The sequence below is a fragment of the Streptomyces sp. NPDC047042 genome (assembly GCF_040644035.1).
Lineage (GTDB): Bacteria > Actinomycetota > Actinomycetes > Streptomycetales > Streptomycetaceae > Streptomyces.
On sequence record NZ_JBEYVP010000002.1, the window covers coordinates 224,247 to 281,434 of the forward strand.

Sequence of the window (57,188 nt, forward strand, 5' to 3'; positions counted from 1 at the left end):
TCGGCGGCGACACCCCGATCACCGGCTCGGTGACGGTCTCGATGGTCGGCGGCCGCGCACAGGACGGTACGCCGCTGTCGACCGACCCGGCGGTCATCGCGGGCCAGCTGGCCCTGAAGGAGGCGAAGCGGGAAGGGGACAGCTGGCGGAAGGTGACGACCGTCGACATCCCCGGCGTCGGCCCGGCGGCGCGTACGTACGGGGTGGAGGACATCGCCGTACCGGGCGACGAACTCGGCCGCACCATCCGCGCTGTGCTGATGCAGACGTTCATCCCGGTACCGGGCCAGGAGGGCAAGGTGGCACTGGTGGCGGGCAGCAGCCAGGTGCTGGACCTGGCGGAGTCGTTCTTCGACATCTTCGACGCGATCACTTCGACGTTTCGGTTCGCCGAGTAGCTGGTTCAGGAGGCGTCGCCGCTGGAGGGGTGGTGGTTGCGGTCCTCAGGAATGGCCGAAGATGCCTGGCAGGCCCTGCGCCGACGTAGCTGACCTCGGGAGGAGGCGAACAAGGTGGCCGGGTGGAACTGGGACGGCGACGAGAGCCTGTTGCTTTTCGACGATCCCACCGAGTGGGACGAGGCGTACGAACGGGGCGAGAGCTCACTCGGCTCCGCCGCGATCGGGCTGGCCTTCAACTGCTCTCTTGCCGAGGCCTCGCCGCGCATCATCAGGGCGATGCAGTTGCCGGACCGTGAGCAGCGAGGGTTCGCGTTCACCGCGGCGGGCGCTGCGGCGCGGCTCAACGGCGAGCTGACTCCGGAGCTGTACGCCGCGCTGCGCGCGGTGGGTCATCGTGGGCTCGCCGAGAACGCCGTCGACGACACATTGACGTTCGTACCGTTCTCCCAGCTGCCGCGATGGTTCAAGTGGCGGAAGGCGGTGTCAAAGGTGCGGGACAAGCTGGAGACTTGGCGGCTTGAGAGCACGTACGCGGCCGAGGACGCCTGGCGGGCCCTGCGTGGTCGCCGATCCTGAGCGGGTGTGAGGTGTGAGGTGTGAGGTGTGAGGACACGGTGGCCGTTGACGTCTCCGACGACGGCGACTGGCGCGGACGAGATCCTCGGCGGGTACAGGCAGCCCTGTGTCACTCGGAGGACCGGGGGATTGGCGGATCGAGGGATCGACGGATCATGAGGTCGTGAAGGGCCATGGACGTTCATGCCATAGTGACCGGCTTTCGTGGCGCGGAGCCGCTTCCAGGCCTGCCCGACAGTTGGCACTGGTCGCCGGCGCCCGGCATCGACTTCGCGGGGGCGCTGTCCGCCGACGGGAATCGGCTGCTCCAGCTGAGCGGCCGTAACTCCTACGACCAGGACCTCGCTGTCAGCACCCTCCGCTTCGCCCGGGATCACGAGGACGCGATCTTCGCCCGCAACCCCTTCCTGGGCGCGCTCGACGGCTTCGAACCACCCGCAGGACATCGCTTCGACACGGTCGTGGGCATCGCCCCTGACGTCCACCGCTTCTACCGCGTGGAGAATCCGGACCTGACCCCACACGTCCGGCTGACCTTCCCGGCGTACGCCTGCGAGTTCTCCGGCGAGGAAACCCTCGACGAGGCCATCACCAGGTACCGCATGCTGCGCCTGAACCACCTCGACCGGGAGCCGCTCCCCTTCCTGAAGATGCGGTACGCCAACACGCGGACCGGGGCAGGAGCACGAACCCGGGACGGGGCCTCACCGAGCCGGCGCGGCTCGTGGAGGAGCTTCGGCTGATGGACGGCGGAACCGGGAGCTTCGTCGAGTTCGAGAACCGGCGCGGTGATGTGTGGCGTGCCGAATGGCACGGCGCGTGGTTCGTCGCCGAGTGGAACACCCAGAGCGGCACGCCGAGGGAAACCGACCTCGATGAACTCGTCGAGTTCGCCATCGCGAGGCTGTGTGACACGCCACGCCTATGACGTACGGAAAGTGAAGCATCTCCACGTCGTCGCCGGCCCTCCTGTCCCCCGATACGTTCCCGTCGCTGAGACTCATGCGAACCGCTGCGACGGGATTGCCGTTGGCGTCCGTAGGCCGGATCGAGTCGAGTGTCTTGTCGAGGGCCAGGAACAACTCGTGGGTGCCGTCGACCTCGGCCTTGAAAAGGAAGGTGGAAGGCGAAGGCTCTTGCACGAGGGCCAACCGGAAGAAGTGCACCGCTGATCAGATGAACCGGAACGTTCCGGTGACGGCGTCGAAGATGTCGTGGAACGCCTCCGCCAGGTCAAGCACAGGGCTGGCCCCTGAGACGAGGACGACCTGATCGGTGGTTCCCGGGACCGGGATATACGTCTGGGTCAGCACCATCCGGAGAGTACGGCTGTCGCCCTGTGCGACAGGAACGTCCTCGACGCCGAATGTCCGTGCGGCGACGCCGACTTCTGGGATATCGACGGTGGTGACCGTACGCCAGGCATCGCCCTCTCGGCGAGGCGTGATGGTGCGGAGGCTGTCGGCGATGGCGCGGGGGTCGGTGGACAGGGCGACGCCTTGCGTGTTCTTGGCGCCGAGTACGGAGACGGTCACGGTCGCGGAGAGCGGGACGCCGTCGAAGTTCTCCGCCATGCAGCCCAGGTAGAGGGCACCTGACTCGTGGGCGTCCTTCGCCATCTTGCGGAGCATTGCCGTCAAATCGGCACGATAGGAGGCCAGTTCGGGGACTTCACGAACCCGTTCGTCGACCAGAGCACGAACGGTTGCCTCCCTGCCCTCGGGGCGGATTTCGAACTCCCACCAGGAATCGGGAACTGCCAGCGAGAAACTGGACATCTGGAACGCAATCTCCTTTCGCTAGCGCGGATTCCGATCTCCCCCCTGATCGGGGTCGGAGATAGATCCACCTACAGTCTGATGCCGGCGACGATCAAGAATCTGACTAGCCTTGCGTGGAATCCACATCATCGAATCGGATAGGTGCGTAGGTAGTCGCGTACTCCGCCAGGAATATGAGCGCCTCGGCGGGAATGGGCAGCGATGCTACGGCCGCATACTCCAGGAGGAGTTTGGGCGGGTAGTAGTCGAGGACCTCGTACTCGACTGGCTCTGGGCCTGCCGACGTGGCATACCGGCCCTCGACTCCGAGGGCCGTGAGCAGCTCGGGGAGATTCCACTCGGAGACCTGGGCGCCCAGGTCCATGGGCAAGCGGTAAGTGATGGCCTCGGATGGGGACTTCGGTGTGATCCCTTCGGCGATACGAAGAAGATCCGTGTGCCTCAGCCTGTACCAGGGGCCTGTACGCTTCACCACCATCCACCGGTCGGCAACGGTGCTCTGGAACACGCTGCATTCTGAGCCGGAGAAGATCGAGGTCATGCTCAACCCCATCCTGGTCAGTGGCGGCAAGGATCCGTCCAGGCTGACAACCTCCTCGTGCCCCGCCTGCAGCATCCGCGTGAAGTCCACCAGGAATTCTGTGCTCCTGTCGGATCCCTCGAGGCATGAAAAATGGATATTTCCGTCGAGGAATGCGGGGACAGCAGCCCACGGATCCCGGATCAGCCGGTATCCGGTCACTTCTTCGCACTGGCCAGGGATTGGCGGCGCCGGATCGCCGCAGATCTGGCATCGATTGAGGTCGGGCATGATTTTTTACCTGTCGCTTCGGTAGGTGCGGGTGCCGGCGGAAGGCGTGTGCACACTATAGGCCGGGCACGGGAATGATTCCGCCGCGCTCACCGATCGGCCCTCCTGGTGGATAAGTTCCTTGTGGCAGGTCCAGTACGCCGTTGTTGTCGAAGAACCGCAGGTTGCCGTCTCGGCTGATCACCACCTCCGTGTGCGGCGTACGTTTGTTGTCCAGGTCGCGGCTCATGCTGTTCTTGGTGCCGCGCGCCGCTTCGAGTTCGTCGGGTGGGCCGGGAATTCGATCTTCAGGATGCGTGTGGACTGTGAACCTGTAACCCTCGTCGCGCAGATTTCTGGGAATTATCGTGGTGACTTCTTCTCCCTGGAACAGTCTCATTTCTCCTGCAGAATTCTGGACCACCGCATGCTCCACGCCGTGGAATTTCTGAAGTTCGGCCATGTGGGACACATTGACCTCGTTCGGTCTGATGCGTACGGGTCCTTTGGACAAATCTCGTGCGAGCTGCCTTGCCTTTGGTGAAAGTGCTCGGTAAGGAATCGTCCCGCCGAAGAGTCTTGTTGATCCCTTGAATGGGCGGGTGATCGAGCGAATACCCTCCCCGGATCTGATCTGCGACGCCTTCTTGAGAAGGCCGCCGCCGATGCCCTTCATGAACCCGGTGCCCAAGGCCTTGAGCCCCCCGGCCTTCCACAGCTTGCCGAGTTTGGCGATGCTGGTGAAGCCCTTCGTGGCGGGTATGCAGTCCAAGGCTGCCCATACGAGATCGCCCCAGCCCGCCTGGCCGTTGAGAACTTTTCTTAACGTGTCCGCCATCACGATCAATGCGGCGGCGAACACCAGCCACCCCAACGGCCCGCCGATGATCATCACGATGATGCCGACGACGGTCACGACCCATTTGCAGACCGTGACGATCTCGTCCCAGTTGTCGGTGACCCAGTCGCCGATCTCCTCCCACCAGTGGCGGTTGGGGATACCGGCGTCGGAGGCCTCCTCCAGCTTCTTCACCGTGCGGCGGGCGGCCTCCTCGCGTAGCCCCCGGGCCTGCTGAGCGAGTTTCTTCGCCGCGTCCAGGGCGCTTTGTGCGCTCGCGACATCCCGCTCGGCGGAGGCCTGCTTCTCCTTGGCGTGCTGGGCGTTGCGCGTGGCCCGGCGGACCTCGGCCTCGTCGGGCTTCGGGACGTCGTTACGCGGGCTCTTCGCAGGGTCGTACGAATCCGTCTTCTCGGTGGCCGTGCGTACCCAGTCGTTCGCGCCGGAGAGGGCTGACTGCGCCGAGGTGAGATCCGCGTGTGCCGTGCGTCCGTCGCGGAGGGCCTTGTCCGCCTTCTCCTGGGCGACTTCCAGGTCCGGCCAGAAGGAGGCGAGGGCGTCACCGGCGAGGTCGTACGACTTCTTGAGCTTGCGGAGTCTCTTCGGCGCGTCAGCGAACTCCTCCGCGAACACCTCCGCCGTCTTACCGGCCCACGAGAGGATCTCGTCCTCGGTGGCCAGCCCCTTGATACTGCGCAGAGCCTCGGAGACGTCCTCGGCGAAGTCGTGCAGCGTGCCGGCGAGTTTGCGGATGCGTTGGGGGTCGCCCGGGGTGGGGTCCTGGTCCAGGTCGAGTATGTGCCAGTCCGCCGGCCTGTGAGACACGCGTATCCCGCCCCCGTAACACCTGCAACGCTTGTATCAGTACGCGCGTGTGAATCTATCGCACGTCCGCTTTGAGGCTGCTGATGAACGTGGTGAAGGCGAGGGTGGGGAAGGAAAGGGCGCCACGGGCGGGTTCTTTGGAGTCGCGTATCGCGATCCGGGTACGCAAGTCGGCTATCTCCACGCAGGCGTTGCCCTCCGCGCCGCCGGAGAAAGTGGACTTCTGCCAGTTCGGGGCCTGAGTCATGAGGGGCGCCTCACAGTTCCTTCGACAGACGGTGGATGAAGTCCCTGGACGCCGTGGGGTCCAGCGTCGCCTTCTCCACCCTATGGAAAAGCGTTCGTAGCATCCTCAGTTGGGGTTCCGCGTCGATGAACACCGTGTCAGTGGCGCCTTCGTGCAGCCCGGTGTCCAGTTGGGGTACCGGACCGTCCATGTACATCATCGAGGCACCGGCACCTCCGAAGCCGTCCTGGTCGGTGGGGATGACGCGCACGGTCGCGTGTCCCTGCTCGACCTGGTCCAGGATCTCCCGGAGTTGAGCCCGGGAGACCTGGCGGTCGGCCACGCGGGTGCGCAGGGCGAACTCGTGGACGGTCGTCTCGTACGGAGTGGGGCTGTCGCCCTCGATGACCGTGCGGCGTCCCATGCGGAATTCCACTCGGGGTGTCAGCTCGCTCTCGAGCAGCTCAGGGCGCATGTACGCGAAGAGGGCTCGGGCGTAGTCGGGGGTCTGGAGGAGTCCGGGTACGTAGGTGATGAGGACTTCACGCAGGAGCGACGCGTGATGCTCCGCTTCGGCCAAGTCCAGGTTCACCGGAGGCAGGACTCCCCGGTATTCGTCCCACCAACCTTGTCCCCGTTCGCCGGCCATTGTCACCAACGACTCGATCAACGCCTGGTCCGTGCAGCCGTAGTGGGCTGCCAGGCGACGGATACGGTCACTGCTGACGCCTGCGATGCCTGCCTCGACCTGACTCATCTGGGTCGACGTCGAGTTCAGGAACGCCGCCACCTCGCTGGCTTTCAGGCCAGCGGCCTCGCGCAGCTTGCGCAGCTCTGCCCCAGGCGCATTTGTCGCGTGGTGGGCCCCGTCGCCCTGCGCCTGCGGATGAGGGCCGGCGTACTGCGCGTCGGCGCATGGGACGGCGACCCCGAGCCGCCCCAACCGCCGTCCTCAGCAGAGGTGTTGACGCGGCTCACGCACATGGAGGAGGGGCGGGGGCTGGCTCTGGTCGGCTCGTGTGCCGACCTGTGGGGCTGGCAGCCGCTGAGCAGGGATGGGCGGCGAGGGAAGTACGTGGGGGTGACCTCGTCGCGGCATAGCTCGTTGATCGAACCGAACAGAAGATGGAAAGGAGAGCGGATGGTCGGCTCGCTGCACGAAGGCGTGGTGATCTGCCAGGTGATGGACGCCGTCAGCTGGTAGGGGCTGCCGTCTGTCGCGCGGAGGTATCTGATGCCGCAGGGTGGGGTCTTGCCGGCGTTGCCCTGCGTGTACGGGGTGCCGATCGAACCGTCGGGGTTGATCGTGCAGTCGCCCGAGGTGGGGTACGTTTCCGCGTCCGGCGTACCGGGGCTCAGGTGGAGGGCGATCGGCTTGGCCCGTTGACGCCGCCACCTCCGACAGCGTGGGCCGATGCGGGCGTCAGGAGGACCGTGATGAGCGACGCAGCTGTCAGAGGCGGCCATGCGTGAAAGCGCCTCATCGCGCGCAAGCGCCCCGCTCCGAACGGAGCGACACGTTCTGCCAGACCTGTTCGTTCTTGGCCAGGCTGGCCATGTAGAAGATCTCGGGGTCTGTCCCGGCGGGATTTCCCTCCACCTCGCCGGTTTTACGGTTCTTCGAGTAGGCCTTGCTTTCGTCTGTGCAGTAGTAGAGGGCCGCCGAGGTCTTGTTCTTGCCGATCGTGACCTTGGGGTCGAATGCGGGCAGTTTGCCGAGCACCGTGAGGTTCTTGTCCGTGTATGTCTTGATCCACTCTCGGTCTTGTGCAAGACCCGATTCTGTGTCGTAGAAGGCGAGGGCTTCATTGCCGTCGGGCTTGTTCGCGATGATCGACGCGTATCAGGCCCGGAGTTGTTCCTTGGCGTCGGTGAGGAGGGCCTGCTCCTCGGGATCGCCGCTCGTCCAGTCCTCGAACGTCAGCTGGAAGTTGGCGGGCAGCGTGACAACCGGACGTGTGGCCCCGGCCGGCGCCGATGTTGACACTGAGGCCGATGCCGAAGGACTACTCACTCCCGAATCCGCCCCCTTGATGTCGTCCGGCGACGACTTCTCGCCCCCGCCGCATCCGGTGAGCAGAAGAGCCGTCGTCGCGGTGAGCGTGGTGACGGTGACGGTGACGGACAGGGCGCGGCGGGCCACGGTTGATCTTCCCCGGGGGCGGACTGGCGTGTGTACGGCAGAGAACGAAGCTATCAGGGGTGCGTAGAGGGCATTTGTGTGCCGCCAGGGGGTTGTGTGGGGACCGTGAGGAGTGTGTCGTGGCGGTTGCGAACGGTCCTGATGTCGACCGACACCCGCGTCCGAAATAAGATCCCGATAGGCTCAGTACACCCCCACATCTCGCTTCCACTCCGCCCCACACGACACGAACCCAGGACACCCGCCATGCCGCGACGCAGCACTTCAAGCCGGACGGGAAGCCCCACGGGCAGCCGGACGGGAGGCTCGCCGGGTCCGGGGAACGCCCCGGGGGCGGGGGGTTCGTCGACGCCGAGGAACCGCACCCCCCAGCCCCTCCCCAGGCGGCGCCGCAGTTTCGGGGACTTCGTCAAGGCGTTCTTGGCGTTCGTCGCCCTCGTCGGACTGCTCGTCGGGGTGCCCTACGCGCTCGCCGTGGTCATCGGCTGGCCGTTCCCGGACGGGTCGCCCTCCCTGGACTGGCTGCAGGAAGAGATCACGGTCAAGACGTTCCAGAACATCCTCGGCGTCATCGTCTGGATCGCCTGGGCCCAGTTCACCGCGTGCGTGCTCGTCGAGGTGAAGGCCGCGCTCTCCGGGGTCGGGATGCCGGGGCGGGTGCCCGGCGCCGGGCCGAGTCAGCTGCTCGCGCGGCAACTCGTCGCCGCGCTGCTGCTCGTGGGTGCCACGGCCGCCTCCTTCACACCGGGCCTCTCGCAGCTCGGCCACAGCATCGAGGGCAATCAGCAGGGCACCGTCGCCTCCGCGCAGGTCACGCCCGGCGGTTCGCTGAGCGGGATGTTCGCGCAGCAGCAGGAACAGGCGGCCAGTACCGCCGCCGCGCTCGGCCAGCAGGCCGCCGACGCAGCCAGTCACGCGGAGGTCGGGGGGCCGTCGGTCAAGGCCGGCGCCACGAAGTTCTACCGGATCCAGCCGCCCGAGGGCCGTCACCACGACTCGCTCTGGGAGATAGCGCAGCGCCACCTCGGCGACGGACGCCGGTACGGCGAGATCTACCAGCTCAACAAGGACCGTGTGCAGCCGGACGGTTCGCGGCTCTCCGAGGCCAGTCTGATCCGCCCCGGCTGGATCATGGAGATGCCCGGCGACGCCCGCGGCGGCGACCTCGTCGAGATGCCCAGCACCGGCGCCACCGCTTCCCCCACCGCTCCCGACGCCGGTTCCACCGTCTCCCCGCACGTCGCGCAGCAGATCAACCAGTACGCCCAGACCGGCGACCACGCCCAGGGCACCGGCGGCGGCCGGCAGGGCGGCACGGCCTCCCTCGACACCAAAACCACCCGCATCAGCCTCCCCCAGCAGCGTCCCGAGACCGGCGGTACGCACGCGAACCCGGCTGTCCTGCACGAGCAGCACACCGCGACCCCGGCCGGAGAAGCCACCGACACCGACACCGCCACCGCCGCCACTTCCGCCTCCGCCGAATCCGACGCCGGTTTCTCCTTCGGCCTCCCCGAAGCCCTCGTCGGAGCGCCCCTCCTCGCCGCCGGTCTTCTCGGCGCCCTGGGGCGCCGGCGCCGTCAGGCCCTGTGGCAGTCGGCGCTCGGTGCGGTCGGCGGGCGGCGCGGTATGGAGCCGCCCACGCCCACCGGTGCCGCCGCCGACGCCCAGGACGCGCTCCTCATCGGCGCCGACCCCGAAGGCGTACGCCTGCTCGACCGCTCGCTGCGCGGACTCGCCGCCTCCCTCGCCGGCGAGTCCCGCCCCCTGCCCACCGTCTACGCGGCCTGGCTCAGCAACGGTGACCTGCACCTCCAGCTCGCCCAGCCCGCCGGGAAGCCCCCGGCCCCCTGGCAGCTCGGCCAGGACCAGACCTTCTGGCTGCTGTCCCGGACCGACGCCGAGCGGTACGAGGATGTCGACACCGCCGCTCCCTACCCGGGCCTCGTCAGCCTTGGCACGATGGACGACTCGCGCCTGCTGCTCAATCTCGAGTCGGTGCCCGGCATTGTCTCGCTGAGCGGCAGCGAGTCCGACCGGGCCGCCGTATTCGCCTCTGTGGCAGCCGAGTTGGCCACCAACGGGTGGTCGGACCGCATGACCATCACCCTCGTCGGCTTCGGCGAGGACCTCACCCCCCTCGCCCCCAACCGGCTGCGCCACCTCGACGGCATCGAGGCCCTGGTGGAAACCATGGAGGCCGAGACCCGCCAGCGACGCGGAGCGCTCGGCGCCGCCGGTCACGATTCCGTCCTCACCGGCCGCACCGGCCCCGCCCAGCACACCCGTTGGGCCCCGCACCTCGTACTCCTCGCCGCCGAGCCCTCCGCCGACGACGCCGTCAAGCTGGCCGAACTCGCCGCCGACGCAAGCCGGTTGGGCATCGGCTACCTCGTCGGCACCGAGGGCGGTGACCTGCCCGGCGCCGCCTGGGAGATGGAGATCACCGGCGAGGGCAAGCTCCTCGCGCCCCTCCTCGGGCTCGAACTCGACGCCCAGGTACTGCCCGTCGCCCAACAGCGGGCGATCGTCGAGCTGTTCGTCAACGCCGACCCCGACAACACCCCGGACGGCCCGACGACCACGCCCCCCTTCCTCGTCGACATCAGCGAGCAGGGACGGCCGGCGGTGTACGCGCGGCTCGTGGGCCCGTACGAGATCATCGGCCTCGACACCCCGGACGGTGAGCGCAGCCCGCTCCAACACGAGGCGCTCGCACTGCTGTTGCTGCACCGCGAGGGCGTGCACCCGCGTGTCCTCGCCTCGGCGCTCTGGCCGCGCGGTGTCACCGACGACGTACGCGAAGCGCTCCTCGAGCGGCTGCGCGTCTGGCTCGGCACCGACCCCGACGGCACCCCGCGCCTGGCCACGGACTCCAACGGGCGGCTCACGCTCGCCAAGTCGGTCGTGTCCGACCTCGACGTCCTGCGCTCGCTCTACCACGAGGCCACGCAGGGCAAGGGCGTCGACAGCCGGGTCGTACGCGGACGGCTGCTCACCGACGCGCTCGCGCTGGTGCGCGGGCCGCTGCTCGCCGACCGTCCCGAGGGGCGTTACGGCTGGCTCACGCACGAGATCATCGACGCCCAACTCCCGCTGCTGGTCGCGGACATCGGGCTCGCGCTCGCTGAGTTCCACCTGGTGAAGAACCGTGCCGAGCGGGCCATCGAGGCGCTCGACGCGGCCCTCAACTCCGCCCCCGGCGACGAGCGGCTGTGGCACGAACTTCTGCGCGCCACCCACTCCACCGGCGACACGGGCAAGCTGCAGCAGGTCGCCGCCGACCTGATCCGCCGCAGCGGCGCCCGCGGCCTGCCGCCGCGCACCGAGGCACTCCTCGACGAGCTGCTGCCGACCTGGCGCGACGGCACGACGGCCGTGGGATGAGCGTCGACCAGCTGATCGTGGTCGCCGCCGCCCTCTGGGGCGCGGCGGCCGGAACGCTCCTCCCGCGCGCCGCCTACCGCTTCTCCGTCCCGCCCGAGGAGCCCTGGCGGAACCACTGCCCCCAGGGCCACCCCCTGGGCGCCCGACTGGGCGCCTGGCTGGGCCCGGCCCGCTGCCCGAGCTGCGCCGCCGCGGGCCTCGGCGGTGAGCAGGCCGATACGGGCCTCGGTGGGGAGCAGGCGGCTGCGGGCCTCGGCGGTGAGCAGGCCGATACGGGCCTCGGTGGGGAGCAGGCGGTTGTGGGCCTCGGCGGTGAGCAGGCCGAGACGGGCCTCGGCGGTGGGCAGGCGGCTGCGGGCCTCGGCGGTGAGCACGCTGATGCGAGCGCCGGCGGGGAGCAGGGCGATACGGACCTCGGCGGTGAGCAGGCGGCTGCGGGCCTCGGCGGTGAGCACGCCGACGCGAGCCCCGGCAGGGGCCGGAACGATGCCGGGGACGCCGGGCGCCACACGACCGGCGCGACCGGCCCCGCGTCCAACGCGAGCGGCGGTCGTACGAGGGCGTCGTACGGACCCGGCGCCCCCCTCCTCGCCCTCGCCACCGCGCTCGTGTGTGCCGCGCTCGCCGCCGCGACCGGTACCCGGCCCGAGCTGGGGGCCTGGCTGCTGCTCGCGCCCGTCGGGGTGCTGCTCGCGGTCGTGGACTTCCGGGTGCAGCGGCTGCCCGACCTGCTCACCCTCCCGCTGGCCGCCGCCGCCCTCGTCCTGCTGGGCGTGGCCGCACTGCTGCCAGAGCACGCCGGTGACTGGCCGACCTCGCTGCTGGGCGCTCTGCTGCTCGGCGGCGCGTACTTCGTGCTCTTCCTCATCAGCCCGGGCGGCATGGGCTTCGGCGATGTGAAACTCGCCCTCGGACTGGGGGCTGTCCTCGGCTGGTACGGCTGGGGGAGTGTCGTGCTCGGCACCTTCGCCGGATTCCTGTTCGGCGGGCTGTACGGGCTCGCCCTGGTCGTCGCCCGGCGCGCCGGCCGCAAGACATCCATCCCCTTCGGCCCGTTCCTGATCGCGGGAGCGTTCGTCGGGCTTCTGATCGGCGCGTATACGGCCTGACGTGAGGCGCGGCAGGGCACTGACGTAGGCTGGAACGGTCCGCCTTACGCCATCCGAAGGGACGCCCGGTGACCGAGAACGCCGCCCATGAGTCGTTTGATGTCACAGCCGTCCTCGACCGTGCCGCCGCGGGCGAGCGGATCACCCCCGAAGAGGCGCTCGTCCTCTACCGCGACGCCCCGCTGCACGCCCTCGGCTCGGCCGCCGACACCGTACGCCGCCGTCGTTACGCGGGTACGGAGCACATCGCGACGTACATCATCGAGCGCAACATCAACTACACGAACGTGTGCGTCACGGCGTGCAAGTTCTGCGCCTTCTACGCCGCCCCCAAGGACACGGCCAAGGGCTGGAGCCGCGACCTCGACGACATCCTGCGCCGCTGCGCGGAGACTGTCGAACTCGGCGGTACGCAGATCATGTTCCAGGGCGGCCACCACCCGGACTACGGCGTCGAGTACTACGAGAAGCACTTCGCCGCGATCAAGGCCGAGTTCCCGCAACTCGTCATCCACAGCCTGGGGGCGAGCGAGGTCGAGCACATGGCCCGCATCTCGAAGGTGACGGTCGAGGAGGCCATCACCCGTATCCACGCGGCCGGCCTCGACTCCTTCGCCGGCGCCGGCGCGGAACTCCTTCCCGCGCGCCCCCGCAAGGCCATCGCGCCCCTCAAGGAGTCCGGCGAACGCTGGCTGGAGATCATGGAGACCGCGCACGGGCTGGGCGTCGAATCGACGTCCACCATGCTCATGGGCACCGGCGAGACCAACGCCGAGCGCATCGAGCACCTGCGGATGATCCGTGACGTACAGGACCGGACGGGCGGCTTCCGCGCCTTCATCCCGTACACCTACCAGCCCGAGAACAACCACCTCAAGGGCCGTACGCAGGCCACGATCTTCGAGTACCTGCGCATGATCGCCATCGCCCGCCTCTTCATGGACAACATCGCCCACATCCAGGGCTCGTGGCTCACCACGGGCAAGGAGGCCGGCCAACTGTCCCTGCACTACGGCGCGGACGACCTCGGCTCGATCATGCTGGAGGAGAACGTCGTCTCCAGCGCCGGTGCCAAGCACCGCTCCAACCGGATGGAGATCATCGACCTGATCCGCAAGGCGGGCCGTGTCCCCGCCCAGCGGACCACGACGTACGAGCACATCGTCGTCCACGAGGACCCGGCGAACGACCCGGTCGACGAGCGCGTCATGTCCCACATCTCGTCCACCGCGATCGAGGGCGGCACGGCCCACCCCGAACTGAAGCTGCTGGCTTCCAACTGACCGCCCGGATGCCCCCGACCGACCAGCTGCCGACCGGCCGACCGGCCTGCCCGTGCTGACGATTCACGCCGCCGACGAGGTTCGGGTCGGCTGGGACTTGGAGCCCCTCGAGGAGGGTGCCGTCGCGGTCGACGGCAGCCGGGTCGCCGCTGTGGGCCCGCTCTCCGAGGTGGCCGAGCGGTTCCCGGGGGCGCGGGTGCGGCGATGGCCCGGTGTCCTCGGCCCCGGGCTCGTCCACGAGGGCCCGCTCCCGGACGCCCCGACGCCACGCGAACGCGTGCACGCCGTGCTGAAGGGGGGTGCGGTGGCGGTGCTGGCGGCGTACGTCACCTCACCCGACCTCCGCTCGGCCGCCGAGCGCAACGAGGTCGCCGTACTCGCGTCCACGCGGACTCCGGCACTCGTGAAGGGCGAACGGGCGGACCTGGCCGTGTTCGACGCGGGCACGTGCGTGGCCACGGTCTGCGCGGGCCGCTTGGTGCACCGACGCAGATAGAGAGCCGCTCTTCCGGCGGAGGGCGGCGAAACGGACCTGCCTTTCAGGGGCGCGGGGAACTGCGCGAAGGCCCCCACCCGCGCGCGCCCGCCAACCGACCGACCTCACCCCACCCCATGCCCGTGCCGCCGGGAGGCCGTGCGGTACGTACTGCCACAATGGGCCCGTGACCCGCGCATCCCTGAACAAGCAGCCGCACGAAGTCGCCTCGATGTTCGACGACGTGGCGGAACGGTACGACCTCACGAACGACGTGCTGTCGCTCGGCCAGGACCGCGTGTGGCGCAAGGAGGTCGCGAAGGCGGTCGACGCGCGCCCGGCGCAGAAGATCCTCGACCTCGCCGCCGGTACGGCCACGTCCTCCCTGCCCTTCGCCCGCACGGGCGCGTACGTCGTCCCCTGCGACTTCTCCCTCGGGATGCTCAGGGTCGGCAAGCGGAACCACCCGTGGCTGCCCTTCACGGCGGGCGACGCCACCAAGCTGCCCTTCCAGGACGACACCTTCGACGCGGTGACGATCTCCTTCGGGCTGCGCAACGTCCAGGACACGGGCGCCGCCCTGCGCGAGCTGTACCGGGTCACACGCCCCGGCGGACGGGTCGTGATCTGCGAGTTCTCGCACCCGACCTGGGCGCCCTTTCGCACGGTGTACACGGAGTACCTGATGCGGGCCCTGCCCCCGGTGGCCCGCACGGTCTCCTCGAACCCGGACGCGTACGTCTACCTCGCCGAGTCCATCCGTGCGTGGCCCGACCAGCCCGCCCTGGCCGAACTGCTGGGCGACGCGGGCTGGTCGAAGGTGGCCTGGCGCAACCTGACGGGCGGTGTCGTGGCCCTGCACCGAGGCTTCAAGCAGCCGTAGCCGCCGCCCCCTCTCCGCCCGCGATCACAGGTCGAGCCGGTAACAGTGCCCCTCCTGACCCAGCGTCGGTGTGATGAACACCTCCGTGAGCCGCATGCCCAGCCGCCGGGTGACCGCGATGGACCGTTCGTTGCGGGCGAGGACCATCGCGACCACGCTGGACACGCCCGCCGAGCGCACCCTCTCCAGGGTCAACTCGGCCGCGGCGGTGGCGTACCCCTGGCCCCAGTGGGCCCGTCCGAGCCGCCAGCCGATCTCGATCTCCCCCTTGGGGCCCCACTCCCGCGGCCATGGCTGGGCGCCCGTGAAGCCGATGACCTGGTCCGACTCGTCGAGCATGGTCCAGAAACAGAAGCCGTACTCGGCGTCGTGCCGGCGCTGGCGGGCGGTGAGTTCCTCGTAGTGGGACAGTTCCGCCGACCTGCCCCCGTGGAACTCCATGACATCGGGGTCGTCGAAGACGCGATGCCAGGCGAAGGCGTCCTCGTCGGTCGGAACACGGAGGCGTACTACGGGGAGCGCTCGGTTCACGGGGCAGCCCTTCAGCCGGGTGATCAGTACTGCTGAATAGACTGCCCATGTCCAGTGCCGGTCGGCACGTAGATTTCCGAGTCTTGGGGAGAACCCGTCGTGACCGAGCCCCTCTCCGAAAACACCGCCGATGTGATCGTCGTCGGAGCCGGGCCAGCCGGTTCCACGACCGCGTACTACCTGGCGAAGGCCGGACTGGACGTGCTGCTGCTGGAGAAGACCAGCTTCCCGCGCGAAAAGGTGTGCGGCGACGGTCTCACGCCCCGGGCGACCAAGCAGCTCGTCGCGATGGGCATCGACATCTCCGAGGAGGCCGGCTGGCTGCGGAACAAGGGCCTCCGCATCATCGGCGGCGGCGTCCGCCTCCAGCTCGACTGGCCGGAACTCGCCTCCTTCCCCGACTACGGCCTCGTCCGCAAGCGCGACGACTTCGACGAACAGCTCGCCCGCCAGGCCCAGAAGGCCGGCGCGCGCCTGCACGAGCGCTGCAACGTGGGCGCCCCGATCACCGACGCCCGCACCGGCCGCATCACCGGCGTGCACGCGAAACTCGGCGAGGACAAGCGCGAGGTCACCTTCCACGCCCCGCTGGTGGTCGCGGCCGACGGCAACTCCACCCGCCTGTCCCTGGCGATGGGCCTGCACCGCCGTGAGGACCGCCCGATGGGCGTCGCGGTGCGCACGTACTTCACCTCGCCCCGCCACGAGGACGACTACCTGGAGTCCTGGCTGGAACTCTGGGACCGGCGGGGGAACGAGGACCGCCTCCTCCCCGGCTACGGCTGGATCTTCGGCATGGGCGACGGTACGTCCAATGTCGGCCTCGGCGTGCTCAACACCTCCGACTCCTTCAAGGAGCTGGACTGGCGCGAGGTGCTGAAGGCCTGGTGCGCGTCGATGCCGGAGGACTGGGGCTACACCCCTGACAACATGACCGGCCCGATCCGCGGTGCCGCCCTCCCCATGGCCTTCAACCGTCAGCCCCACTACACGAAGGGCCTGTTGCTCGTCGGCGACGCGGGCGGCCTGGTGAACCCCTTCAACGGCGAGGGCATCGCCTACGCCATGGAATCCGGCCAGATCGCCGCCGACGTCATCGTGCAGGCCCACGCGCGGGCCACCCCCGCCCAACGGGAGATCGCGCTCCAGCGCTACCCGCGCGTGCTCAAGGACACCTACGGCGGCTACTACACGCTGGGCCGCGCCTTCGTGAAGCTCATCGGCAACCCGAAGATCATGAAGATCGCGGCCGAACGCGGCCTGACCCACCCCCTGTTGATGAAGTTCACCCTGAAGATGCTGGCCAACCTGACCGACCCCACGGGCGGCGACGCGATGGACCGCATCATCAACGGCCTGAGCAAGGTGGCCCCGAAGGCGTAGTCGGCGCAGGTTCCTTCAGGAGGAGAGGGCCTCTCGTGAGATGGGGCCTCTCAGGAGGTGAGGGGCTCTCAGGAGTTGAGGGCCTCCTGTTTGGCGGCCCGTCGCGCGAACACTCCCTCGCGACGGTCCGCCACCTGCCGCAGCGCATCCTTCCGTTCCCGCTTGGAGAGCCGGTCCAGATACACGCGTCCGTTCACATGGTCCGTCTCGTGCTCCAGACACCGGGCGAAGTACCCCGTCCCCTCGATGACCAGAGAGTTCCCGTCCTGATCGAGCCCGCGCACGACAGCGCGATCGGGGCGCGGTACGTCCATCATGGCCCCCGGCACGGACAGGCACCCCTCGCCCTCGTCGAGGAGGCGCCGGTCGTCGGCGTCGAGCGGCTCCAGTACCGGGTTGACGATGTGCCCGACATGCCGGACACCGTCGTCGTCCAGGCAGTCGTAGACGAACAGCCGCAGTCCGACGCCGACCTGGTTGGCCGCGAGCCCGGCTCCATCGGCCACATACATCGTCAGGAACATGTCGTCGATGAGGGCGGCGAGTTCGGGCCCGAACTCGGTCACGTCCCGGCACGGCTTGTGCAGGACCTCTTCGCCCACTTCGGTGATCCGCCGCACGGCCCCACGCCGTGACTCGGGCGTGAGCCGCGGGTACGAGTCGACGGGCCTGCCCTGTACGAAGACACGAGGCATCGCTGTCTCTCCTTCTGCTGTGTGTGCTGAGAAGTACCGAGACCTCAGCCTCACACAGCCACCCCCTCAGGGGACGGAGAAGGGCCGCTGCCGACCAGTGGCAGCGACCCTCGCCCGTGGATTTCGGCAGTCCGCTCAGAGAACGCGCACCGCACCCGACGCCGGGTAGCCGGACAGGTCCTGGACGACAACGCCCTTGGACGGGTTGGCCGCGTCCAGGTACTGGCCGTTCCCCACGTAAACCGCCACGTGGTACGCCGAACCCTTCGCACCCCAGTACAGGATGTCCCCGACCTCCAGGTTGGAGAGGGAGACCTCGGTGCCGACCGTCGACTGGTCCTGCGAGACCCGGGGGAGGTCCACGCCGACCTGCTTGAACGCGGCCTGCACCAGGGAGGAGCAGTCCCACGCGTTGGGGCCCGTGGCGCCCATGACGTAGGCGTCGCCCAGCTGCTCGTTGAGGAAGGCGATGACGGTGGCGACGCTGCCGCTCGCGGGGGCGGCCACCTTCGACGTCTGCGAGCTCGAGGCGGAGCTCGATTCGTTGCTGGACGCACTCAGCGTCGCGCGCTCGGCGGAGCGGGAGACAGCGGCCTCCGCAGCGGCCTTGCGGGCGGCCTCGGCCTTCTCCTTGGCCTCCGCCTTCTCCTTCGCCTCCGCGAGGTCCTTCTTGGCCTCCTGGGCCGCCTTGGCGGCTGCGGCGTCGCGCTCGGCCCGGAGCTCGTAGTTCGCGGCGGCCTGCTGCGTGGCGTCCGCGGACTCGGCGATCTGGGCGGACAGGTCGGCCGTAAGGGCGGGCAGTTCGAGTGTCTGCGTCACGGACTCGGCGGCGTTCGCCGCACTGGACGCACCCGCCACTGCCAGGGTGCTGAGAACGCCACCGGCGACTCCTGCGCGCATGGCCAGCGACGAGCTGCCGGCACGCCGGGGCTTCCGGTGGCTTCGTATGTGAGCGGTAGCGGTGTGGGACATGGGTACTAGCGGTACCAGGGGCTCCTCCATACCTTCAAGAAACGTGTGGTGCGCCACAGTTGTTCAACGGAGCCCACAAATTTCCTGTGCGTCACTCTTTATTGACGCCGTAACGGGCATTGCGGACATCGGTGATCATGGCTGTGATCATGCACTTTCGTCGGTACGCCCGAATTGCCCGCTGCTTACCATCGGTTGCGGTCCGTGGCCAACCCCCGATCTTCACAGCCCTTCACCGATGTGGCACAGGTCACGGAACGGTCACTGCCCGGGCTGCGTCTCGCGCGGGAATCCGCGGTCGCCGTCGCTCGTGAACGCGTGCACGCGCGTGCGGGGCATCCACATTCGTCACCCGCCTCCCGCCGATGTGTGAACGCGGTCCACTATCAAGCGGTCCTGTCCATCTCCAATTTGCATGCAAGAGAAGTCTCTTGATATGGAGACGCCGCTTCTGACCAGCGGTAACCGAAGAAAATGTCACCTCTGGTGATCGCGTGGACGCTTCGCGTGTGAAGATCACCGCTCATCCGACTTCATGATCCTTCGTCAGGTGGTGGAGATCACAAAGGTTCGGCAATACCCCGTGTCGCAGATCACAGACCGCCGGGCATAGGATGCGGGGCAGTTGGGCTTGTGACCTGCTTCACATGTTCTCGATCTTCGCCGGGACGGGCGTGGTTCGCGGGGCGGACGGGGTGGCGTGAGCCCGATGCAATCGCCAGCAGTCAGTGCCGACTGAGAGGAGCGAGGAGCGGTGAACGCGTATGCGCCCATCCTCGTACTGGGAGCCCTCGGGGCAGGCTTTGCGATCTTCTCCGTGATCATGGCTTCGCTGATCGGCCCGAAGCGGTACAACCGGGCCAAACTCGAAGCCTATGAATGCGGGATCGAGCCGACACCCACGCCGGCCGGCGGTGGGCGGTTCCCCATCAAGTACTACCTGACGGCGATGCTCTTCATCGTCTTCGACATCGAGATCGTCTTCCTCTACCCCTGGGCCGTCACCTTCGACGCCCTGGGTGTTTTCGGGCTCGTGGAGATGCTGCTCTTCGTGCTCACCGTCTTCGTGGCGTACGCGTACGTATGGCGGCGCGGCGGCCTGGAATGGGACTGAGGGGCCTCTGACCATGGGACTCGAAGAAAAGCTGCCGAGCGGATTCCTGCTGACCACCGTCGAGCAGGCCGCGGGCTGGGTGCGCAAGGCGTCCGTCTTCCCCGCCACGTTCGGACTCGCCTGCTGCGCCATCGAGATGATGACCACCGGAGCGGGCCGCTACGACCTCGCCCGCTTCGGCATGGAGGTCTTCCGCGGCTCACCCCGCCAGGCGGACCTGATGATCGTGGCCGGCCGGGTCAGCCAGAAGATGGCGCCGGTGCTGCGGCAGGTCTACGACCAGATGCCCAACCCCAAGTGGGTGATCTCCATGGGGGTCTGCGCCTCCTCGGGCGGCATGTTCAACAACTACGCCATCGTGCAGGGCGTCGACCACATCGTCCCGGTCGACATCTATCTGCCCGGCTGCCCGCCGCGGCCCGAGATGCTGATGGACGCGATTCTCAAGCTCCACCAGAAGATCCAGTCCTCCAAGCTCGGCGTGAACGCCGAGGAAGCGGCCCGTGAGGCCGAGGAGGCCGCGCTCAAGGCACTCCCCACGATCGAGATGAAGGGGCTGCTGCGATGAGCGACGCGAACGGCACCGGAGCGGACAGGCCCGCCGAGGGGGTCAACCCCGAAAAGGATCTCGCCGCCTCCAACCTCCCCGGCCAGCGCGGCGACGGCGGCGAGGAGATCCGCGTCCAGCGCGGCATGTTCGGCGCCAACAACGGCGGCGACACCTCCGGCTACGGCGGCCTGGTCCGCTCCGTCCGGCTCCCCGGCGCCTCGGCGAGGCCCTACGGGGGCTGGTTCGACGAGGTCGCCGACGAACTCGAGGGCGCCCTGGAGGAACAGGGCCTGGTCCCCGAGAACGTGATCGAGAAGACGGTCGTCGACCGCGGCGAGCTGACGTTCCACGTCGAACGCGCGTACCTGCTCGCCGTCGCCCAGACCCTGCGCGACGACCCCGCTCTGCGCTTCGAACTCTGCACGGGCGTGAGCGGAGTCCACTACGCGCAGGACAAGGGCCGCGAGCTGCACGCCGTGTACCACCTGCGCTCGATCACCCACAACCGGCTGATCCGCCTCGAGGTCAGCGCCCCGGACAGCGACCCGCACGTCCCGTCCCTGGTCTCCGTCTATCCGACGAACGACTGGCACGAACGCGAGACGTACGACTTCTTCGGGATCGTCTTCGACGGTCACCCGGCCCTGACGCGGATCATGATGCCGGACGACTGGCAGGGCCACCCGCAGCGCAAGGACTACCCCCTCGGCGGCATCCCCGTCGAGTACAAGGGCGCCCAGATCCCGGCTCCGGACCAGCGGAGGTCGTACTCATGAGCACGCAGCACGCAACTCCGCGCGAGACCACCGAGGGGACCGTCTACACGGTCACCGGTGGCGACTGGGACGAGGTCGTCCAGTCCGCGGCCCGCGCCGACGACGAACGCATCGTCGTCAACATGGGCCCGCAACACCCCTCCACGCACGGCGTGCTCCGCCTGATCCTGGAGATCGACGGCGAGACGGTCACCGAGGCCCGCTGCGGCATCGGCTATCTGCACACCGGCATCGAGAAGAACCTCGAGTTCCGCACGTGGACGCAGGGCACCACCTTCGTCACGCGCATGGACTACCTGACCTCCTTCTTCAACGAGACCGCCTACTGTCTCGCCGTCGAGAAGCTCCTCGGCATCGAGGACCAGATCCCCGACCGCGCCACCCTGATCCGTGTGCTCCTCATGGAGCTCAACCGGCTGTCCTCGCACCTGGTGTGCATCGCCACCGGCGGTATGGAACTCGGTGCCACCACGATCATGATCTACGGATTCCGTGATCGTGAAATGATTCTCGACATCTACGAGCTCATCACGGGCCTGCGGATGAACCACGCGTACATCCGCCCCGGCGGACTCGCCCAGGACCTGCCGCCCGGCGCGGTGGACCACATCCGCGAGTTCGTGAAGAAGATGAAGAAGAACCTTCCCGAGTACGACAAGCTCGCCACCGGGAACCCCATCTTCAAGGCCCGTATGCAGGACGTCGGCTACCTCGACCTGGCCGGCTGCATGGCCCTCGGCGCCACCGGCCCGATCCTGCGCTCCACCGGCCTCCCGCACGACCTGCGCAAAAGCCAGCCCTACTGCGGCTACGAGACGTTCGACTTCGACGTCCCCACCGCCGACTCCTGTGACTCCTACGGCCGCTTCCTGATCCGCCTGGAGGAGATGCGCCAGTCGCTCAGGATCGTCGAGCAGTGCCTGGACCGGCTGCAGCCCGGCCCGGTCATGGTCACCGACAAGAAGATCGCCTGGCCCGCGCAGCTCGCCCTGGGCCCGGACGGCCTGGGCAACTCCCTGGACCACATCAAGAAGATCATGGGCACCTCCATGGAGGCCCTGATCCACCACTTCAAGCTGGTGACCGAGGGTTTCCGCGTCCCGCCGGGACAGGCGTACGCGGCCGTCGAGTCACCCAAGGGCGAACTCGGGGTGCACGCCGTTTCCGACGGAGGCACCCGGCCCTTCCGGGTCCACTTCAGGGACCCGTCCTTCACCAACCTGCAGGCCATGGCGGCGATGTGCGAGGGCGGCCAGGTCGCCGACGTCATCGTCGCCGTCGCGTCCATCGACCCCGTGATGGGAGGCGTCGACCGGTGACCACCACCCCCGAGGGCGTCAGCCTGGGCATGCCCCAACTGCCCGCGCCCGCTTACCCGGACGACGTTCGAGCCCGGCTCGAAGCGGACTCCCGCGAGGTCATCGCCCGCTACCCGGACTCCCGGTCCGCCCTCCTGCCGTTGCTGCATCTCGTGCAGTCGGAGGAGGGCCATGTCACGCGCACCGGGATGCGGTTCTGCGCGGAGGTACTGGGCCTGACCACGGCCGAGGTCACCGCGGTCGCCACCTTCTACTCCATGTACCGCCGGGGCCCCTCCGGCGACTACCAGGTGGGCGTCTGCACCAACACCCTGTGCGCGGTGATGGGCGGCGACGCCATCTTCGAGAGCCTCCAGGAGCACCTCGGAGTCGCCAACGGCGGGACGACCGAGGACGGCAAGGTCACCCTGGAGCACATCGAGTGCAACGCGGCCTGCGACTTCGCACCCGTCGTGATGGTCAACTGGGAGTTCTTCGACAACCAGACCCCGGCCAGCGCCAAGCGCCTCGTCGACGACCTGCGCGCGGGTGTACAGGTCGAGCCCACGCGCGGTGCCCCCTTGTGCACGTTCAAGGACACCGCCCGCATCCTGGCCGGCTTCCCCGACACCCGGGACGGGGCCGTCGAGGCGAGCGGCAGCGCCGGTCCCGCCTCGCTGACCGGGCTCCGGCTGGCCAAGGGCGAGAGCCCCGCGCGCGTGGTGCACCCCCGGGGTGGCGGTACCACCAGGAGCGCCCAGCCGCACGAGCCGTCGCCCGCCGAGCACCTCAGCTCGCACGACGCGCCGCAGGACACGGCGGCTTCCGACCCCTCCCACCCGGCGGGGCCCGTCACCGAGGAGGGGGAGTGATGACATTGGCACCGGAGATCAACGAGACGAGCCCCGAGAAGCTGCTCGCACCCGTGCTGTCGGCCTTCTGGGACGAGGACAGGTCCTGGAGCCTGGACGTCTACCGGAGGCACGAGGGGTACGAGGGACTCCGCAAGGCCCTCGCGATGACCCCGGACGACCTCATCGCGTACGTCAAGGAGTCCGGTCTGCGTGGCCGCGGCGGTGCGGGATTCCCCACGGGAATGAAATGGCAGTTCATTCCTCAGGGTGATGGAAAACCACACTATCTAGTTGTCAACGCCGACGAATCGGAGCCGGGAACCTGCAAGGACATCCCGCTCCTCTTCGCGAACCCGCATAGCCTCATCGAGGGCATTGTGATCGCGTGTTATGCCATCAGGTCTTCGCATGCCTTCATCTATCTGCGCGGTGAAGTCGTACCAGTGCTGCGGCGGTTGCACGAGGCCGTACGTGAGGCCTACGCGGCGGGCTACCTCGGCAAGAACGTCCTCGGCAGTGGACTCGACCTCGAACTCACCGTGCACGCGGGCGCGGGCGCGTACATCTGTGGTGAAGAGACCGCACTGCTCGACTCGCTCGAAGGCCGCCGGGGTCAACCGCGGCTCCGTCCCCCCTTTCCTGCTGTCGCAGGGCTCTATGCGTGCCCAACTGTTGTGAATAACGTCGAGTCGATCGCGTCGGTTCCCGCGATTCTGCAAAAGGGCAAAGAATGGTTCCGGTCGATGGGCAGCGAGAAGTCCCCGGGCTTCACGCTCTACTCGCTCAGCGGCCATGTCACCAATCCGGGCCAGTACGAGGCCCCGCTCGGCATCACGCTCCGCCAGCTCCTCGACATGAGCGGCGGGATGCGCACCGGCCACCGGCTGAAGTTCTGGACGCCGGGCGGCTCCTCGACGCCGATGTTCACCGACGAGCACCTCGACGTCCCTCTTGACTACGAAGGAGTGGGCGCCGCGGGTTCCATGCTCGGCACAAAAGCACTCCAGTGCTTCGACGAGACCACCTGCGTCGTCCGGGCCGTCACCCGCTGGACCGAGTTCTACGCCCACGAGTCCTGCGGCAAGTGCACGCCCTGCCGTGAAGGAACGTACTGGCTCGTGCAGTTGCTGCGCGACATCGAGGCCGGCAAGGGCGTCATGTCCGACCTCGACAAGCTGAACGACATCGCCGACAACATCAACGGCAAGTCCTTCTGCGCCCTCGGCGACGGCGCCGCCTCGCCGATCTTCTCCTCCCTCAAGTACTTCCGCGAGGAGTACGAGGACCACATCACGGGCCGGGGCTGCCCCTTCGACCCGGCCAAGTCCACGGCCTGGGCCGACCGCACGGAGGTGAACGCATGACGGTGACCACGAGCGCTCCCTCCGGAGGGGGCGACGCGGCGGTCCCGCCGGAAGATCTCGTCTCGCTGAAGATCGACGGCATCGACATCAGCGTGCCCAAGGGCACCCTGGTGATCCGCGCCGCCGAACAGCTCGGTATCGAGATCCCGCGCTTCTGCGACCACCCCCTCCTCGACCCGGCCGGCGCCTGCCGGCAGTGCATCGTCGAGGTCGAGGGCCAGCGCAAGCCCATGGCGTCCTGCACGATCACCTGTACGGACGGGATGGTCGTCAAGACTCATCTCACCTCGCCGGTGGCCGAGAAGGCCCAGCACGGTGTGATGGAGCTGCTGCTCATCAACCACCCGCTGGACTGCCCGGTCTGCGACAAGGGCGGCGAGTGCCCCCTGCAGAACCAGGCCATGTCGCACGGTCAGGCGGAGTCCCGCTTCGAGGGCAAGAAGCGGACCTACGAGAAGCCCGTGCCGATCTCCACACAGGTGCTGCTCGACCGCGAACGGTGCGTGCTGTGCGCCCGCTGCACCCGCTTCTCCAACCAGATCGCGGGCGACCCGATGATCGAGCTGATCGAGCGCGGCGCGCTCCAGCAGGTCGGCACCGGTGAGGGCGACCCCTTCGAGTCGTACTTCTCCGGGAACACGATCCAGATCTGCCCGGTCGGCGCGCTGACCTCGGCGGCGTATCGCTTCCGCTCCCGTCCCTTCGACCTCGTCTCCTCGCCCTCGGTGTGCGAGCACTGCTCCGGCGGCTGCGCAACCCGCACCGACCACCGGCGCGGAAAGGTCATGCGGCGCCTCGCGGCAAACGACCCCGAGGTCAACGAGGAGTGGATCTGCGACAAGGGGCGCTTCGGCTTCCGGTACGCGCAGAAGCCGGACCGGCTCCAGACGCCCCTGGTACGCAACGCCGCGGGTGTCCTGGAGCCCGCCTCCTGGCCCGAGGCGCTGGAAGCGGCGGCCCAGGGACTCCTCGCGGCCCGTAGTCGCACGGGCGTTCTCACCGGCGGCCGGCTCACCGTCGAGGACGCGTACGCGTACAGCAAGTTCGCGCGCGTGGCCCTCGACACCAACGACATCGACTTCCGCGCGCGCGTGCACAGCGCCGAGGAGGCCGACTTCCTGGCCGCCCGGGTGGGCGGACGCGGACGCGACCTCGACGGTACGGGTGTCACGTACGCCTCGCTGGAGAAGGCGCCCGCGGTCCTGCTCGTCGGGTTCGAGTCCGAGGAGGAGGCGCCCGGCGTCTTCCTGCGGCTGCGCAAGGCCTGGCGGGGACACGGACAGAAGGTCTTCTCGCTCGCCACGCACGCGACGCGCGGCCTGGAGAAGGCCGGCGGCACGCTGCTGCCCGCCGCCCCCGGCACCGAGACCGAGTGGCTGGACGCGCTCGGGAGCGGATTCGGGCTGGAGGAGAACGGGACGAAGGCCGCTGAGGCGCTGCGCACCGAGGGTGCGGTGATCGTCGTCGGCGAGCGATTGGCCGCTGTGGCGGGCGGGCTCACCGCTGCCGTACGGGCGGCTTCCACGACCGGCGCCCAGCTGGTGTGGATTCCGCGCCGGGCCGGCGAGCGCGGCGCTGTCGAGGCGGGCGCGCTGCCGTCGCTGCTGCCGGGCGGACGTCCGGCGACCGACCCGCGCGCGCGGGACGAGGTCGCCGCCGCCTGGGGCGTGGCCGAGCTGCCACACCGCTTCGGCCGCGACACCGGCCAGATCGTCGAAGCGGCCGCCGGGGGAGAGCTGCGGGCTCTGGTGGTCGCCGGGGTCGAGGTCGCTGACCTGCCCGATCCGGTACGCGCGCGTGAAGCCCTTCACGAGGTGGGCTTCCTGGTGTCGCTGGAACTGCGGCCCAGCGAGGTCACCGAGCACGCCGACGTCGTACTCCCGGTCGCCGCGGTCGCCGAGAAGGCGGGCACCTTCCTCAACTGGGAGGGCCGGGGCCGCCCCTTCGAGGCCGCGCTCAAGCCCGACCAGATGACGCGACGCCTGGCGCCGTCCGACGGACGCGTGCTCCAGATGCTGGCCGACGCCATGGACGTACACCTGGGGCTGCCCGACCTGCGGACCGCGCGGGCGGAACTGGACCGGCTCGGGTCGTGGGACGGGGCGCGGGCCGCCAACCCGCTGGAGATCGGCGCCCAGCTGCCGCGGCCGGCCGCCGGCGAGGCGGTGCTCGCCGGGCACCGGCTGCTCCTCGACCAGGGACGGCTGCAGGAGGGAGACGACGCGCTCGCCGGGACCCGGCACGCCGCACACGCGCGCGTGTCGGCCGCCACGGCCGCCGAAGCCGGAGTCAAGGACGGCGACCTGCTCGCCGTCACCGGCGCCACCGGGACGGTCGAACTCCCCCTCACGGTCACCGAGATGCCCGACCGGGTGGTCTGGCTGCCGCTGAACTCCACCGGAGGCGGCGTCGCCTCCGACACCGGTGCGCTGCCCGGCGCACTCGTCCGCATCGGCCCGGCGACCCTCGCCTCCGAGGCCCCCAAGGAGGTGGAGGCATGAGCCCGTACCTCGCCGCTGAAGACCTCTCCATGTTCGGCACCGACCCGTGGTGGCTGGTCGTCGTCAAGGCCGTCTTCTGCTTCGCCTTCCTGATGATCACCGTGCTGTTCTCCATCGTGTGGGAACGCAAGGTCGTCGCCTGGATGCAGTTGCGCATCGGCCCCAACCGGCACGGCCCCTGGGGCATGCTCCAGTCGCTGGCCGACGGCATCAAGCTGATGCTCAAGGAAGACCTGGTCGTCAAGCGCGCGGACAAGGTCGTCTACATCCTCGCGCCGATCGTCGCGGCCATCCCGGCCTTCATGGCGATCGCGGTCATCCCCTTCGGCCCGGCGGGCAACGAGGTCTCGATCTTCGGCCACCGTACGACGATGCAGCTCACCGACCTGCCGATCGCGATGCTCTACGTCCTCGCGGTCGCCTCGGTCGGTATCTACGGCATCGTGCTCGCGGGCTGGAGTTCCGGCTCCACCTACCCGCTGCTGGGCGGTCTGCGGTCCTGCGCGCAGATGATCTCGTACGAGATCGCCATGGGCGCCGCCTTCGCCTCGGTGTTCCTCTACTCCGGGTCGATGTCGACCTCGACCATCGTCGAACAGCAGCACGACCGCTGGTACATCGTCCTGCTGCCGGTCTCCTTCGTGATCTACATCGTGACGATGGTCGGCGAGACCAACCGCGCCCCCTTCGACATGCCGGAGTCCGAGGGCGACCTGGTCGGCGGCTTCAACACCGAGTACTCGTCCATCAAGTTCGCGATGTTCATGCTCGCCGAGTACGTCAACATGGTGACCGTCTCGGCCGTGTCGGTGACGCTCTTCCTGGGCGGCTGGCGGGCCCCCTGGCCCATCAGCACCTTCTGGGAGGGCGCCAACCACGGCTGGTGGCCGATGGCCTGGTTCGTCCTCAAGGTGCAGCTACTGCTGTTCTTCTTCATCTGGCTGCGCGGAACGCTCCCGCGTGTCCGCTACGACCAGCTGATGAAACTCGGCTGGAAGGTCCTCATCCCGGTCTCGCTGGTCTGGCTGATGCTCGTCGCGACCGTACGGACCCTGCGCAACGAGAACTACGACTTCGCCGACATCGCCCTCTACGTCGGCGGCGGCGTCATCACCCTGCTTCTGCTCTCCTTCGTCGCCGACATGTTCCGCGACCGGGCCAAGGCCGAGCAGACGGCCGAGGCCGAGCCCCTCGCCTTCGACCCGATGGCGGGCGGATTCCCCGTACCGCCGCTGCCCGGACAGGAGCCACCGGCGGTGCCGCGCAGGCGCCCGCGCCGGGAGCGCGAGTTGATTGTCAGTGGTGGGTCGGATACTGGCAGTGACGGATCTCTGGATGGAAAGGAGGCGTCCGATGGCTGAGGAGCCTAAGGAGACCGGGCAGACGAAGCCCGGCTTCCAGAACCCCGTGGCCGGCTTCGGCGTGACCTTCAAGGCCATGTTCAAGAAGCGGCTGACCGAGCAGTACCCCGAGCAGCAGAAGACCACCGCTCCCCGGTTCCACGGACGGCACCAGCTCAACCGCCATCCCGACGGCCTCGAGAAGTGCGTCGGCTGCGAACTGTGCGCCTGGGCCTGCCCCGCGGACGCCATCTATGTGGAGGGCGCCGACAACACCGACGAGGAACGCTACTCGCCGGGCGAGCGGTACGGCGCCGTCTACCAGATCAACTACGCCCGCTGCATCCTGTGCGGTCTGTGCATCGAGGCGTGCCCCACGCGCGCGTTGACGATGACCAACGAGTTCGAGCTGGCCGACAGCAGCCGCGCCAACCTCATCTACACCAAGGAACAGCTGCTCGCCGGACTCGAGGAGGGCATGGTCGACTCGCCCCACTCGATTTTCCCGGGCACCGACGAACAGGACTACTACCGGGGCCTGGTCACCGAGGCCGCACCCGGCACGGTCCGTCAAGTGGCCGTCTCCAAGGGAGAGAAGCCCGAGGAAGAGGGGGCAGAGGCATGAGCGCGCTCGCCGCCTACTCCACCTCCACGGGTGAGGCGTTCCAGTTCTGGGTGCTCGGTACCGTCGCCGTCGCCGGAGCCCTGTGCACCGTCTTCATGAAGAGGGCCGTGCACAGCGCGCTCTGCCTCGCCGGAACCATGATCATCCTGGCGGTGTTCTACCTGGCCAACGGCGCCTACTTCCTGGGCGTCGTCCAGATCGTCGTCTACACCGGCGCGATCATGATGCTGTTCCTCTTCGTGGTCATGCTCGTCGGTGTCACCGCCGCGGACTCCCTCAAGGAGACCATCAAGGGCCAGCGCTGGCTGGCCCTGCTGTGCGGCCTCGGCTTCGGCATCCTCCTGGTCGCGGGCGTCGGAAACGCCTCCCTGAAGGAGTTCGCCGGCCTCGGCCAGGCCAACGCGAACGGCAACGTGGAGGGCCTGGCCGCCCTCATCTTCACGAAGTACGTGTTCGCCTTCGAGATCACCGGCGCCCTGCTGATCACCGCGGCTGTCGGCGCCATGGTGCTCACGCACCGCGAGCGCACCGAGCGCGCCAAGACCCAGCGCGAGCTGGCCGAACAGCGCGTACGGGACGGCAAGCACCTGCCGCCGCTGCCCGCCCCCGGTGTGTACGCCCGGCACAACGCGGTGGACATCGCGGGCCTGCTGCCCGACGGCACCCCGGCCGAGCTGTCGGTCATGCAGACACTGCGGCAGCGTGGCCAGATCCGTGATGTGTCCGCCGAGGCCATCAGCGACCTCAAGGCCCTGGAGCAGCGCGCCGAGGACCGCCTGGAGCGCACCAACAGCGGCCCGGCCGGTGGTTCGGCCGGCGGCTCGAACAGTGGGGAGGCGTCGAAGTGAACCCGGTCAACTACCTCTATCTCGCCGCCCTGTTGTTCACGATCGGCGCCACCGGCGTCCTGATCAGGCGCAACGCGATCGTCGTCTTCATGTGCGTCGAGCTGATGCTCAACGCCTGCAACCTCGCGTTCGTCACCTTCTCCCGGATGCACGGCAATCTCGACGGGCAGGTCATCGCCTTCTTCACGATGGTCGTCGCCGCCGCGGAGGTCGTCGTCGGGCTCGCGATCATCGTGTCGCTGTTCCGTTCCCGCCACTCGGCCTCGGTCGACGACGCCAGCCTGATGAAGCTGTAAGGGGTCGCTGAATCGTGGAGAATTTGATTGCGCTGCTGGTGGCGGCGCCTCTGCTCGGAGCGGTCGTACTGCTGTGCGGCGGCCGACGGCTCGACGCCGTCGGCCACTGGATCGGCACGGCTCTCGCCGCCTGCTCCTTCGTGATCGGCGCGGTCCTCTTCGTCGACATGCTGGGCAAGGACGCCGAACACCGCACCCTGATGCAGCACCTGTTCAGCTGGATCCCCGTCGAGGGCTTCCAGGCCGACGTCTCCTTCCAGCTCGACCAGCTGTCGATGACGTTCGTCCTGCTGATCTCCGGAGTCGGCTCGCTGATCCACGTGTACTCGATCGGGTACATGGAGCACGACGAGCGGCGCCGCCGCTTCTTCGGCTATCTGAACCTGTTCCTCGCGGCGATGCTGCTGCTCGTCCTTGCCGACAACTACCTGCTGCTGTACGTCGGCTGGGAGGGCGTCGGTCTCGCCTCGTTCCTCCTGATCGGCTTCTGGCAGCACAAGCCCAGCGCCGCGACCGCCGCGAAGAAGGCCTTCCTGGTCAACCGCGTCGGTGACATGGGCTTGTCGATCGCCATCATGCTGATGTTCACCACCTTCGGGACCTTCACCTTCGGGCCGGTCCTCGAAGCCACTGGTGAGACGAGTGAGGGCAAGCTCACCGCGATCGCCCTGATGCTGCTGCTCGCGGCCTGCGGCAAGTCCGCGCAGGTGCCGCTGCAGTCCTGGCTCGGCGACGCGATGGAGGGCCCGACCCCGGTCTCGGCCCTCATCCACGCGGCGACGATGGTGACCGCCGGTGTCTACCTCATCGTCCGCTCCGGCGAGATCTTCAACGCGGCGCCCGACGCCCAGTTGGTGGTCACCGTGGTCGGCGCCGTCACGCTCCTCTTCGGTGCGATCGTCGGTTGCGCGAAGGACGACATCAAGAAGGCGCTGGCCGGCTCGACCATGTCGCAGATCGGCTACATGATCCTCGCGGCGGGCCTCGGCCCCATCGGCTACGTCTTCGCGATCATGCACCTGGTGACCCACGGGTTCTTCAAGGCCGGACTGTTCCTCGGCGCCGGCTCGGTCATGCACGGCATGAACGACGAGGTCGACATGCGCAAGTACGGCGGCCTCCGCAAGTACATGCCCGTCACCTTCGTGACCTTCGGGCTCGGTTACCTCGCGATCATCGGCTTCCCGGGTCTGTCCGGCTTCTTCTCCAAGGACAAGATCATCGAGGCGGCGTTCGCCAAGGGCGGCACCGAGGGCTGGATCCTCGGCGGCGTCGCTCTCCTCGGAGCGGCCATCACCGCGTACTACATGACACGCGTCATGCTGATGACGTTCTTCGGCGAGGAGCGCTGGCGCAACCAGCCGACCGCCTCTCCGGCCGAACCGAGCGTGGAGCCCGCAGCCGAGCACCACGGCGAGCACGCCGAGCCGCACCCGCACGAGTCGCCCAAGTCGATGACGATCCCCATGATCGTCCTCGCCTTCGGGTCGGTCTTCGCGGGTGGGTTCTTCAGCCTCGGCGACCGCTTCGTGCACTGGCTGGAGCCCGTCACCGAGCACTCGCACGGGAACCCGCCGGTCAGCGCCCTCACGGTCACGCTGTCCACCATGGTCGTGCTCGTCATCGGCGTCGGCGTCGCGTACGCCCAATACGGGCGCAGTCCCATCCCGGTGGTCGCCCCGCGCGGGTCGCTGCTCACCCGGGCCGCCCGGCGCGACCTCCTCCAGGACGACTTCAACCACGTCGTCCTCGTCCGCGGCGGAGAGCACCTCACCCGCTCCCTGGTCTACGTCGACCACACCCTGGTCGACGGGGTCGTCAACGGTACGGCGGCCTCCATGGGCGGCCTCTCCGGACGGCTCCGCAAGCTGCAGAACGGCTACGCGCGGTCGTACGCGGTCTCGATGTTCGGCGGTGCGGCGATCCTCATCGCCGCGACCCTGCTGATGAGGGCGGTCTGATACCGATGTCCTTTCCCCTCCTGACAGCGACGGCGGCGCTCCCGGCCCTCGGGGCGATCGCCACGGCGGCCGTCCCGGCCGCGCGGCGCACCGCCGCCAAGTGGCTGGCGCTGCTCGTCTCGCTCGCCACCCTGGCGCTCGCCGCGATCATCCTGGTCCGTTTCGACCCGGGCGGCGACCGCTACCAGCTCACCGAATCACGCGCCTGGATCAAGGACTTCGGGGTGCGGTACGAACTGGGCGTGGACGGCATCGCCGTGGCGCTCATCGCACTGACCGCGCTGCTGATCCCGTTCGTGATCCTGGCCGGCTGGCACGACGCCGACCCCCTGGAGACGGGGAACACCCGGTGGCGGCCCACCCAGGGCTTCTTCGCGCTGATCCTGGCCGTCGAGGCGATGGTGATCATCTCCTTCGAGGCCACCGACGTCTTCCTCTTCTACATCTTTTTCGAAGCCATGCTCATCCCGATGTACTTCCTCATCGGCGGCTTCGGGGACCGTGCCCACGAGCACGGCGAGGAGACGGCCTCCACCCAACGCTCGTACGCGGCGGTGAAGTTCCTCCTCTACAACCTCGTCGGCGGCCTGATCATGCTGGCGGCCGTGATCGGCCTCTACGTGGTGGCCGGGAACTTCTCGCTGACGGAGATCGCCGCGGCGCGGGCCAACGGCTCGCTGGACATGGCCACGAACACCGAACGCTGGCTGTTCCTGGGCTTCTTCTTCGCCTTCGCGGTGAAGGCGCCCCTGTGGCCGCTGCACACCTGGCTGCCCAACGCCATGGGGGAGGCCACCACGCCGGTCGCCGTGCTCATCACGGCGGTCGTCGACAAGGTGGGCACCTTCGCGATGCTCCGCTTCTGCCTCCAGCTGTTCCCGGAGGCGTCCAAGTGGGCGACGCCCGTCATCCTGGTACTGGCGCTGGTCAGCATCATCTACGGGGCGCTGCTCGCGGTCGGCCAGCGGGACATCAAGCGGCTGGTCGCGTACGCGTCGATCTCGCACTTCGGGTTCATCATCCTGGGCATCTTCGCGATGACCAGCCAGGGCCAGTCGGGCGCGACGCTGTACATGGTCAACCACGGGATCTCCACGGCGGCGCTGATGCTGGTCGCCGGCTTCCTGATCTCGCGGCGCGGCTCGCGGCTCATCGCCGACTACGGAGGCGTCCAGAAGGTCGCCCCGGTGCTCGCCGGCACGTTCCTGATCGGTGGGCTCGCCACCCTGTCGCTCCCGGGCCTCGCGCCCTTCGTGAGTGAGTTCCTGGTGCTGGTGGGCACGTTCGCTCGCTACCCGGTGGTCGGCATCATCGCCACCTTCGGCATCGTCCTCGCCGCGCTCTACACCCTCGTCCTCTACCAGCGGACGATGACGGGCCCGGTGAAGGCGGAGGTCGCCAAGATGCCGGACCTCAGGATGCGTGAACTCGTGGTCGTGACGCCGCTGATCGTGCTGCTGATCTTCCTGGGTGTCTATCCGAAGCCCTTGACGGACATCGTCAACCCGGCGGTCAAGCAGACCATGTCCGACGTCCATAAGAAGGACCCCAAGCCCGAGGTGGAGGCGGCCAAGTGAGCGCATCAGCCGTCCACAGCCTGTGGACAACGGCGGCCGATCCGATCTCCAAGATCGACGCGCCGAAGATCGAATACGGGCAATTGTCGCCCACCCTGATCGTCATCGGCGCGGCGATCGTGGGGATCCTGGTCGAGGCGTTCGTGCCCCGCAAATCCCGCTACTACGTGCAGCTGTTCGTTTCCGTCGTCGCCCTCACCGCTGCCTTCGCCGCGGTCGTGGGGCTCGCGGCGGGCGGGTACGGCACCACCAAGGCCGGTATCGCGGCGATGGGCGCGATCGCCGTCGACGGACCCGCGCTGTTCCTGCAGGGCACGATCCTGCTGGCGGGCCTGGTCGGACTGTTCACCTTCGCCGAACGGCGCCTCGACCCCGAGGCGCACGGCAACCGCGTCGACTCGTTCGCCGCGCAGGCCGCGTCCGTGCCGGGCAGCGACAGCGAGAAGGCCGCGGTCAAGGCCGGGTTCACCACCACCGAGGTGTTCCCGCTGCTGCTCTTCGCGATCGGCGGCATGCTGATCTTCCCCTCGGCCAACGACCTGCTGACGCTGTTCGTGGCCCTGGAGGTCTTCTCACTCCCGCTGTACCTGCTCTGCGCCCTGGCCCGCCGCAAGCGGCTCATGTCGCAGGAGGCCGCGGTCAAGTACTTCCTGCTGGGCGCCTTCGCCTCCGCGTTCACCCTGTTCGGCATCGCACTGCTGTACGGCTACGCGGGCTCGGTGTCGTACGGGACCATCGCCCAGGTCGTCGACGGCACCGTCAAGAACGTCGACCCGGCCCTCGCCGACACCATGGGCAACGACGTGCTGCTGCTCATCGGCGCCGCGATGATCGTCATGGGCCTGCTCTTCAAGGTCGGCGCCGTCCCGTTCCACATGTGGACGCCGGACGTGTACCAGGGAGCACCCACGCCGGTGACGGGCTTCATGGCCGCGGCGACGAAGGTGGCGGCGTTCGGCGCCCTGCTGCGACTGCTGTACGTGGTGCTGCCGGGCCTGCGCTGGGACTGGCGGCCGGTCATGTGGGGTGTCGCGGTCGTGACCATGCTGGGCGGCGCGATCGTCGCGATCACCCAGACCGACATCAAGCGGCTGCTGGCGTACTCGTCCATCGCGCACGCCGGGTTCATCCTGGCCGGCGTCATCGCTATGACTCCGGACGGGGTCTCGTCCGTCCTGTTCTATCTGGGCGCGTACTCGTTCGTGACGATCGGGGCGTTCGCCGTGGTCACGCTGGTGCGGGATGCCGGAGGGGAGGCGACCCACCTGTCCAAGTGGGCGGGACTCGGGCGCCGCTCCCCGCTGGTGGCAGCCGTGTTCGCGGTGTTCCTCCTCGCTTTCGCCGGCATTCCGCTGACCTCCGGGTTCGCCGGGAAGTTCGCCGTGTTCAAGGCGGCGGCCGAGGGCGGTGCCGGGGCGCTGGTCGTGGTCGGTGTGATCTCGTCGGCGATCGCCGCGTTCTTCTACATCCGGGTGATCGTGCTGATGTTCTTCAGCGAGCCTCGGGCCGACGGGCCCACCGTCGCCGTGCCGTCGCCGTTGACCATGACGACGATCGGGGTGGGGGTGGCGGTCACCGTGGTGCTGGGTGTGGCGCCGCAGTACTTCCTCGATCTGGCGAACCAGGCGGGCGTCTTCGTGCGCTGAGCAGCGGGTTTCTCGCATCGCGCCGGGCCCCGGTCCCCCTGGTGGGACCGGGGCCCGGCGCGTGTTCATGAAGTAGGCAGGGAGGTGTGGCGGGGCGGCCTGTGGATAACTCCGGGACTGTCGGTGCGGGCCCCTATGGTGGACGCAGTGGTCGAGGCGCGACGTACGGGGGACACGACGATGAGCGCGATGAGCGTGATGGGCGGGTCGGGTGTGATGACGGCAGCGGGTGAGGAGCCGGGCGCGAGCGCGGTGGCCGGACCGGCCGGGGCAGTGGACGGCGAGGCGCTGGCCACGCTGCACCGGGTCTTCGGGTACGACTCCTTCCGCGGCGAGCAGGCGGCGGTCATCGACCATGTGGTGGCGGGCGGTGACGCCGTCGTCCTCATGCCGACCGGTGGCGGAAAATCGCTCTGCTACCAGATTCCGTCCCTGGTCAGACCGGGTACGGGGATCGTCGTCTCGCCGCTCATCGCGCTGATGCAGGACCAGGTGGACGCGCTGCGGGCCCTCGGTGTGCGGGCCGGGTTCGTGAACTCCACGCAGGACTTCGACGAGCGGCGAGCGGTGGAGGCCGAGTTCCTCGCCGGTGAGCTGGATCTGCTGTACCTGGCTCCGGAGCGGCTGCGCCTGGAGTCGACCCTGGACCTGCTCTCACGCGGGAAGATCGCTGTCTTCGCCATCGACGAGGCGCACTGCGTCTCGCAGTGGGGACACGACTTCCGGCCCGACTACCTGGCGCTGTCGCTGCTGGGCGAGCGCTGGCCCGAGGTCCCCCGGATCGCCCTCACGGCCACGGCCACGCAGGCGACGCACAAGGAGATCACCCAGCGGCTGGGCATGCCCGACGCCCGCCACTTCGTGGCGAGCTTCGACCGGCCCAACATCCAGTACCGGATCGTTCCCAAGGCCGACCCCAAGAAGCAGCTGCTGTCCTTCCTGAAGGAGGAGCACGCGGGCGACGCCGGCATCGTCTACTGCCTCTCGCGCAACTCCGTCGAACGCACGGCGGAGTTCCTCTCGGCCAACGGCGTGGAGGCGGTGCCCTACCACGCGGGGCTGGACGCGGGCACGCGTGCGGCGCACCAGTCGCGCTTCCTGCGGGAGGACGGCCTGGTCGTCGTGGCGACCATCGCCTTCGGGATGGGCATCGACAAGCCCGACGTCCGGTTCGTCGCCCACTTCGACCTGCCGAAGTCGGTCGAGGGCTACTACCAGGAGACGGGCCGTGCGGGGCGCGACGGCCTGCCGTCCACGGCCTGGATGGCGTACGGGCTGAACGACGTCATACAGCAGCGGAAACTGATCCAGGGCTCCGAGGGCGACGAGGCGCACCGGCGCCGGTCCGCCGCGCACCTGGACGCGATGCTGGCACTGTGCGAGACGGTGCAGTGCCGACGCAGCCAACTGCTCGCCTACTTCGGACAGGACCCGGAGCCGGGCGGCTGCGGCAACTGCGACACCTGCCTGGCACCGCCCGAGACCTGGGACGGCACGGTCGCCGCGCAGAAGGTGCTGTCGACGGTGTGGCGGCTGGAGCGTGAACGGCGCCAGAAGTTCGGCGCGGTCCAGATCGTGGACATTCTGCTGGGCCGGCGGACCGCGAAGGTGATCCAGTTCGACCACGACCAGCTCTCCGTCTTCGGTATTGGGGAGGAACTCGCCGAGGGCGAATGGCGCGGTGTCGTACGGCAGATGCTCGCCCAGGGCCTTCTCGCGGTCGAGGGGGAGTACGGGACGCTGGTGCTGACCGAGGCGAGCGGATCGGTGCTGCGGCGCGAGCGGGACGTGCCGATGCGGAAGGAACCGAAGAAGGCCGCGACCTCGCGGTCGGCCGGTGGCGGCGGCCGGGGTGAGCGCAAGGCGAAGGCGGCGGCGGTCGAGTTGCCCGCCGACCTGCTGCCGGCGTTCGAGGCACTACGGGCCTGGCGCGGTGAACAGGCACGTGAGCAGGGAGTTCCGGCATACGTCATCTTCCATGACGCCACGCTCAGGGAGATCGTCAGCGTCTGGCCCGGCTCGGTGGCGGAGCTGGGCGGAATCAGCGGAGTGGGCGAGAAGAAGCTCGCCACATACGGGGAGGGCGTGCTGAAGACGCTGGCGGCGCTGGGCGGGGCGCCGGTGTCCGGGGCAGCAGCAGGGCCCAGCCCCACGGGCGGCGACGGCGACGGCGGCGGTACGGGCCCCGGGCCGGAGTCCGACCAGCGAGGGCCGGACGACTGGCCCGAGATGGAGATGGAGCCCGAGCCGGAGGACTGGATGTAGACCGGCGGCCCCCGGCTGCCCCCGGGCCACATCGTTCAGCTCGACGCGGTGATGGTGCCCGTCACCTCGCCCAGGCCCACGCGGGTGCCGCCCGGACCCGGGGCCCAGGCGGTGAGGGTGACCTCGTCGCCGTCCTCCAGGAAGGTGCGCTTGCCGGTGGGGAGGTCGATGGCGTCCCTGCCGTTCCAGGTGAGTTCGAGGAGGGAGCCGCGTTCGCGTTCGGTGGGGCCGCTGACCGTGCCTGAGCCGTAGAGGTCGCCGGTGCGCAGGGAAGCGCCGTTGACGGTCATGTGGGCGAGTTGCTGGGCGGCCGTCCAGTACATGCTGGAGAAAGGGGGTTCGGAGATGGTGTGGCCGTTCACGGCGACGGAGATACGCAGGTCGAAGCCGCCGGGTTCCTCCTCGGCGTCGTCGAGGTAGGGAAGCAGGGGGTGGGTCCGGGCAGGCGGCGGAACCCGGGCATCGTCCAGGGCGTCCAGCGGGGTGATCCAGGCCGAGACGGACGTGGCGAAGGACTTCCCGAGGAACGGGCCCAGCGGGACGTACTCCCAGGCCTGGAGGTCGCGGGCGGACCAGTCGTTCAGGAGGCAGAGGCCGAAGACGTGGTCGCGGAAGTCGGACAGGGCCACGGGGCTGCCCATGGGCGACGGTGTGCCCACCACGAAGCCGACCTCCGCCTCGATGTCCAGGCGGACCGACGGACCGAAGAGCGGCACCGGGTCGGTGGGGGCCTTGCGCTGGCCCGAGGGACGTACGACCTCGGTGCCAGAGACCACGACCGTGCCCGAGCGGCCGTGGTAACCGATCGGCAGGTGCTTCCAGTTGGGAGTCAGTGAGTCGGCGGCGTCGGGGCGGAAGATCTGGCCGACGTTCCGGGCGTGGTTCTCGGACGCGTAGAAGTCGACGTAGTCCGCGACCTCGAAGGGGAGGTGCAGCGTCACGGAGGACAGGGGGTGCAGGAGCGGGGCGACCGTCTCCTGGTGGGACGGGACGGTGACCCAGGCGGTGAGGGCGCGCCGGATGTCGGACCAGGTCGTGCGGCCCGCGGCGAGAAGCGGATTGAGGGTCGGACGGGCCAGGACGGAGACATAGGGGGAGCCGAGCGCGGCGGCTGCCGCACCGGCGTCCAGGACGTGGTCGCCGAGACGGACGCCGACCCGGCGGTCCGTGGAGCCGGCCGGGGAGAACACGCCGTACGGCAGGTTGTGCGGGCCGAAGAGGTCGCCCTCGGGGACATCGAAGGGGGGCATGGGCACTGCCTCGCTCTCGTGTGTCGTCAGTCGAAGCCTGTTGTCGGGCTCGGCCGTTGTCGTGGCCGTCTGGATGGCTGGTGCGGCGCGGATCCGTCCGCGGTCGCGGGCTGGGGGTCGTCTCGTGTGGTCATGTGGTCGCGCCACAGGTTACGGGTGGGCGGCCCGAGTCGTCGTTCGGCAACGCGTGGTCGCTGTGGGCCCTCACCTACTCCCCGCATCCCTACCGCTCGCGCGGATCCTCCGGGCGGGAGCAGCGGGGGCAGCGGGTGGGGTTCGTCGGTGGTCGGCCGGTGTTGACCGTATGCGAACTCGGCGGTCGTACGCGGGAGTTGTCGGCCGACCAGGTCATAGCCGCGACCGGCCACCGCGTCGACACCGCCGCGATGGATCTCCTCGGGCACGAGCTGCGCACGGAGCCGGCGATGATCCGGGGAACGTCGAGGCTCGGTGCCGGATATGTGTGGCGGTGGGGTACGGGTAGGCGCGGGTGGGGGCTGGGCGCCTCGCTCGATCTTGTGAACCAGGGGTTCACCGCATCGGGTTGTCGTGCTGATCGTGGCCTCCCGGGGCGGTGTCCGCGGCAGGAACTGGCCCTTGTGCCGGGGCTGTTGCCGCCCGGACGGCGAACGTCGTCCGGTTCGGGCGGCGACCGAGGGGTCGAACGATCCGTATTCTCTGGATCATGCCCGCTCCCACCTCATACGCACTTATCGCCACGGATCTTGACGGAACGCTCCTGCGCGCCGACGACACGCTCTCCGACCGGTCACGGACCGCCCTGGCGCGCGCCACGGCCGCCGGCGCCCGTCATCTGGTCGTGACGGGTCGCCCGGCGCCGAGAGTCCGGCCGTTGCTCGACGACCTCGGTGCCGGGGGGCTCGCGGTGTGCGGGCAGGGAGCGCAGTTGTACGACGCCGGCGCGGACCGCCTGCTGTGGTCGGTGACCCTGGACCGGGAGCTGGCGGAGACCGCGCTCGGCAAGATCGAGGCCGAGGTCGGGCAGTTGTACGCCGCCGTCGATCAGGACGGGGTCGACGGGCTCACGCTGATCGAACCCGGGTACCTGATGCCGCACCCGACGCTGCCCGCCGTACAGGTGCCGCGCCGGGACGATCTGTGGGCCGCGCCCATCAGCAAGGTGCTGCTTCGCCATCCGTCGCTGTCCGACGACGAGTTGGCGTCGGCGGCGCGTGGAGCGGTCGGTTCGCTCGCGACCGTCACCATGTCGGGGCCCGGCACCGTCGAACTGCAGCCATGCGGCATCACCAAGGCGACGGGGCTCGCGTTGGCCGCCGAGTATCTAGGGCTGTCCTCGTCCGCCACCATCGCCTTCGGCGACATGCCCAATGACATCCCGATGTTCGACTGGGCGGCCCACGGTGTCGCCATGGCCAACGCCCATCCCGAGCTCAAGGCGGTGGCGGACGAGGTCACCCTCTCGAACGAGGACGACGGGATCGCGGTGGTGCTGGAGCGGTTGTTCGGGCGGGGGAAGGGCTGGGAGGGCTGGGAGGACTGGGCGGACCGGGAAGTGCCGGTACCAGGGTCGGCACCGGCACCGGCACGGGCACGGGCCGTGGCACCGTCATCGGCCTCGGTACCTGCCTCGGCTGCGACACGGGTCGGTCGGCAGTAGGGCCGGGTAGGCGGAAATGAGCCCGGGTGGGGCGGGCGTCGTGGGTCCGGCCCAGAGGACGCCCGCCCCACCCGGGCAGGGACGGTCGGCCTAGTAGGCCCCGTACACGTTGTCTATCGATCCGTATCGCGCGGCCGCGTAGTTGCAGGCGGCGGTGATGTTGGCGATCGGGTCGTAGGGGTCGAACGAGGTTCCGGCGACGTGGTACGCGGCGAAGGTCGGGTCGATGACCTGGAGGAGGCCCTTGGAGGGGGTGCCGGCTGCCGCGTTCGAGTCCCAGTTGTTGATGGCGTAGGGGTTGCCCGACGACTCGCGCATGATGTTGCGGTAGATGCCGTCGTACGTCCCGGGGATTCCCTTCTGCGCCATGATGTCGAGCGATTCGCGGATCCAGCCGTCCAGGTTGTTCGCGTAGTACGTCGTCGTCGACGACGCGGCCGACGGGGCGGCGGAGGCCGTCGTCGCGGTCAGGAAGGGGATGGCCAGGGCTGCGGCAGCCGTCGCGGTGATGGCGAGTGTGCGCGTGAGTGCGAGCGGGCGGCGAAGGGTTCGCGCGCGGTTGTGCTGACCTCGTGCGGGCATGGTGAGTCCTCTCCGGCGCCTACGAGGTGAGCTGTCGGGTTCGGGCGGGAGATGCCCGGCCGGGCGCGCTGCGGCGCGCGGCTTCACCCCTAGCCGCTCCGGCGTCGATGTCCGGACCGGCGGCTTACCTGGGTCCCCCGCTCCTGCCTGCGTGAGTCACATGTGGGTGGGTGGTGGTCTGCTCTACGGGCGGCGGCAGGATTCGGCGATCCGCCCGGTGTGGCGCGAAACGTATGCGAGAGCACACGTGTGGAACAAGGGGCGGAAATGCAGGACTTGCCCATATCGTGCACACATTGGGAATAAAACGGGCAAATGGTAAAGGATGGGTGGAGGGGTAACTTGCCTTTGTGAACGGGGAGTTTGCGGGGAGGAGGGGGTGTGGGTTGATTGACGGCGTGACTCGAATCACGAGGTGGGGGGTAGGGGTGGTCTCGATGGGGCGAGTGGTGAATTTGGGGTGTTTCGAGGTTTTTGGGACATGTGTCGGTCACCGGAAAGGGCCGGAGATGGGCGCGGTGTGCTTATAAATGTCCATGCTTTGGACTGATCAAAAACATTCCGGTCGTGATCCGATACCGCCCGGCCTGGACGGGCGGGCGCTCGCGGTGATCGAAACATGACCGGATACGCTGACTCGAGTGAGGGCAGCGACCTATCGACACACCGTGTGACCGCCAGTAGACACAGCAGACAGGAGATCCCTCGTGACCGTCGTCGGGCCGTTCGGGCTGAGCGTGCGGGACCAGGCTCTCGAAGCCGATGTCCAGGCCGGATTGGCGGCTGTCGAGGAAGGTTTGCTCGAAGCCACCAAGAGCGAGGTCCCCTTCATCACGGAGGCCGCGCAGCATCTCGTACGGGCGGGCGGTAAGCGTTTCAGGCCACTGCTCGTGATGCTCGCGGCGCAGTTCGGGGACCGGCACGCGCCGGGGATCGTGCCGTCCGCGGTGGTGGTGGAGCTGACCCACCTCGCGACGCTGTATCACGACGACGTCATGGACGAGGCCGAGGTACGACGCGGGGTGCCCAGCGCCAACACGCGCTGGGGGAACTCCGTCGCGGTCCTCACCGGGGACTTCCTGTTTGCGCGCGCCTCGCACATCCTCGCCGACCTCGGGCCCGAGGCGGTCCGGGTGCAGGCCGAGGCGTTCGAGCGGCTGGTGACCGGGCAGATCCTGGAGACCGCGGGACCGTCGGACGGGCGGGACCCCGTCGAGCACTATCTGGACGTGCTCGGCGGCAAGACCGGATCGCTGGTGGCGGTGGCCTGCCGGTTCGGGGCGATGATGTCCGGTGCCGACGACAGCGTCGTGGATGTGCTCACCCAGTACGGGGAGCGGCTCGGGGTCGCCTTCCAGCTCGCGGACGACGTGCTGGACATCGCGTCCGACTCCCACGAGTCGGGGAAGACGCCGGGTACGGATCTGCGCGAGGGCATTCCCACGATGCCCGTGCTGCGGTTGCGTGAGCGGGTGGCTCGACTGGGGCTGGCCGAGGACATCGCGCTGTGCGAGCTGCTCGACTCCGACCTGAGTGACGACGCCCGGCACGCGGAGGCGCTGGCCCGGCTGCGGGTGCATCCGGCGCTGGAGCAGGCTCGGCGGGACACGGTGCGGTATGCGGAGGATGCGCGGGCGGCGTTGGCGCCGTTGGTGGAGTGCGATGCGAAGGCCGCGCTGCTGGAGATGTGCGACGCGGTGGTGCATCGGGCGGGGTGAGGTTCGCCCCCGCCGCCCTTACCCGTCCCATCCCTTCCTGGGGGCTGCCGCCCCCAGACCCCCGCTACGGCCCTGGACGGGCCTTGTCCTCAAACGCCGGACGGGCTGACCATGCTGGCCGGCGCTGTATGAGCAGAGCATGTGCCCCTAAGGGTCGGGGGATGCGAGGCGCCTCCATGTCATCCCGTGGCAGTACGTGGAGTTGAGCCCAAGGTCTGACGATTCCCCACCTTCGATTTGGTGAGATGGAAACCACCACTCCTCACCGGTTCGGGTGAGAATGGCGGCTCAGGGTGGACAGAGTGTGGGACGGACAGCCGCCGCCGACGACGGAGGTAAGGCACACATGGCACCGTACGAAGAGGCCAAGTCCGGGGACCGGATCGAGGCCGGGATCGAGGCCGAGGACGTGCCGTCCCGGCGCCGTAAGGCCGCGCGTTATGCCGCCCCGGCCGTGGTGATCGGTCTGACGGTCGCGACGATCGGGCTGGTACCGGCGTTCGCCGGCTCCGGTGACCCCGATCTGCCGAAGATCAGCGCGCAGGAACTCATCGAGAAGATCGCCGCCTCGGACGTACAGCAGCTGTCCGGCACGGTGAAGATCAGTACGGACCTGGGGCTGCCCGACCTCGGCGGTCTGGAGAGCGGGCTGCTGTCGGGCGGTGGCCTCGGCGGGGATTCCGACGGCTCGGGGTCGGCAGCCGATCCGAGCGCCAAGCTTCTCGAACTGGCCTCCGGCACGCACACCGTACGCGTCGCCCTGGACGGTCCCGACAAGCAGAAGATCTCGCTGCTGGAGAAGGCCGCCGAGTACAGCGTGATCCACAACGGCGACGAGGTGTGGGCGTACGACAGCGCGTCGAACGAGGCGTTCCACGCGACCGCGCCCGAATCCGCGGGCAAGCACGAGAAGGGCGAGGGTGCCGGCAAGGGCAAGGACCCGGTTCTGCCCGGCGACGACGTGCCCGCCACGCCCGGTCGGCTCGCCGAGGAGGCCCTTAAGGCGGTCGACGACACGACCTCCGTGACCGTCGACGGGACGGCCCACGTCGCCGGCCGGGACGCGTACAAGCTGGTCATCAAGCCGAAGGAGTCCGGCTCCACGGTCGGGGCGATCAGCGTCGCCGTCGACTCGAAGACCGGGACGCCGCTGAAGTTCACGCTCACCCCGGCGAGCGGCGGGGCCGCTGTCGTGGACGCCGGGTTCGTCGACGTCGACTTCGCCAAGCCCGCCGCCTCCACCTTCGACTTCACCCCGCCCAAGGGGACCAAGGTCACCGAGGAAGGCGGCCCGGGCAAGGCCGACGATGCGCCAGGCAAGGACTTCGGCAAGGACTTCGGGAAGGGCTTCGGCAAGGAGTTCGGTGAGGAGTTCGACGAGGGCCTCATGGGGCCTGACGGCCACGGTTGGGCGAACGGCGCCGACCGTGACGGCGTCGGCGAGGGCGGCAAGGTCATCGGCGAGGGCTGGAACTCCATCGCCGTGTTCGACTCCGGTGCCGAAGGCGGCATGCCGTCGGGCGACGCCTCTCCCGACGCCGGGATGTTCGGCGGCTTCCTCGGCTCCTTCGGCGACAAGGTCTCCGGCGACTTCGGCTCCGGCACGGTCTTCAAGACCCGCCTGATCAACGCCCTGATGACGGACGACGGCAAGGTCTACGTCGGCGCGGTCACGAAGGACGCCCTGGTCAAGGCGGCGAACGCGGACAAGTAACTCCCGTAGGGGAAACGGCCGTAGGGGAAACGGCCGTAGGGAAACGGCCGTAGGGAAACGGCCGTAGAGGGACGGCCGTAGAGGGACGGCCGTAGAGGGACGGCGTAAGGCACGACGATTGAGGGAGCCCATGGAGGAACCGTCCGCCGCGGAGCCGGAAGAGGCGCACCGGGACGACGACGCGGTCATCGTCACGCGCGCCCTCACCAAGCGCTATCGCGGCGGACAGCTCGCCGTCGACGCTCTCGACCTCACCGTCCCGGCGGGCAGCGTCTTCGGTTTCCTCGGGCCCAACGGCTCGGGCAAGACCACGACGATCCGCATGCTGATGGGCCTGATCGAGCCGACCTCGGGCGCGGCGCGGGTGCTGGGGCGGCCGATGCCCCGCGCCACCCGCGCCGTCCTGCCGCAGGTCGGCGCGCTCATCGAGGGGCCCGCGCTGTACGGCTTCCTCTCGGGCCGCGACAACCTCGTACGGTACGACTCCGCCGACCCGACCGCCGATCCGCGCACCCGGCGTGCGCGCGTCGGCGCGGCGCTGGACCGGGTGGGTCTGACGGCCGCCGCCGGCAAGAAGGCGAAGGCGTACTCGCTGGGTATGAAGCAGCGGCTCGGTCTCGCGGCGGCGCTGCTCCAGCCGCGGCGGCTGCTGGTCCTCGACGAGCCGACCAATGGGCTCGATCCGCAGGGGATGCGTGAAATCCGTTCCCTGGTACGGGAGTTGGCGTCCGACGGCACCACCGTCTTCCTCTCCTCCCACCTTCTCGACGAGATCGAGCAGGTCTGCACGCACGCCGCCGTGATGGCGCAGGGGCGACTGATCACCCAGGGCGCGGTGGCCGAGTTGGCCGCCGGAGCCCGGGGTCGGCTGGTCGTGACGACGCCCGACGCGGCGGACGCGGCCCGCGTACTCAAGGAACAGGGCGTGGCCGACGTGATCGTGACCGAGGACCGGGTGTCCGGCGAGGTGCCCGAGGGCGATCGTGAACTCGCCGATTTGAACGCCGCGTTGGTCGGCGCGGGCGTCCGCGTCCGGGGCTTCGGCGTCGAACGGGCGTCCCTGGAGGACGCGTTCGTGGCGCTGACGGGGGAGGGCTTCGATGTCGCGGGCTGAGACCACCGGTACCTCTCCTACCCCTCCCACCCCTCCTGCCTCTCGCACCCCGCGTACGGATACCGGCCGTGCGACGCGAACTCCCCGCACCCCCAGCCCCCTCTGGAGCCTGAGCCTTTTCCGCAGCGAGCTTGTCACCACCTTCCGGCGCTGGCGGACCCTCGCACTGCTCGCCGTGCTCGCAGCCGTACCGATCGTCCTCGGTATCGCCGTGAAGATCGAGACGAGCGACGGTTCGTCAGCGGTGGGCGGCGGTCCCGAGGGCGGCGGGGGACCGGCGTTCATCTCGCAGATCAGCAACAACGGCCTGTTCCTGGTGTTCACGGCACTGGCCGCGACCCTCCCGTTCTTCCTCCCGATGGCCATCGGCGTCATCGCGGGCGACGCGATCGCCGGCGAGTCGAGCGCGGGCACGCTCCGCTATCTGCTGGTCGCCCCGGCCGGCCGCACCCGCCTGCTCCTCACCAAATACGCGACCACACTGACGTTCTGCCTGGTCGCGACGCTGGTGGTGGCGATATCGGCGCTCACGATCGGCGCGTTCCTCTTCCCGCTCGGCGACCTGATGACCATCTCCGGTACGAACATCAGCTTCACGGAGGGTCTCGGGCGGGCGTTGCTGATCGCGCTGGTCGTCGCCGCGTCACTGATCGGGGTGGCGGCGCTCGGCCTGTTCGTCTCCACCCTGACGAGCAGCGGCATCGCGGCGATGGCGACGACCGTAGGGCTGCTCATCACCATCCAGATCCTCGACCAGATACCCCAACTGCACGCGCTCCAGCCGTACTTCTTCTCCCACTACTGGCTGTCCTTCGCCGACCTGATGCGTGAACCGGTCTACTGGGACGACCTGGTGAAAAACCTGGGCCTCCAGGCCGTGTACGCGGCGGTGTTCGGCTCGGCGGCCTGGGCACGGTTCACGACGAAGGACATCACGGCCTGAACTCCGCGTACGTACGTCACCGGGGCCGCGCCCGGGGCGCCCGTAGGCCTGCCCGTGTCTCCGCCTCCGCCATGACCCGCAACAGCACCTCCTCCTCGCCGTGCCGGGCGACCACCTGGAGGCCGACCGGGCAGCCGTCCGGGCCGAAGCCCGCGGGGATGCTCGCCGCCGGGTGGCCGCTGAGGTTGAACGCCCAGGTGAGCGCGGTCGAGTACCGGTCTCCGGGGCCCTCGTGACCGTGCGGCGGGTTCGGGGTGGTGGGGGTCAGGAGCAGGTCGGCCCGGCTGAACAGCTCCGCCAGTCGTTGGTCGTTGAGCGTGCGCGGCGGGGATGCCGTACCGCCACCCGTATCCGTATCCGTATTCCTACGCGCGTCCACGTTCACGTCCGAGCCCGACGCGCGCAGCGCCAGCCAGGCCGGCCCCGGGTCGGCGAGGCGCACGGGGACGTCGTCGGGTGGCAGCAGCCGTACGACCCCGGCACCGTCGAGCCGCAGCGCGGCGCCGTGCGCGACGAGCGCGGGCCCTGGATCGGCGGGGGCGAAACCGAGGGAGTCGGACCAGAGGGCGATGAGAGGGCGTGGCGCGTCCTGCTGATCGCGGCCACTCGCCCCCCCCGTACCGAACCCACAGCACCTGCCGAGCTGCCGGCACCCTCCACCGCGCCCCCGGAGCCCCCGGCGACGCACCGCCAGTACGCCTCCAGGTCCGCCGCCCGCCGGGCAACCGCGCCGACCGCGCTCAGCCCCGTCCGGTCGGGATGCGGCAGGCGCCCGTTCGTCGACTTGAGGCCGAACACCCCGCACCAGGCGGCCGGGATACGGATGGACCCGGCCCCGTCCGCGCCGGTGGCGAGGGGAACGAGGCCCGCAGCCACGGCCGCCGCGGCCCCGGCCGACGAACCGCCGGGCACCCGGTCGGCCCGCCACGGATTGACGGTCCACCCACCGGCCCCGAGCCCCCACGTCTGCCATGAGGCCCCGGGCCCTGCCCCGACACGTGGCTCGGGCTCTGGCCCTGCGCCGACACGTGGCTCGGGCTCTGGCCCTGCGCCGACACGTGGCTCGGGTCCTGGCCCTGCGCCGACACCTGACTTGGACCCGGACCATGGCCCTGACCCTGCCCCGGACTCTGCCCCTGGCTCGGACCGGGACCCGGACCCGGGCCCGGGCCCGGGCCTTGCCCCTGACTCGGACCCTGCTCCCGCCCCTGACTCGGACCCGGACCCGGACCAGGACCAGGACCCGGGCCCTGCCCCTGGCTCGGACCGGGACCCGGGCCCTGCCCCTGGCTCGGACCGGGACCCGGGCCCGGGCCTTGCCCCTGACTCGGACCCTGCTCCCGCCCCTGACTCGGACCCGGGTTGGGGCCCCGGTCCTGAACTTGACTCGGACCCGGCCCCTGACCCGGGTTGGCGCCCCGGTCCCGACCCTGACTCGGGCCCGGCCCCTGATACGGACCCTGACCCGGGCTGTGACCCCGGCCCCGCCCCTGACTCGGACCCCGCCCCTGATACGGGCCCGGACCTAGACCCCGGCCCCGACCCTGACGCGGACCCCGCCCCAGATACGGACCCGGACCCGGACCCCGACCCGGATACGGGTCCGGAACCGGAACCGGACCCCGCCGCAGGTACAGACGTCGCCCCCACCACCACGCACCCCGCCGCAGCCAACCGCACCGCGTCCGCCGCGCGTTCCCCGTACCGCCCCTTGACCGCGATCGGTACGCCCGCGAGCGGCAACCACTCACCCGCGGCCACCCGTGCGTCCACCTCGCGTGCCCGCCGCAGCGCCGCCTCGCCCCACACCTCCGTGAACGCGCACAACTCCGGCTCCGCGACGGCGATCCGCGCGAGCGCGTCGGTGACGACCTCGACGGCGGTCACCTCCCGCGACCGCACAGCGGCGGCGATCTCGTCGACCGTGAGATCTGCGAAACGCCCCCCGGCCGGGCTCAACTCTCCGCGCGCCCGGAGAGCAGGATCCCGCCGCCCTCGATCCAGGTGAGGAAGATGCCGGCGCCGGCCGGCGTGTACGCGGGCACCTCCGTGCCGGTCGGCAGGGCCTTCGGGGTGCCTGTCGAGGCGGGGATCTCGACGGCGACGCGCGGGCTCGAGCCCGCGACCGTTCCGTACGCCGTACCGTCGTCGCGTACGGAGTCGATCAGCATGTCCTTGCGGCCCTCGTCCCCGCCCGCGCCCGCGGCGACACAGACCGCGGTGCCCTTCTGGAGGTCGAACAGCATCCAGCCGTACGCGAGATAGCGCCCGTTCGGTGAGACGGACGTCAGGACGCTGTCCCCGAGGACGGTGTCGTCTTTGTCGAAAATCTGGGTGAGCGTGCGGTCGCGGCACTCGGCACGCAGCAGGACCTTGCCGGTCGCGGCGTCGTGCACGGTCCGCACGGTCTCCTGGGAACCATCCGCGTTGGGGGCCTTCGAGGTGGTCCAGGAAGCGACGACCTTCCCGTCGGCGACCGTCTGCGCGGTCCCGTTGGCCAGGTCGGGACCGAAGCCGGCGGACTGCTCGGCGGCGACGCCCTCGGGTGTCACGTCCGAGCTGGACCAGCCGCCGGATACGCCTGATACACCTGATACGCCGAATCCGCCGCCGGAGCCGTTCGTGAGAGGCCCCCGACCACTGGTCCCGACGACCGTGCCGGTGCCGTCGCCCCAGGTGGTGACCTTGCCGCTCGTGACGTCGATGGCCGCCGCGTGGGCGTCGAACCCGTCGACCCAGCTGACGAGGGCCTGGCCCCCGCCGCCGTCACGGACGGTCGCCTCGCCCTGGGCGGTGCCGTTGTTGGCCGCCACGGGGACATCGACGGTACGCAGCGGCGCGACCGCGTCCTTCGAGGCGCCGCCGGCGTCGGCCGCGTACACCACCGCCTGGACGATCTCCTTGCCGTCGTGCAGCTCGTCCTTGCCGGCCAGCCCGTGCGCCCACGCGACGAAGTACTCGCGCCCGCCCGTGCTCACGGCGGTCACCGAACCGGGCGCGGTGGCGGCGGGGTCGTTGCCCGCGGAGTCGTCCAGCGAACCCGGCGGGGTCCAAGGGGCGCTGGTCCACAGCACCTTGCCCGTCGTGGCCTTGCGCACCTGCACGTACATCTCGGCCTGGTCGGCGACCACGTACGCGACGGTCCCCGAATCGGGCGCGACGGCGACGGGCGCGGTCTCGGCGCCTTCCCGCACCCAGGACAGCTCCTGGTCCCAGCCGCGGTCGGCATCGTAGGCGGCGGGGACGGTCAACTCGGCGAGCGAGCCGCCGGGTTGACCGTCCGCCTTGGGATCACCGGCGCCGGCGGCCCGCTCGGCCTTCTCGGGCTGCGCCCCTCCGCCACCGCATCCGGCGAGGACCAACCCCGCGACGACGGCCGCCATCACTCTCGTAACTCTCGTACCAGCCCTGCGCATTGACGTTCCTTCCCCCGTACCGACGTACTGACGTATCGGCGTACTGATGTACCGGCGTACTGATGTACAGCGGTACCGATCTTGGCATCCGTACGATGCCATCGTCAGCGCGGTACGGGGGAGTTGGACCGTGAACTGTGCGGGTTACTTCGACAACTCCCACACGGCGTACGCGGCAGCGTCACTGTTGCGGTCGAGGGCGGTGTCGTCGATGTTGGCCGTCGTGTCGCAGGACGAGTGGTAGCAGCGGTCGAACGCCCGGCCCGACGTACCGCCCCACTTGGCCGCCTGCGCGGCCGTCTTGATGTAGTCGGCGCCGCTGAACAGACCGCCGACGGGGATGCCCACGTTCTTGAAGGGCGCGTGGTCGGAGCGGCCGTCGCCCTCGGTCTCGATCTCGGTCGCGACGCCGATACCGGCGTAGTAGTCCTTGAAGGTGCGTTCGATGGTCGGGTCGTCGTCGTAGACGAAGTAGCCGGGGTTCGGTGAGCCGATCATGTCGAAGTTCAGATAGCCCTTGACGCGCGCACGGTTCGCCGAGGAGAGGTTGTTGACGTAGTACTTGGAGCCGACCATGCCCAGCTCCTCCGCTCCCCACCAGGCGAATCGCAGGTGCTTCGTCGGCTGGTACTGGGCGCGGGAGACAGCGAGCGCGATCTCCAGGACGGCGGCGGAGCCACTCCCGTTGTCGTTGATCCCGGCGCCGGCGGTGACGCTGTCGAGGTGCGAGCCCGCCATGATCACCTGGTTGGTGTCGCCGCCGGGCCAGTCGGCGATCAGGTTGTAGCCGGTACGGCTCGACGCGGTGAACTGCTGGATGGTCGTGGTGAATCCGGCCGCGTCCAGTTTGGCCTTCACATAGTCGAGCGAGGCGCGGTAGCCGGTTCTTCCGTGCGCCCGGTTGCCGCCGTTGGCGGTGGCTATGGACTGCAACTGGGTCAGATGCGCCTTGACGTTGGCCACGGGCAGGTCGGGCGCGGCGGCGAGCCTGACGTCCGGTGCGGAGGCGGCGCCGGCGGCTGTGCCCGTGGTGAGGAGCGCGGTGCCGGCGAGGAGGGTGGCGGCCACAGCGGTGGCTGTGACACGTCCGGGAACCGAGAGCTTCATGTGGGGGGCTCCGATTTCCTTGGGAATCCCAGGGATTCCACAGTGGATGGGTGCCTGGATGGTGAAGCTCTGGCTAACAGTTCGTCAAGAGCGCTATCTGGACAGGGGTTTCGCATATCGGACGGATGTGGATATGCGTCTGGACAAGGGGATCGGGGTGGGCATGGTGGACATGGTGGTCATGCCCATGGCTAGTGCACGCAGAATTCGTTTCCCTCCGGATCGGTCATCACCACCCACTCCCCACCCGCCTCACGGACTTCCCGCAGCACGGTCGCCCCCAGCCCTGTCAGCCGTTCCACCTCCGCCGCGCGCCGGTCCGGGCCCGGGTGCAGATCGAGATGGAGCCTGTTTTTGCTCGTCTTCGGCTCCGGGACGCGCTGGAACAGCAGCCGTCGCCCGAGCCCGGTCCCGCTGTCCTCCTGGTACGGGTCGCCGGGATGCCGTACGGCGGCCAGATCCCGCCAGACGCGCCGGCCGTGCGACTCGACGGTCAGCTCGGCCGGTACGGCTCCGGCGCCCAGCAGGCGTTCGACCAGCGCGCTGTGGTCCTCGACCGTGTACGCGAGCGCCCCGCCCCAGAAGTCGGCCTGCGCGTGCGGATCGGCGCAGTCGACGACCAGTTTCCAGTGGACGGGGGTGGGGGAGAGGGGTTGCGCGGGCGTCTCTGTCATGAGAACCACTTATAACGTGGCCCACTGACAACGGCCCGGCGTCACCCGCTGCAACGCCCGCCGTCAGCGGCGCACGTCCTGCGACGCGGCCTCGACCACGTCGTCCACCGCGGCCTCCACCACGTCATCCACCGCGACCCCCACCCCCGGCGGAGCCGGCACCGCCGACTCGACCTCCGCCCTGAGCGCCCGCGCCCCCCGCCGAGCCGTCCGCAGCGCGTCCCACGTCAGCAGGATCAGGGCCAGCCACACCAGCGCGAACCCGGCCCAGCGTTCCGGCGGCATGGCCTCGTGGAAGTAGAAGACGCCGAGGAGGAACTGGAAGACGGGCGCCAGGTACTGCAGCAGCCCCAGCGTCGACAGCGGCACCCGTATCGCCGCCGCGCCGAAGCAGACCAGCGGGAGCGCGGTCACGACGCCGGTCGCCGCGAGCAGGGCCGCGTGTCCGGCGCCTTCCGTGCCGAAGGTCGACTCGCCCTGTCCGCTCAGCCACAGCAGATACGCCAGCGCGGGCAGGAACTGGACCGCGGTCTCCGCGGTCAGCGACTCCAGTCCGCCCAGGTTGACCTTCTTCTTCACCAGGCCGTACGTGGCGAAGGAGAAGGCCAGGCAGAGGGAGACCCAGGGCGGCCGGCCGTAGCCGATCGTCAGTACGAGTACGGCGGCCAGGCAGACGCCGACCGCGGTCCACTGCGCGGGCCGCAGCCGTTCCTTCAGCAGGAGCACGCCCATGGCGATGGTCACGAGCGGGTTGATGAAGTAGCCGAGGGAGGCCTCGACCACGTGCCCGGCGTTCACGGCCCAGATGTAGACGCCCCAGTTGACCGTGATGAGCGCCGCCGCGACCGTGATCAGCGCCAGCCTGCGCGGTTGCCGCAGCAACTCGCCGGCCCAGGCCCAGCGGCGCAGTACCAGCAGCGCGACGCCGACGAAGGCGAGGGACCACACCATCCGGTGGGCCAGGATCTCGGCCGCCCCGGCCGGCTTCAGCAGCGGCCAGAAGAGCGGGACGAGGCCCCACATGCCGTACGCGGCGAAGCCGTTCAGCAGACCCGTGCGCTGCTCACCCGTCGGCTTGCCGGCCACCGGCATCTCCCCTCGTATCAGCGCATGACCATATGGATCCGCGCTCACGACGGTAACGCCGAGCGCCCCCGGCTGTCATGTTCGTATCGGCATACGGTCATGACAGCCGGGGGTCGGCTTCCTGAGCGTCCTCGGGGGCGTGACGGGGGAGTGCGCGCCCCCGAGGGGTACTGGGGTCAGGCCTTGAGCGCGGCGGCGATCGACTCGGCGATCGGCGTGGTCGGACGGCCGGTCAGGCGGGACAGGTCGCCGGGGGTGCCGGCCAGCTGGCCCTGCTCGATGGCGACGTCCACGCCCGCGAGGGTCGCGGCGAGGCCCTCGGGCAGGCCGACGCCGACGAGGATGCCGGTCAGGACCTCGGCGGAGACGGCGTTGTAGGCGACGTCCTTGCCGGACTGCTTGGACACCTCGGCGACGTACTCGGCGAAGCTCCACGCGGTGTCGCCGCTCAGCTCGTACGTCGAGTTCTCGTGGCCCTCGCCGGTCAGCACGGCGACAGCGGCACCGGCGTAGTCGGCGCGCGCGGCGGAGGCGACCCGGCCCTCGCCGGCGGCCTGGGTGACACCGTGCTCGAGGGCGACGGCGAGCTGCTCGGTGTAGTTCTCGTTGTACCAGCCGTTGCGCAGCAGGGAGTACGGGAGGCCGGACTCGAAGATCGCCGCCTCGGTGCCGCGGTGGTCGTCGGCGAGCGCGGCCGTCAGGGCGCCCGGGGCGCTGGTGTACGCGAGCAGCGCGGCGCCCGCGGCCTTGGCGGCCTCGATGACGACCTTGTGCTGGCCGACGCGGCCCTTGTCGAACTCGTTGCCCGAGATGAGCAGCACCTTGTCGCCGGCGGCTATGACACCGTCGAAGGTCTCCGGCTGGTTGTAGTCGGCGATCGCGATCTTCACACCGCGGGCGGCGAAGCCGGAGGCCTTCTCGGCGTCGCGCACGACGGCGGTGATCTGGTCGGCCGGAACCTTCTCCAGCAGCTGCTCGACTACGTGGCGACCGAGTTGGCCGGTGGCTCCGGTGACGACGATGCTCATTGCGTTTCTCCTTGTGCGGGTGAGGACTGGCACTAACCTTAGGAGAAGCGCTAACTCTTGGAAAGTACCCACTTTGAAGTAAGGTACTCACATGGGAGTAAGCGCAGCAGTGATCACGCCGGTGAATACGGCAGCAGGAGCACGAGCGGCAACAGGAGCGGCAACAGGAGCGGGAACGGGAGCGGGAAGGGTGGGAGGAGGCGGCGAGCTCGAGGGCATGTGCCCGCACCGCGTCGTCCTGGAGCACGTCACCAGCCGCTGGGGTGTGCTCGTCCTCCTGGAGCTGCTGGAGCGCCCGTACCGCTTCAGCGAGCTGCGCCGGGCCATCGGCAGGGTCAGCGAGAAGATGCTCACGCAGACCCTCCAGACGCTGGAGCGCGACGGTCTGGTCCACCGGGACGCGAAGCCGGTCATCCCGCCCCGCGTCGACTACTCGCTCACCGACCTCGGCCGCGAGGCCGCCGCCCAGGTCAAGGCCCTGGCCGGCTGGACGGCGCAGCGCATGCCGGACGTCGAGGCGGCCCGCCGGGCATACGACGAGGCCCGGGCCGAGAAGGCCCGGGCCGAGTAGTCACTCGTAGCCCTTTCCGATCGTCTTTCTATCCGACGACGGTCCAGGTGTCCCCGCCGGCGAGCAGTGCTCCGAGGTCGCCCTTGCCGTTCTGGACAATCGCCGTGTCGAGCTGCTCGGCCATCTGCGTGTCGTAGACCGGCCGGTCGACGGAGCGGAAGACGCCGATGGGTGTGTGGTGCAGGGTGTCCGGGTCGGCGAGCCGGGAAAGCGCGAACGCGGTGGTCGGGGACGCGGTGTGCGCGTCGTGCACGAGCACCTCGCCCTCGTTCTCGGCGGTGACGGCGACCACCTTCAGATCGCCGGTCGCCCGGTCCCGTACGACACCCTTGGCGCCGTCGGCCCCGAAGCGGATCGGCTGCCCGTGCTCCAGCCGGATCACCGCCTCCTCGGCCTGCTGCTTGTCCTTGAGGACCTCGAAGGCGCCGTCGTTGAAGATGTTGCAGTTCTGGTAGATCTCGACGAGGGCTGTGCCAGGGTGCGCGGCTGCCTCGCGCAGCACGCCGGTGAGGTGCTTGCGGTCGGAGTCGACGGTACGGGCGACGAAGGACGCCTCCGCGCCGATCGCCAGCGACACCGGGTTGAAGGGCGCGTCCAGCGACCCCATGGGCGTCGACTTGGTGATCTTGCCGACCTCGCTGGTGGGCGAGTACTGGCCCTTGGTCAGCCCGTAGATCCGGTTGTTGAAGAGCAGGATCTTGAGGTTGACGTTGCGCCGCAGGGCGTGGATCAGGTGGTTGCCGCCGATGGAGAGGGCGTCGCCGTCACCGGTGACGACCCACACGGACAGGTCACGTCGGCTGGAGGCGAGCCCGGTGGCGATCGCGGGCGCGCGGCCGTGGATGGAGTGCATCCCGTAGGTGTTCATGTAGTACGGGAAGCGGGAGGAGCACCCGATCCCGGACACGAAGACGATGTTCTCCTTCGCCAGCCCCAGCTCGGGCATGAAACCCTGGACGGCGGCGAGGACCGCGTAGTCCCCGCAGCCGGGGCACCAGCGCACCTCCTGGTCGGACTTGAAGTCCTTCATGGACTGCCTGGCCTCGGCCTTGGGCACCAGAGTGAGTGCCTCGATCGAGCCGGTGGCGGCGCCTTCCGCTGACGTCTCAGCCATCGATGGCCTCCTTGAGAGCCGTGGCGAGCTGTTCGGCCTTGAACGGCATACCGTTGACCTGGTTGTACGAGTGGGCGTCCACCAGGTACTTCGCCCGGATCAGCGTGGCGAGCTGGCCGAGGTTCATCTCGGGGATCACGACCTTGTCGTAGCGCCTGAGCACCTCGCCGAGATTGCGTGGGAACGGATTGAGGTGGCGCAGATGGGCCTGCGCGATCGCCTCTCCGGCCGTCCGCAGCCGGCGTACCGCCGCGGTGATCGGCCCGTAGGTGGAACCCCAGCCCAGCACCAGGGTGTCGGCCGCGGCGGACGGGTCGTCGACCGTCAGATCCGGTACGTCGATGCCGTCGATCTTGGCCTGCCGGGTACGGACCATCAGGTCGTGGTTGGCCGGGTCGTACGAGATGTTGCCCGTGCCGTCCTGCTTCTCGATGCCGCCGATACGGTGTTCGAGTCCGGGGGTGCCGGGGATGGCCCACGGGCGGGCGAGGGTCTGCGGGTCCCGCTTGTAGGGCCAGAAAACCTCGGTGCCGTCGTCAAGGGTGTGGTTGGGCCCCTGCGCGAACCGCACCCGCAGATCGGGGAGTTCGTCGACCTCGGGGATGCGCCAGGGCTCGGAGCCGTTGGCGAGGTACCCGTCGGAGAGCAGGAAGACCGGAGTGCGGTAGGTGAGGGCGATACGGGCGGCCTCGATGGCGGCGTCGAAGCAGTCGGCGGGTGTGCGCGGAGCCACGATCGGAACCGGCGCCTCGCCGTTGCGGCCGAACATGGCCTGAAGGAGATCGGCCTGCTCGGTCTTGGTCGGCAGCCCGGTGGAGGGCCCGCCCCGCTGGATGTCGATGACCAGCAAGGGCAGTTCCAGTGACACCGCGAGCCCGATGGTCTCGGACTTCAGCGCCACGCCCGGACCGGAGGTGGTGGTGACGGCCAGCGACCCGCCGAAGGCGGCGCCCAACGCGGCCCCGATCCCGGCGATCTCGTCCTCGGCCTGGAAGGTGCGGACCCCGAAGTTCTTGTGTCTGCTCAGCTCGTGCAGGATGTCCGAGGCCGGCGTGATCGGATAGGAGCCCAGGTAGAGGGGCAGATCAGCCTGCTGACTGGCCGCGATGAGCCCGTACGACAGGGCCAGGTTCCCGGAGATGTTGCGATAGGTGCCGGTGGGGAACGCGGTCGAGGCCGGCGCGACCTCGTAACTGACGGCGAAGTCCTCGGTCGTCTCCCCGAAGTTCCAACCGGCCCTGAACGCGGCGAGGTTGGCGGCCGCGATCTCGGGCTTCTTGGCGAACTTGGCCGCCAGGAACTTCTCGGTGCCCTCGGTCGGCCGGTGGTACATCCACGACAGCAGCCCCAGCGCGAACATGTTCTTGCTGCGCTCGGCCTCTTTGCGGGAGAGCGCGAACTCCTTGAGCGCCTCCACCGTGAGGGTGGTCAGCGGCACCGGATGCAGGCTGTACCCGTCGAGCGAACCGTCCTCCAGCGGACTGGCCGCGTACCCCACCTTCTGCATGGCCCGCTTGGTGAACTCGTCCGTGTTGACGATGATCTCCGCGCCGCGCGGCACATCGGCGAGGTTCGCCTTCAGCGCGGCCGGATTCATCGCCACGAGCACGTTCGGCGCGTCCCCCGGCGTCAGGATGTCGTGGTCGGCGAAATGCAGCTGGAAAGACGAAACGCCCGGCAGGGTGCCTGCGGGCGCTCGGATCTCGGCCGGGAAGTTCGGCAGAGTGGACAGATCGTTCCCGAAGGACGCGGTCTCGGAGGTGAAGCGGTCCCCCGTGAGCTGCATCCCGTCCCCGGAGTCCCCCGCGAACCGAATAATCACCCGATCGAGGCGGCGTACGGCCTTGACGCCCGCCGCGTTGCGCTGTTCTCCCACAACGGCTCCGACCTCAGAGCCGGCCTTCTCCGCTGAACTGTCC

At 69.2% G+C, this 57,188-nt stretch carries 49 protein-coding genes, 5 pseudogenes and 1 riboswitch (2 of these 55 cut by a window edge); of the genes and pseudogenes, 32 read left to right on the forward strand and 22 right to left on the reverse strand.

Annotation, left to right across the window (positions count from 1 at the left end):
- The 4 genes from ABZ855_RS02880 to ABZ855_RS02895 form a co-directional block, all read left to right on the forward strand.
- Window positions 1–398, forward strand: the 3' portion of a protein-coding gene (locus tag ABZ855_RS02880; RefSeq protein ID WP_360799877.1) for a hypothetical protein. 250 nt of this gene lie to the left of the window's left edge; 398 of the gene's 648 nt are visible here — the last part of the coding sequence; its start codon lies beyond the left edge, outside the window; the stop codon is at window positions 396–398.
- A 114-nt stretch (window positions 399–512) separates the two neighbouring features.
- Window positions 513–977, forward strand: coding sequence for a hypothetical protein (locus ABZ855_RS02885; protein WP_360799880.1), 465 nt, complete (start codon window positions 513–515; stop codon window positions 975–977).
- Between the two features lie 173 nt (window positions 978–1,150).
- Entirely contained in the window at window positions 1,151–1,720 is a 570-nt protein-coding gene (locus ABZ855_RS02890; RefSeq protein ID WP_360799883.1) for a hypothetical protein, read from the forward strand.
- Window positions 1,720–1,905 carry a hypothetical protein gene (locus ABZ855_RS02895; RefSeq protein WP_360799886.1) on the forward strand — a complete coding sequence of 62 codons (186 nt, stop codon included), beginning with the start codon at window positions 1,720–1,722 and terminating at the stop codon, window positions 1,903–1,905. Before ABZ855_RS02890 ends, ABZ855_RS02895 begins: the two co-directional genes overlap by 1 nt.
- A gap of 244 nt (window positions 1,906–2,149) precedes the next feature.
- On the opposite strand, the gene ABZ855_RS02900 is transcribed toward ABZ855_RS02895, so the two are convergent.
- The 5 genes from ABZ855_RS02900 to ABZ855_RS02920 form a co-directional block, all read right to left on the reverse strand.
- Window positions 2,150–2,755, reverse strand: a complete 606-nt coding sequence (locus tag ABZ855_RS02900) for a hypothetical protein (protein ID WP_360799889.1) — start codon at window positions 2,753–2,755, stop codon at window positions 2,150–2,152.
- Window positions 2,756–2,861: 106 nt separating this feature from the next.
- A complete protein-coding gene (locus ABZ855_RS02905) occupies window positions 2,862–3,569 on the reverse strand; it encodes a hypothetical protein (RefSeq protein WP_360799892.1) in 708 nt (235 codons plus the stop codon).
- 55 nt (window positions 3,570–3,624) lie between these two features.
- Window positions 3,625–5,211 (reverse strand): putative T7SS-secreted protein, encoded by a 1,587-nt coding sequence (locus ABZ855_RS02910; protein ID WP_360799895.1) that lies wholly within the window; start codon window positions 5,209–5,211, stop codon window positions 3,625–3,627.
- 55 nt (window positions 5,212–5,266) lie between these two features.
- On the reverse strand, window positions 5,267–5,458 hold the full coding sequence (locus ABZ855_RS02915; protein ID WP_360799897.1) for a DUF397 domain-containing protein: 192 nt from the start codon (window positions 5,456–5,458) through the stop codon (window positions 5,267–5,269).
- A gap of 10 nt (window positions 5,459–5,468) precedes the next feature.
- Window positions 5,469–6,227 (reverse strand): DUF5753 domain-containing protein, encoded by a 759-nt coding sequence (locus ABZ855_RS02920; RefSeq protein WP_360799900.1) that lies wholly within the window; start codon window positions 6,225–6,227, stop codon window positions 5,469–5,471.
- Window positions 6,228–6,299: 72 nt separating this feature from the next.
- On the opposite strand from ABZ855_RS02920, the pseudogene ABZ855_RS02925 reads away from it, so the two are divergent.
- Window positions 6,300–6,515, forward strand: a pseudogene (locus tag ABZ855_RS02925) (ATP-binding protein); the annotation flags it as partial.
- Between the two features lie 89 nt (window positions 6,516–6,604).
- Here ABZ855_RS02925 and ABZ855_RS02930 read toward each other — a convergent pair.
- The 3 genes and pseudogenes from ABZ855_RS02930 to ABZ855_RS02940 all read right to left on the reverse strand — a co-directional run.
- Window positions 6,605–6,817, reverse strand: a pseudogene (locus tag ABZ855_RS02930) (hypothetical protein); the annotation flags it as partial.
- 100 nt (window positions 6,818–6,917) lie between these two features.
- Entirely contained in the window at window positions 6,918–7,160 is a 243-nt protein-coding gene (locus tag ABZ855_RS02935) for a hypothetical protein (RefSeq protein ID WP_360799903.1), read from the reverse strand.
- Between the two features lie 120 nt (window positions 7,161–7,280).
- On the reverse strand, window positions 7,281–7,580 hold the full coding sequence (locus ABZ855_RS02940) for a hypothetical protein (RefSeq protein ID WP_360799907.1): 300 nt from the start codon (window positions 7,578–7,580) through the stop codon (window positions 7,281–7,283).
- Window positions 7,581–7,826: 246 nt separating this feature from the next.
- On the opposite strand from ABZ855_RS02940, the gene ABZ855_RS02945 reads away from it, so the two are divergent.
- The 5 genes from ABZ855_RS02945 to ABZ855_RS02965 all read left to right on the forward strand — a co-directional run bounded on the left by ABZ855_RS02945 (window position 7,827) and on the right by ABZ855_RS02965 (window position 14,717).
- Window positions 7,827–10,967, forward strand: coding sequence for a BTAD domain-containing putative transcriptional regulator (locus ABZ855_RS02945; protein WP_360799910.1), 3,141 nt, complete (start codon window positions 7,827–7,829; stop codon window positions 10,965–10,967).
- Window positions 10,964–12,076 (forward strand): prepilin peptidase, encoded by a 1,113-nt coding sequence (locus ABZ855_RS02950; protein WP_360799913.1) that lies wholly within the window; start codon window positions 10,964–10,966, stop codon window positions 12,074–12,076. The genes ABZ855_RS02945 and ABZ855_RS02950 overlap by 4 nt, the downstream gene beginning before the upstream one ends.
- Window positions 12,077–12,144: 68 nt before the next feature.
- Complete coding sequence (mqnC, locus tag ABZ855_RS02955; RefSeq protein ID WP_360799916.1) at window positions 12,145–13,359, forward strand: cyclic dehypoxanthinyl futalosine synthase; 1,215 nt, start codon at window positions 12,145–12,147, stop codon at window positions 13,357–13,359.
- Between the two features lie 52 nt (window positions 13,360–13,411).
- Window positions 13,412–13,855: a hypothetical protein gene (locus ABZ855_RS02960; protein WP_360799919.1), complete on the forward strand. Its 444-nt coding sequence runs from the start codon at window positions 13,412–13,414 to the stop codon at window positions 13,853–13,855.
- A gap of 166 nt (window positions 13,856–14,021) precedes the next feature.
- A complete protein-coding gene (locus tag ABZ855_RS02965) occupies window positions 14,022–14,717 on the forward strand; it encodes a demethylmenaquinone methyltransferase (protein ID WP_319206475.1) in 696 nt (231 codons plus the stop codon).
- A 24-nt stretch (window positions 14,718–14,741) separates the two neighbouring features.
- Here ABZ855_RS02965 and ABZ855_RS02970 read toward each other — a convergent pair whose 3' ends face one another.
- Window positions 14,742–15,248 carry a GNAT family N-acetyltransferase gene (locus ABZ855_RS02970; RefSeq protein ID WP_360799922.1) on the reverse strand — a complete coding sequence of 169 codons (507 nt, stop codon included), beginning with the start codon at window positions 15,246–15,248 and terminating at the stop codon, window positions 14,742–14,744.
- Window positions 15,249–15,347: 99 nt separating this feature from the next.
- On the opposite strand from ABZ855_RS02970, the gene ABZ855_RS02975 reads away from it, so the two are divergent.
- Window positions 15,348–16,631, forward strand: coding sequence for a geranylgeranyl reductase family protein (locus ABZ855_RS02975; RefSeq protein WP_360799925.1), 1,284 nt, complete (start codon window positions 15,348–15,350; stop codon window positions 16,629–16,631).
- A 68-nt stretch (window positions 16,632–16,699) separates the two neighbouring features.
- On the opposite strand, the gene def is transcribed toward ABZ855_RS02975, so the two are convergent.
- Together def and ABZ855_RS02985 are read right to left on the reverse strand one after the other, a co-directional pair.
- Window positions 16,700–17,326 (reverse strand): peptide deformylase, encoded by a 627-nt coding sequence (gene def / locus ABZ855_RS02980; RefSeq protein ID WP_360799928.1) that lies wholly within the window; start codon window positions 17,324–17,326, stop codon window positions 16,700–16,702.
- Between the two features lie 135 nt (window positions 17,327–17,461).
- Window positions 17,462–18,328, reverse strand: coding sequence for a C40 family peptidase (locus tag ABZ855_RS02985; protein WP_360799931.1), 867 nt, complete (start codon window positions 18,326–18,328; stop codon window positions 17,462–17,464).
- Between the two features lie 724 nt (window positions 18,329–19,052).
- Here ABZ855_RS02985 and ABZ855_RS02990 point away from each other — a divergent pair.
- From ABZ855_RS02990 to recQ, 15 genes are all read left to right on the forward strand, one after another.
- Window positions 19,053–19,412, forward strand: a complete 360-nt coding sequence (locus ABZ855_RS02990) for an NADH-quinone oxidoreductase subunit A (RefSeq protein ID WP_005476348.1) — start codon at window positions 19,053–19,055, stop codon at window positions 19,410–19,412.
- A gap of 13 nt (window positions 19,413–19,425) precedes the next feature.
- Window positions 19,426–19,980, forward strand: a complete 555-nt coding sequence (locus tag ABZ855_RS02995; RefSeq protein WP_007383964.1) for an NADH-quinone oxidoreductase subunit B — start codon at window positions 19,426–19,428, stop codon at window positions 19,978–19,980.
- Window positions 19,977–20,738 (forward strand): NADH-quinone oxidoreductase subunit C, encoded by a 762-nt coding sequence (locus tag ABZ855_RS03000; RefSeq protein ID WP_360799936.1) that lies wholly within the window; start codon window positions 19,977–19,979, stop codon window positions 20,736–20,738. The genes ABZ855_RS02995 and ABZ855_RS03000 overlap by 4 nt, the downstream gene beginning before the upstream one ends.
- Window positions 20,735–22,057, forward strand: a complete 1,323-nt coding sequence (locus tag ABZ855_RS03005; RefSeq protein WP_319206490.1) for an NADH-quinone oxidoreductase subunit D — start codon at window positions 20,735–20,737, stop codon at window positions 22,055–22,057. Before ABZ855_RS03000 ends, ABZ855_RS03005 begins: the two co-directional genes overlap by 4 nt.
- A 29-nt stretch (window positions 22,058–22,086) precedes the next feature.
- Window positions 22,087–22,908 (forward strand): NADH-quinone oxidoreductase subunit NuoE, encoded by an 822-nt coding sequence (gene nuoE / locus ABZ855_RS03010; RefSeq protein ID WP_360800282.1) that lies wholly within the window; start codon window positions 22,087–22,089, stop codon window positions 22,906–22,908.
- Window positions 22,905–24,254 carry an NADH-quinone oxidoreductase subunit NuoF gene (gene nuoF, locus ABZ855_RS03015; protein WP_360799940.1) on the forward strand — a complete coding sequence of 450 codons (1,350 nt, stop codon included), beginning with the start codon at window positions 22,905–22,907 and terminating at the stop codon, window positions 24,252–24,254. The genes nuoE and nuoF overlap by 4 nt, the downstream gene beginning before the upstream one ends.
- Window positions 24,251–26,755 (forward strand): NADH-quinone oxidoreductase subunit G, encoded by a 2,505-nt coding sequence (locus tag ABZ855_RS03020; RefSeq protein WP_360799943.1) that lies wholly within the window; start codon window positions 24,251–24,253, stop codon window positions 26,753–26,755. The genes nuoF and ABZ855_RS03020 overlap by 4 nt, the downstream gene beginning before the upstream one ends.
- A complete protein-coding gene (nuoH, locus tag ABZ855_RS03025; protein WP_360799946.1) occupies window positions 26,752–28,116 on the forward strand; it encodes an NADH-quinone oxidoreductase subunit NuoH in 1,365 nt (454 codons plus the stop codon). The genes ABZ855_RS03020 and nuoH overlap by 4 nt, the downstream gene beginning before the upstream one ends.
- Window positions 28,109–28,720 carry an NADH-quinone oxidoreductase subunit NuoI gene (gene nuoI, locus ABZ855_RS03030; protein ID WP_360799949.1) on the forward strand — a complete coding sequence of 204 codons (612 nt, stop codon included), beginning with the start codon at window positions 28,109–28,111 and terminating at the stop codon, window positions 28,718–28,720. The genes nuoH and nuoI overlap by 8 nt, the downstream gene beginning before the upstream one ends.
- A complete protein-coding gene (locus ABZ855_RS03035) occupies window positions 28,717–29,568 on the forward strand; it encodes an NADH-quinone oxidoreductase subunit J (protein ID WP_360799952.1) in 852 nt (283 codons plus the stop codon). The genes nuoI and ABZ855_RS03035 overlap by 4 nt, the downstream gene beginning before the upstream one ends.
- Window positions 29,565–29,864 carry an NADH-quinone oxidoreductase subunit NuoK gene (gene nuoK / locus ABZ855_RS03040; RefSeq protein WP_006382214.1) on the forward strand — a complete coding sequence of 100 codons (300 nt, stop codon included), beginning with the start codon at window positions 29,565–29,567 and terminating at the stop codon, window positions 29,862–29,864. The genes ABZ855_RS03035 and nuoK overlap by 4 nt, the downstream gene beginning before the upstream one ends.
- 14 nt (window positions 29,865–29,878) lie before the next feature.
- Window positions 29,879–31,825 (forward strand): NADH-quinone oxidoreductase subunit L, encoded by a 1,947-nt coding sequence (gene nuoL, locus ABZ855_RS03045; protein ID WP_360799956.1) that lies wholly within the window; start codon window positions 29,879–29,881, stop codon window positions 31,823–31,825.
- A 5-nt stretch (window positions 31,826–31,830) separates the two neighbouring features.
- Entirely contained in the window at window positions 31,831–33,402 is a 1,572-nt protein-coding gene (locus tag ABZ855_RS03050) for an NADH-quinone oxidoreductase subunit M (RefSeq protein WP_360799959.1), read from the forward strand.
- Entirely contained in the window at window positions 33,399–35,048 is a 1,650-nt protein-coding gene (gene nuoN / locus ABZ855_RS03055; RefSeq protein WP_319206508.1) for an NADH-quinone oxidoreductase subunit NuoN, read from the forward strand. Before ABZ855_RS03050 ends, nuoN begins: the two co-directional genes overlap by 4 nt.
- A 135-nt stretch (window positions 35,049–35,183) precedes the next feature.
- Window positions 35,184–37,313 (forward strand): DNA helicase RecQ, encoded by a 2,130-nt coding sequence (gene recQ / locus ABZ855_RS03060; RefSeq protein WP_360799963.1) that lies wholly within the window; start codon window positions 35,184–35,186, stop codon window positions 37,311–37,313.
- Window positions 37,314–37,348: 35 nt separating this feature from the next.
- On the opposite strand, the gene fahA is transcribed toward recQ, so the two are convergent.
- Entirely contained in the window at window positions 37,349–38,563 is a 1,215-nt protein-coding gene (gene fahA / locus ABZ855_RS03065; protein ID WP_360799965.1) for a fumarylacetoacetase, read from the reverse strand.
- 685 nt (window positions 38,564–39,248) lie between these two features.
- On the opposite strand from fahA, the pseudogene ABZ855_RS03070 reads away from it, so the two are divergent.
- Window positions 39,249–40,049: pseudogene (locus ABZ855_RS03070) on the forward strand (HAD family hydrolase); the annotation flags it as partial.
- Between the two features lie 243 nt (window positions 40,050–40,292).
- Here ABZ855_RS03070 and ABZ855_RS03075 read toward each other — a convergent pair.
- Window positions 40,293–40,784: a transglycosylase SLT domain-containing protein gene (locus ABZ855_RS03075; RefSeq protein WP_360799967.1), complete on the reverse strand. Its 492-nt coding sequence runs from the start codon at window positions 40,782–40,784 to the stop codon at window positions 40,293–40,295.
- Window positions 40,785–40,787: 3 nt separating this feature from the next.
- Window positions 40,788–40,953, reverse strand: a riboswitch (cyclic di-AMP (ydaO/yuaA leader).
- A 538-nt stretch (window positions 40,954–41,491) separates the two neighbouring features.
- Here ABZ855_RS03075 and ABZ855_RS03080 point away from each other — a divergent pair.
- The 4 genes from ABZ855_RS03080 to ABZ855_RS03095 all read left to right on the forward strand — a co-directional run bounded on the left by ABZ855_RS03080 (window position 41,492) and on the right by ABZ855_RS03095 (window position 46,273).
- The gene (locus ABZ855_RS03080; protein ID WP_319206514.1) at window positions 41,492–42,502 is read left to right on the forward strand and encodes a polyprenyl synthetase family protein; all 1,011 of its coding nucleotides are present in this window, start codon (window positions 41,492–41,494) and stop codon (window positions 42,500–42,502) included.
- Between the two features lie 346 nt (window positions 42,503–42,848).
- Entirely contained in the window at window positions 42,849–44,216 is a 1,368-nt protein-coding gene (locus ABZ855_RS03085; RefSeq protein ID WP_360799972.1) for a DUF2092 domain-containing protein, read from the forward strand.
- 130 nt (window positions 44,217–44,346) lie between these two features.
- Entirely contained in the window at window positions 44,347–45,330 is a 984-nt protein-coding gene (locus tag ABZ855_RS03090; RefSeq protein ID WP_360799975.1) for an ABC transporter ATP-binding protein, read from the forward strand.
- Window positions 45,317–46,273 carry an ABC transporter permease gene (locus ABZ855_RS03095; RefSeq protein ID WP_360799978.1) on the forward strand — a complete coding sequence of 319 codons (957 nt, stop codon included), beginning with the start codon at window positions 45,317–45,319 and terminating at the stop codon, window positions 46,271–46,273. Before ABZ855_RS03090 ends, ABZ855_RS03095 begins: the two co-directional genes overlap by 14 nt.
- Window positions 46,274–46,289: 16 nt before the next feature.
- Here the strand turns inward: ABZ855_RS03095 and ABZ855_RS03100 are convergent.
- From ABZ855_RS03100 to ABZ855_RS03130, 7 genes and pseudogenes are all read right to left on the reverse strand, one after another.
- A pseudogene (locus tag ABZ855_RS03100) lies at window positions 46,290–47,260 on the reverse strand (amidase family protein); the annotation flags it as partial.
- 735 nt (window positions 47,261–47,995) lie between these two features.
- Window positions 47,996–48,175 (reverse strand): annotated as a pseudogene (locus ABZ855_RS03105) (amidase); the annotation flags it as partial.
- A 53-nt stretch (window positions 48,176–48,228) separates the two neighbouring features.
- Window positions 48,229–49,656 (reverse strand): hypothetical protein, encoded by a 1,428-nt coding sequence (locus ABZ855_RS03110; protein ID WP_360799981.1) that lies wholly within the window; start codon window positions 49,654–49,656, stop codon window positions 48,229–48,231.
- Window positions 49,657–49,833: 177 nt separating this feature from the next.
- Window positions 49,834–50,796, reverse strand: coding sequence for a M28 family metallopeptidase (locus ABZ855_RS03115; protein ID WP_360799984.1), 963 nt, complete (start codon window positions 50,794–50,796; stop codon window positions 49,834–49,836).
- A gap of 191 nt (window positions 50,797–50,987) precedes the next feature.
- Entirely contained in the window at window positions 50,988–51,470 is a 483-nt protein-coding gene (locus ABZ855_RS03120; RefSeq protein WP_360799987.1) for a VOC family protein, read from the reverse strand.
- A gap of 63 nt (window positions 51,471–51,533) precedes the next feature.
- A complete protein-coding gene (gene rarD, locus ABZ855_RS03125) occupies window positions 51,534–52,556 on the reverse strand; it encodes an EamA family transporter RarD (protein WP_360799990.1) in 1,023 nt (340 codons plus the stop codon).
- Between the two features lie 176 nt (window positions 52,557–52,732).
- On the reverse strand, window positions 52,733–53,584 hold the full coding sequence (locus ABZ855_RS03130) for an NAD(P)H-binding protein (protein WP_360799993.1): 852 nt from the start codon (window positions 53,582–53,584) through the stop codon (window positions 52,733–52,735).
- 217 nt (window positions 53,585–53,801) lie between these two features.
- On the opposite strand from ABZ855_RS03130, the gene ABZ855_RS03135 reads away from it, so the two are divergent.
- Window positions 53,802–54,155, forward strand: coding sequence for a helix-turn-helix domain-containing protein (locus ABZ855_RS03135; protein WP_360800285.1), 354 nt, complete (start codon window positions 53,802–53,804; stop codon window positions 54,153–54,155).
- Window positions 54,156–54,183: 28 nt separating this feature from the next.
- Here ABZ855_RS03135 and ABZ855_RS03140 read toward each other — a convergent pair whose 3' ends face one another.
- Window positions 54,184–55,269: a 2-oxoacid:ferredoxin oxidoreductase subunit beta gene (locus ABZ855_RS03140; RefSeq protein ID WP_360799996.1), complete on the reverse strand. Its 1,086-nt coding sequence runs from the start codon at window positions 55,267–55,269 to the stop codon at window positions 54,184–54,186.
- A protein-coding gene (locus ABZ855_RS03145) for a 2-oxoacid:acceptor oxidoreductase subunit alpha (protein WP_360799999.1) crosses the window boundary here: on the reverse strand, window positions 55,262–57,188 show its 3' portion. The gene runs 26 nt beyond the window's last position; 1,927 of the gene's 1,953 nt are visible here — the last part of the coding sequence; its start codon lies off the right edge, out of view — the gene reads right to left on this strand; the stop codon is at window positions 55,262–55,264. Before ABZ855_RS03145 ends, ABZ855_RS03140 begins: the two co-directional genes overlap by 8 nt.

Excerpts from the sequence above, each read along its gene's own strand:
- ABZ855_RS02890 (WP_360799883.1), top strand. The coding sequence starts at position 1,151 with ATGGACGTTCATGCCATAGTGACCGGCTTTCGTGGCGCGGAGCCGCTT.
- ABZ855_RS02895 (WP_360799886.1), top strand. The coding sequence starts at position 1,720 with ATGGACGGCGGAACCGGGAGCTTCGTCGAGTTCGAGAACCGGCGCGGT.
- ABZ855_RS02900 (WP_360799889.1), bottom strand. The coding sequence starts at position 2,755 with ATGTCCAGTTTCTCGCTGGCAGTTCCCGATTCCTGGTGGGAGTTCGAA.
- ABZ855_RS02905 (WP_360799892.1), bottom strand. The coding sequence starts at position 3,569 with ATGCCCGACCTCAATCGATGCCAGATCTGCGGCGATCCGGCGCCGCCA.
- ABZ855_RS02915 (WP_360799897.1), bottom strand. The coding sequence starts at position 5,458 with ATGACTCAGGCCCCGAACTGGCAGAAGTCCACTTTCTCCGGCGGCGCG.
- ABZ855_RS02945 (WP_360799910.1), top strand. The coding sequence starts at position 7,827 with ATGCCGCGACGCAGCACTTCAAGCCGGACGGGAAGCCCCACGGGCAGC.
- ABZ855_RS02950 (WP_360799913.1), top strand. The coding sequence starts at position 10,964 with ATGAGCGTCGACCAGCTGATCGTGGTCGCCGCCGCCCTCTGGGGCGCG.
- def (WP_360799928.1), bottom strand. The coding sequence starts at position 17,326 with ATGCCTCGTGTCTTCGTACAGGGCAGGCCCGTCGACTCGTACCCGCGG.
- ABZ855_RS02985 (WP_360799931.1), bottom strand. The coding sequence starts at position 18,328 with ATGGAGGAGCCCCTGGTACCGCTAGTACCCATGTCCCACACCGCTACC.
- ABZ855_RS02995 (WP_007383964.1), top strand. The coding sequence starts at position 19,426 with ATGGGACTCGAAGAAAAGCTGCCGAGCGGATTCCTGCTGACCACCGTC.
- ABZ855_RS03000 (WP_360799936.1), top strand. The coding sequence starts at position 19,977 with ATGAGCGACGCGAACGGCACCGGAGCGGACAGGCCCGCCGAGGGGGTC.
- ABZ855_RS03005 (WP_319206490.1), top strand. The coding sequence starts at position 20,735 with ATGAGCACGCAGCACGCAACTCCGCGCGAGACCACCGAGGGGACCGTC.
- nuoE (WP_360800282.1), top strand. The coding sequence starts at position 22,087 with ATGCCCCAACTGCCCGCGCCCGCTTACCCGGACGACGTTCGAGCCCGG.
- ABZ855_RS03020 (WP_360799943.1), top strand. The coding sequence starts at position 24,251 with ATGACGGTGACCACGAGCGCTCCCTCCGGAGGGGGCGACGCGGCGGTC.
- nuoH (WP_360799946.1), top strand. The coding sequence starts at position 26,752 with ATGAGCCCGTACCTCGCCGCTGAAGACCTCTCCATGTTCGGCACCGAC.
- nuoI (WP_360799949.1), top strand. The coding sequence starts at position 28,109 with ATGGCTGAGGAGCCTAAGGAGACCGGGCAGACGAAGCCCGGCTTCCAG.
- ABZ855_RS03035 (WP_360799952.1), top strand. The coding sequence starts at position 28,717 with ATGAGCGCGCTCGCCGCCTACTCCACCTCCACGGGTGAGGCGTTCCAG.
- ABZ855_RS03050 (WP_360799959.1), top strand. The coding sequence starts at position 31,831 with ATGTCCTTTCCCCTCCTGACAGCGACGGCGGCGCTCCCGGCCCTCGGG.
- recQ (WP_360799963.1), top strand. The coding sequence starts at position 35,184 with ATGGTGGACGCAGTGGTCGAGGCGCGACGTACGGGGGACACGACGATG.
- fahA (WP_360799965.1), bottom strand. The coding sequence starts at position 38,563 with ATGCCCCCCTTCGATGTCCCCGAGGGCGACCTCTTCGGCCCGCACAAC.
- ABZ855_RS03075 (WP_360799967.1), bottom strand. The coding sequence starts at position 40,784 with ATGCCCGCACGAGGTCAGCACAACCGCGCGCGAACCCTTCGCCGCCCG.
- ABZ855_RS03085 (WP_360799972.1), top strand. The coding sequence starts at position 42,849 with ATGGCACCGTACGAAGAGGCCAAGTCCGGGGACCGGATCGAGGCCGGG.
- ABZ855_RS03090 (WP_360799975.1), top strand. The coding sequence starts at position 44,347 with ATGGAGGAACCGTCCGCCGCGGAGCCGGAAGAGGCGCACCGGGACGAC.
- ABZ855_RS03095 (WP_360799978.1), top strand. The coding sequence starts at position 45,317 with ATGTCGCGGGCTGAGACCACCGGTACCTCTCCTACCCCTCCCACCCCT.
- ABZ855_RS03110 (WP_360799981.1), bottom strand. The coding sequence starts at position 49,656 with ATGGCGGCCGTCGTCGCGGGGTTGGTCCTCGCCGGATGCGGTGGCGGA.
- ABZ855_RS03115 (WP_360799984.1), bottom strand. The coding sequence starts at position 50,796 with ATGAAGCTCTCGGTTCCCGGACGTGTCACAGCCACCGCTGTGGCCGCC.
- ABZ855_RS03120 (WP_360799987.1), bottom strand. The coding sequence starts at position 51,470 with ATGACAGAGACGCCCGCGCAACCCCTCTCCCCCACCCCCGTCCACTGG.
- ABZ855_RS03130 (WP_360799993.1), bottom strand. The coding sequence starts at position 53,584 with ATGAGCATCGTCGTCACCGGAGCCACCGGCCAACTCGGTCGCCACGTA.
- ABZ855_RS03135 (WP_360800285.1), top strand. The coding sequence starts at position 53,802 with ATGTGCCCGCACCGCGTCGTCCTGGAGCACGTCACCAGCCGCTGGGGT.
- ABZ855_RS03140 (WP_360799996.1), bottom strand. The coding sequence starts at position 55,269 with ATGGCTGAGACGTCAGCGGAAGGCGCCGCCACCGGCTCGATCGAGGCA.